Genomic DNA, 55496 nt, shown 5'->3' with positions numbered 1-55496 from the left:
GCGCGAAGCGGCCGGGGCCGGTCTGCTCGGCTTCTGGATGGGCTACTTCGCGATGCGCGCGGCCCCGCTCGGACCGGTCGCCGCCCCGGTCGTCACCGGCTGCTTCCACGTCTTCCACCCCGACCGGGTGGCACGGGCCCTGCCGGACGCCTGGCGCCACGCCTCCCCGGAGAAGGTCCTCGCGGCCCGCGAGCGCGCGATGGACGCCGCGCTGACCCGCGTGCTGGGAACGGACGCCGTCACCGGTTCCCGGCTGGCCGAGGCCGCCGACCTGGCATGGACCGCGGCGTCGGCCGCCGACACCGCCGGGCGTGTGCTCGGCGCGGCCAACCAGGCCCTCGACCGCCCGGAAGCGCCGCACGTCCGGCTGTGGCAGGCCCTGACCACCCTGCGCGAACACCGCGGGGACGGGCATGTGGCGGTGCTGGTCGCCCTCGGCCTGGGCCCCGTCGACGCGATGGTCCTCAAGGCCGCCGCCGGGGAGTCCGACCCGGCACTGCTGCGGGAGACCCGCAAGTGGGACCTGGCGGCGTGGCGGGCCGCCGAGGCCGGTCTGCGCGAGCGCGGGCTGCTGGCCGGGGACGGCACCCCGACCGCGGCCGGGGCGGCCCTGCGGGCCGAGGTGGAGGCACGCACGGACGCGGCGGCCGAACAGCCGTGGACCGCCCTGGGACCCGACGGCAGCGCCCGCCTGGCCGCCCTGCTGGAGCCGCCGGCCCGGGCGGTGCTGGACTCCGGGCTGATCCCCGCCGGCAATCCGGTCGGCCTCACGGGCCCGCTGTGGGCCTCCCGCACACCCGCCGGCACGGGTGCGGAAAACACCCCGGCGGACACCGGCCGGGCGTGAGCCCGGGCCCCGCGGGGCCGGTCGGGGGTGCGAACTTGGGCGGGGCGAGCCGGCGGACCCGACGGCAGTGGCAGCGGACCCGACGGCCGTGGCAGTGGCGTTGGGGCGGTGCGGCGAGCGCGCGGCGTACGGCGTCCGGCGTCCGGCGCCTTGTTGCGAGCACGCGGGGCGTGCGGCGCCCCACACCCTGCGGCGAGCACAGGCAAGGGGCACGCGGAGCTTGCAGGGGCACGGGCAGTCTCCCCGCGCCGGGCCCTCCGGGCACTGTGGCGGAACACGCGAGCGTGCGGCGCTCCTTCGCGGCGGGGCCGGCGGGCCGCGTCGTACGGGCCTGCCGGCGTCGGCCACGGACGAGGCGGCGGCATGCGGCCGCTCGCGGCGGACCAGGGCGGACCCCGCGCCGGGTGGCGATGTGGGCGGGCGGGGGCCGCGCATCCCGCCGGGTGTCGGGTGGTTCCGGTCTCACCGGCATGGCCGCACGCGGGCCGCGACGACCGCCACGTCGTCGTCCGCGCGCCGCGCGCCGAGCCGGTCCAGGATCTCGTCCAGCAGGCCGGCGGCGTCCGCGCCGGGCCGTACCCGCAGCGCGGCCAGCCGGTCCAGCGAGGTGTCGATGTCCTCGCCGCGCCGCTCGACCAGGCCGTCGGTGAACAGGACCAGCGTGTCGTCCTGGGCGAGGGACAGACGCGCCGCCTCGTGGCCGCCGAGTCCCGTGCCGAGCGGCGGTCCCACGGGAAGCCGTACCAGTTCGGCGGTGCCGTCGCGGTGGAACACGGCCGGCGGAGGGTGGCCCGCGCCGGCGAGGGCGGCCGTGCCGCGCGCCGGGTCCAGCAGGGCGAGCAGACAGGTGGCGGGGCGGCGGCCGCTCTCCTCGGCCATGGCCGCGTCCACCCGGCGCAGGACGCGGTGCGGGGGCAGGTCGGTGGAGGCGAGGTAGCGCAGCATCGAACGGTAGGCGTTCATGTCGACGGCCGCGTCCAGGCCGTGGCCCATGACGTCGCCGATGACCAGGAGCGTGCGGCCGTGGCGCAGCCGGACCGACTCGCACCAGTCGCCGCCCACCGGGGTCCCGGCGCCGACGGGCAGGTAGCGGGTCGCCAGGTCCAGGTGGGGATGCGGTCTGCCGGGGTCGGCCGGCGGCACCCGCCGCGGTCCGGACACCCGGTCGCCGGCCTCCCGGTACTCCTCGGCGTGGCGCAGGTGCGCGGCGGCCAGCCGGGCCGCGTAGTGGACCGCCGCGGTCTCGTCGTCGGCGAAGAGACGGCCGGTCCGCAGGGCGAGGGCGACACCGTGGACCCGGCCCCAGGCCAGCAGCGGCACCGACAGGGCGACCAGATCGGTGCCCTCGCCAGGGGTGAAGGAGGCGGTGATCGGATGGCCCGCGTCCAGGGCGCGGACGGACACGTCCTCGCGCGGGATCTTCTCCAGACTGTCCAGGAGATCCCTCCGCCCGGCCACGGCCACGCGCCGCAGGTCCCCGTCCCGGGCGGCCGCGCCCGCGGGCGCCCGCAGGCCCGCCGCCGGCTCTACGGCCCGCACGGCGTGTACCGCCTGTACGGCCTCCGTGACCTGCGCGCTCTCCGCGGTCTCCGCGACCTCGCGCGAGCGGAACGGCACCGGCGGCGCGGACGGCTCCCGCGATCCGGCGAGTTCCTGGGCGGGGCCCGTCCCCAGCGGTGCGACAGGCGCCCCGGACCGGGCGCCCTTCCCGAGCCCCGCCGTCTCCCCCGGCTCCGCCGCCCCCTGGTGGACGAAGAGGTCCACGGTGGCCGACTCGCACAGTTCCGCGACGAGGAACGCGGCGAGCTCGCCCGCCGTCCGGCGGGCGTCGAGCGTCGTGCCGATCGCGGCGAGCGCCCGTTCGGCCCGCGCGAACCGGTCCCCCGTGGCCCGCGCCGCCCCGGACACCCGGTGGCCTTCCATCGTCGCTCCTTCCTGCCACGCCCCCGCCCATCCCAGCACCGGCCGGGGGCGCCGGCGGGTAGCGACCCGCGGGCGCGGGGCGAGGGCGGTGCCCACCGCCCCGGAAGGCAGCGCCGCGCGTGGTCCGGGCGACCGGGCTCAGCGGCCGGTCGCGCCGTCCGTGAGGGCGATGCGCGCGGTGACGCGTTTGCCGGTGGGCAGCGGCCGTACGGAGAAGTCCTGGGCAAGGGCCCGGACGATCTCCAGGCCGTGCCGGCCCACCCGGCCGGGGTCGGTGCCGGGCGCGGGAGCCGGCAGGGCGGGGCCGCCGTCGCACACGGTGACGTCCACGGTGCCGTCGCCGGCCCGCAGTTCCAGCCGCAACGGGCCGGGCGCGTACTTCACGGCGTTGGTGACCAGTTCGCTGACCACCAGCTGGGTTCCCTCCAGCACGCGGGAGGACACCGGCCGGCCCCGCTCGGAGTGCAGTGCGCCGAGGAAGGCGGCGGCCACCCGGCGGGCGCGGGCTATGCAGCCCGGGCCGCCGTCCAGGTCCACGGCGGCGTACGGCACCCCGGCGTCCTCTCCGCCGTGCTCCGCGACTGCCGTGCGCTCCATGGGATCCACCCGTTCCGCCCGTTCCACCCGTTGCGCCGGTTCCGCCCGTTGCGCTGGTTCCGCCAGTGCGTCGGGTTCCGTGCGCTCCTGGCCCGAAGCAGCGTCCATCCGGCCCGACTTCACCCCCGTGTCCCCGCGCCCGCGTCACCCGCGTATACGCCCGCGAGCCGCCCTGTGCTCATCAAGGGCCCGTCACGGGCTTCACGACCCCCTAACATCATGGCCAACAGCCCCCTGGCCATGGCCAGAAATTCACAAGAAGTGAGGAAAGAGTGGCAGAGACCGAGGGGGCGGCGGTGCCCGAACGGCTGCTGATCACCCGTACCACCACCGACGACGGCACCCGCGTCGTGACCCTCGCGGGTGAGATCGACCTCGACGGCAGCGCGCGGTTGCGCGAGGCGCTGCTGTCCGGCGTGGCCGGCGGCCCGGGCACCGTGGTGGACCTCGGCGCCGTGACCTTCATGGACTCCAGCGGCATCAACGCCCTCATCACCGCCCACCAGGCCACCCAGGAGGCCGGGACGCGGCTGTGTCTGGCGGCCCCGCAGGACGCCGTCCTGAGGGTGCTTCAGCTCGTCGGCGTGGACTCCCTCATACCCTGCTACCCGACCCTGGAGGCCGCGCTCACCGCCTGACGGGGGACCACTCGCCGCCCGGCGAGGGCCCGCGCGCCGCCCGGCGGAGGGCTGCTCGCGGTCCGACGGGAGTCCGGGAGTCCGCTCGCCGCCCGACGGGGGCCGCGCTCACACCGTGCGGTACAGCTCCCGGGTGTTGGGGCGGGGCGCCGGCCGGTGCCGGGCCGCGGGGCCCTCGGCGAAGGCGTGCAGCAGGTTCTCGGTGGTCCGGGTGACGAAGGCGCGGGCGCGCGCGTCCAGACCGTGGCCGCCGCGCCGCTGCTCCCCGGTCCCGGCGAGCAGCGCCTCCACCCAGCGCATGGTGCCGGTGGCGAAGACGCCCGCCCCGCTGGGCACGGTGTAGTACGCCGAGTCGCTGTGGCTGCGGTTGCCGCCGCACACCAGCGGCGAGTGCGCGGTGATCTCCAGTGACCCGGGAACGGGCGCTCCGGGGGTGACCCGGTCGTACTCCACGCCCACCAGATGGTCGAAGCTCTCCCCGGGACGCACCCGGGTGCCCTCGTACAGCCAGTGGTCGGCCGCGTGGACGACGTAGGGCGCGTCCACCGGGTAGCCCTCGTAGAGCACCCCGGTGAGCGAGGACTCGGGGTCGGCGGCGGGGGCCTGCCGGAAGTCGGTGGTGACCAGCGCCGGGCGGGAGGGGTAGCAGGGGTCGGCGCGGTACGCGGACTTGTAGCAGACCACGGAGCGGCCCGGCCCCGCCTCGCCCGGCTCCAGACGGACCCGGCGGAAGCAGGTGTTGGCGCCGAGGAAGGCGACGTTGGTGCCGGCGTCCCGGGCCCGGGTGACGTGGCGGCGCTGCTCGGGGGTCCAGTACTCGTCGTGGCCCAGGCAGATCAGCGCGGAGGCGCCGCGCAGCACCGTGGGGTCGCGGTGCACGTCGTTGCCGGTGGTGTACGCGAGCGGTATGCCCAGGCGCTCGGCGAGGACCACGGCCGCCCACTCGTGGACCAGGAACTTCTCCGCGCCGTCGCCGTCGTAGGGCCGGTCGAAGCTGACGGTGAGAGAACGGGTGGCGTACGAGCCGTCGGGGCCGTTGTAGAGGCTGTGCCCGCCCCACTGGTTGTAGGCCTGCCAGGTGGCCGGGGCGTGCAGCAGGACGGTGCGGCCGGCGCCGTCGGTGGAGCGCACGATCAGCGGAACGTACCGCTGGTGGCCGCTGTCCGCGTCCAGACGCAGGAGGTAGGCCCCCTCGGGCCAGCCCTCGGTGGGGACGGCGAGGCTGCGCGGCCAGTCGGCGCGGACGGTGCGGGTGCCCGGCTCCAGCCGGCCGGCCGGGCGTGCGTGTCCGCGCACCGGTCCGGAGCGCCAGACCCGGCGGGCGTACCGGCCGCCGTACCAGCCGACGCGGAAGGCGGAGACGCGGAAGGAGGACGCCGTGGTCGACACGTGCAGGCCGCATTCCTCGCCCGGTGCGATACTCACCCGGTCGGCGTAGCCGGCCACCGCGTCCGCCCGGCCGGCGGAGCCGATGCGCCAGTCGCCGGTGCCCAGCCGGTTGCGCTCGGCCTCCGGGCGGCGGCAGTCCGAGGGCTGCGGCGGATGGATCGTGGTGGTGCTGTCGCAGGCCGCCGCTCCCGTGGCGAGCCCGGCCGCCGCGGCGCACAGCCCGATGAACCGTCTGCGCCGTATCCCGCTCCCGTCGCCGTCCCCGTCCCCCGCCTGGGTGCGCTGCTGCGCCTGGTGTGGGCTCACATCGACTCCCTGGGCGTGGCCTCGACCTTCCCCCGGCGTCGTTCGTCGTCCGCGACGCCCTCTGCGAAGGTAACGGCTGCGGGGCGGGATCGCACGGCCGTCACTCACGGAGCGTGACCACTGGGGGCGGTGGGTGAGCGCGCCGGACACGCCCGCGGGGCCGCGGGACCCGGACGGGGGTCCCACGGCCCCGCGGGCGGGGTCACCGGCGCGCCGCCGGCCCGGACACGGGCGTGCGCTCAGCCGGTCTTGCCGCGGCCGGACAGGGCGTCCCGGATGCGGTCGACCATTCCGGCGCCGGGTGCCAGCAGCTTGTTGGCGGGCGGGGTGTCCGGAGCGGCGGGGTGCGGCCGCGTCGGCGCCGTCTTCTTCGCCGTGCGCACCTTCTCGCCGAGCTTCTCCAGGTCCTCAGGGCTCGCGCTCTGCCGCAGCCGCGGGAAGAGGTTCTGCTCCTCGTCCGTCACATGCTCGCGGATCTCCCGCATCAGCCGGCCCATGAGCTGGTCGAACCGCGGGTCGTCGGCCTCGCAGCCCTCCAGGTCCTTCATGGTCCGCTCGGCCTCCGAGTGGTCCTCGATCTCCCGGTCGGCGATGGCGTCGCCGTCCGGCAGATGCCGCCGGACCGCCGGGTACAGGTGCATCTCCTCGGCGATGGAGTGGCGGACCAGTTCGATGGTGGCCTGGTCGGCGAGGTCCTTGCGCCTCTTGTCCCCCGTCGGGAGGGCCTCGATCTGCGCGAAGATCTCCTCCACCTCGCGGTGGTCTGTGGTCAGTTCCTGGATGACGTCTCCGCCGTGTCCCATGGCAGCACTCCTTGCTGTTGGCGTTGTTGGCCTTGTTGGCGCTGTTGTCGGCTGTTTGCCGGCCGCTGTCGGCCGCGTCGGCAGCCGCTCGCGAGGCCGGTCGGAGCCTCGGGGCTCGAAGACTCGGAGCCCGAGGACCCGAAGTCGGTGGTCGTGGCGCTGACCGCCCGTCGGGTGCCCCGGCCTGGCCGGGGCACACCCCCGGATGATCGTGGTGCGGTGCGGAGCGACCTGCGTGGTGCGGGCGGCACGCCTGGTGCGGGGCGACAGGCGTGCGGGGCGTGCAGTACGCGCACCGCGTTCCGCCCGGTGTTCCGCACGGCGTTTTGCCCGGCGGTCGTCCGGCGGTCGCGCGGGCGGTCGTCCGGCGGTCGCGCGGGCGGACATGGCCGTCAGGTGACCGCGCCCCCGCCGCGTGCGCCGGCCGGGGCGGCGCCGGCCGGGGCGGCGGTGGCCGGGCGTCCCTCCCGCGGGCGTACGGCGGCGACGACGAAGCCGCTGCGCGGCCGGGTCGGAATCCGGCGCAGCGGGATCCGCAGGTCCTGGTCGGGCACCTCGTACGCGAGCCGAGCCAGCCGCACGGCCAGGGCCTCGAGCAGACCGATGGTGAAGCCCTCGCCCGGGCAGCGGTGACCGGTGCGCGGGTCGGCGCCGCCCTGCGGGATCAGCTCGTCGCGTTCGACCGGGTGGTCGAGGAACCGCTGCGGACGGAAGGTGTACGGGTCGCCCCACAGTTCCTCGTCGTGGTTCTGCCCGTACACGTCGAGGACGACCAACCCGCCGGCCGGGAGCGAGTGACCGCGCCAGGACAGGTCCCGGGCCGCCAGGCCGCCGAGGAAGGGGGCGAAGGGGTAGAAGCGGCGCACCTCGTGGACGAACGCGGCGGTGAAGGCCGTGTCGCCGCCGCGCAGCCGCTCGCCCAGCTCGGGCCGGCGGTGCAGCGCGTGGGCGGCGAAGGCGACAAACCAGCTGACGGCGACCGTGGGACGCAGGACGTTGAGCAGCTCCACCGCGGCCGTGTGCGGGCCGAGCCGCTCGCCGTCCGCGTCCCGGTGGCGCGCGACCCGGTCCAGCATCGAGCCGGCCGGGGCGGCGGTCCGGCCGGAGCGCACGTCGGCGATCAGCCGGGCCAGCCGGACCTCCTGGCGGCCCCGGGCGCGCCGGGCCCGCCAGTGCCGCGGCCCCGGCGTGGCGAAGCCGTCGACCATCGCGACCAGGTCACGGGCCACGGCCTCGGTCTCCTCGTCCGCGAGCGGGACACCGGCCCGCCGGCACACCCCGCGGGTGAGGACCACCGCCGCCTCGTCGAAGAGCACCACGCGGGGGCGCCGTCCCCAGGCCGGCACCGCCTCGTCCCAGGCGGCGGTGACCTCCTCGACGACCCCGGCGATCCGGTCGGTCTCCAGCAGCGGCAGGAACAGCGCCTTGCGCTCGCGGTGCGCGGTGCCGTCCAGCGTGTGCACGGCGCCCCGGCCGAAGAGGGTGCCCGTGACGGGGCCGGGGACGGCGCCGTGCCGGCGGACGTTGCGCTCGTCGTAGAAGAACCGCACGGCGTCCGGTCCGCGCAGCGCGAGCGCCGGCCGGCCCATGATCCGGGTCTGCACGACGTGGTCGGGGCTCTCCCGCATGCGCTGCGGCAGCCAGGCGTATCCGCCGGCGAGCAGGGAGAGCGTGTGGTCGGTCCAGGGGCGTCGAAGGGCGTCCATGCCGGCCGGGTTCCCCGGACCGCCCCGGGGAACCGGCGGAAACCGGCCGCGCGCCGCCCGGGGCCGGGCCGGGGTCCGCGGGGAGCCCGCGCGCCGCCCGGGCCGGGGTCCGCGGGGAGCTCGCGCACCGCCCGGCCCGGGGTCCGAGGAGGAACCCGTGCGCCGCCCGGCCGGGCCCGCGGGCGCGGAGCACCCGCGGGCCCGCCCCTGATTGCGGGTGTCGCGTGCGGGGAACCCGGCGCACGCCGCACACACCCTCACCCCCTGGAGAGGACCATGAGTCTGCTGCGCGTGGCCGGTCGTCCCCTGCTCGCCTCGATGTTCATCGCCGGCGGCCTGAACTCCGTCCGCAGCCCGCAGGACGTGACCCCGCTCGCCGAGCCCGTCGTGGGGCCGGTCCGGGACCGCGTGCCGGTGCTGCCGGAGAGCACGGAGCAGGTCGTACGGCTCACCGGCGGCGTCCAGGTCGCCGCGGGCGTGCTGCTCGGCCTGGGGCGGCTGCCCCGGCTGTCCGCCCTGGTCCTGGCCGCGACGCTGGTGCCCACCACGGTGGCCGGCCATCGCTTCTGGGAGGCGGAGGAAGAGTCCAGCCGCGCCGAGCAGCGCGTCCATTTCCTCAAGAACCTGAGCATGCTGGGTGGTCTGCTGATCGCGGTGGACGACACCGGCGGCGCGCCGTCGCTGCTGTGGCGCGGCCGGCACGCCGCGCACGACCTGCAGCGCCAGGCCGGCCTGGTGACCCGCACCGCACGCGCCACCGCACGCCCCGCGGCCGCGCTCGGAGGCATGAGGGCGAAGCTCCCCGCGCTCCCCGCGCTCCCCACGCGCCCCGCCTGACCGCGGCGTCCGGGTACGGCACCGGCCTCGCCACACGGCAGCGCGAGCGCCCGGGCGGCTTCCGCCCCGGCGCGGGGGCAGGCTCCCCGACGCCGGGCCACCGGACCACCGGACCACCGGGCCTCCGGGCCTCCGGGCCGGGAACGGGAACGGGCCCCGTCCGGCGGGTTCCCGGCTTTCGCCGGGTTCTCGCCGGACGGGGCCCGCGGGTCGCGTGAACGCGCCGTCGCCTCGGCCGGTCGATCGGTCAGTCAGTCGGTCGGCCGGTCGAGGGCTTGTGCCCCGGCCCGGTCGCTCAGGGCTTGAAGGTGTCCTTGGCCTTCTCCTTGGTCTGGCGGGCATCGCCCTTGGACTTCTCGGCCTGTCCCTCGGCCGTCATCCGCTCGTTGCCCACGGCACGGCCGACGGTCTCCTTGGCCTTGCCCTTCATCTGCTCCGCCTTGGCCTTGGCCTTCTCGTCACCAGCCACTGTTCACCACTCCAAGTCGCAGGTCGGATCCCGTGTCACAGCTTCGGGTGTCCGGTGGCGCGGCCGGCAAACCCGGCCGTACGGACCGGGTGGGGCCCGGTAGGGCCGGGTGCGGCCGGGCAGGGCGGGCCCGCTCGCGTACGACCGCTCCGGTCAGCCCCTGCCCGCCGGGGTGTGCTGGGACGGGGTCCGCCGGGGCGGCCGGCCGGTCCGCCCGGCGCGGTCGCGATGCCAGTCGAGGACGGCGACGGCCAGCGACGCCATCAGGGCGACGAGGGCGGAGCCGACCGCGGCGGCCACGGCGGTGCGGTAGTCCTTCCCGGTCGCCGCGAGCACCATGTAGAACAGCCCGGGCAGGACCGCCGTGCCCACCGCGCCGCCGAGCCGCTGCCCGGTCTGCAGCGCCCCGCCGGCCGCCCCGGCCATGCGCACCGGTACGTCCCGCAGCGTCATCGTGACGTTCGGCGAGATCACGCAGCCGCTGCCCAGGCCGCCGACGAACAGGACGGGCCCGGCGAGCCAGGCCACGGCGCCGGGGGAGGCGGTCCCCAGGATCAGCGCCGTCGCCAGGAACGAGGCCACCATCGTGACCAGCCCTATGACGGTGAGCAGCCGGCCCAGCCGTTCCACCAGCCGGCCGGTGATGAACGCGGCGGCGGAGGAGCCGACGGCGAACGGCGTCACCGCGAGCCCGGATTGCAGCGGGCTGTAGCCGAGGCCGTTCTGGAAGAACAGGGCGAACACCAGCCACACCCCGCTGAACCCCACGAAGTACAGCGCGCCGACCGCGGCGCCGGAGGCGTAGCCGCGCGTGCCGGTGAGCAGCCGCGGGTCCAGCAGCGGCTGTCCGTGGCGGGCGGCGACCCGCCGTTCCCAGCGGGCGAAGCAGACCAGCAGGACCAGTCCCGCCAGGAACATCCACCACAGCCGTCGCACACCGCCGGTCTCGCCGAAGACCAGCGGAAGCATCAGCGCCAGCACCCCGGCACCGAGAAGGCCCACACCGGGCAGGTCCAGCCGTTCCCGGTGGCCGGGCCCCGTCCGCGGCAGCAGCCGCGCGCCGAGCACCAGCGCGACCAGGCCGACCGGCACGTTGACGTAGAAGATCCAGCGCCAGCCCTGCGCACCCTGGGCCAGCGCCAGGATCAGGCCGCCGGCGATGGGGCCCACGGCGCTGGAGACGCCCACCGTGGCGCCGAAGAGGCCGAAGGCCCGGCCGCGTTCGGCCCCGCGGAACATCTGCTGGATCAGGGCGGAGTTCTGCGGGGCGAGGCAGCCCGCGCAGGCGCCCTGGGCGAGCCGGGCCACGACCAGCCAGGTGACGGTGGGCGCCGCGCCCGCGCCGGCGCTGCACACCACGAACCCGGCCAGCGCCCACAGGAAGATGCGGCGCCGGCCGATGGCGTCACCCAGCCGGCCCGCCGGCACCAGGACGAGGGCGAAGGTGAGGGCGTAGCCGGAGACGACCCACTGGACGGAGGCGGCCGACGCGCTCAGGTCGCGCTGGATGGAGGGCAGTGCCACGGCCACGATGGTCACGTCGAGCAGGCTCATGAAGCCGGTCGTCAGGGTGACCCACAGGGCCTTCCAGCGCCTGGGGTCGTGCCCGTCCGCCAGGCCGCCGGTGCGTGCGCCCGCCCGCGCATCCGTGTCCACGAAGGCTCCTTCCGGTCGCCGCCCGAGCACGCGGCGCCGTGGCGGCCGTCGCGCGCGGAAGGGCCGTGTTCCCCGTGACTGGTGAGGAAACCCCCCACTGCACACCATCACGGCTGCGCGCCGCGGGGGCCACCGCAGCGCCGCCGCGCACGCCCCGCCGGCGGGCCTCTCAGCCGGCCGGGCGCACCCCTCGGCCCGCCCTTGCGCCGGTCGGGCCGCCGTCCTCGCGGGAGCAGGGGTCCCCGGCAGGCCCGCCGCCGGCGCTCGTCCTCCAGTGGCCCGCAGCCGCCGTGCGGTGGATCTGCGGCGTCCCGGCTTCGAAGGAGGAACGCCGGGTAGCAGTAATTCCGGCAGACAGTACGAAACGTAACCATCCGCACCACCCGACGGTACTCCTATGATCTTCGCTCCGGGTCATCACCCACCGCCCGACCAGGAACGCAACGGTTCCGTGGCCGCGCTGCGCTACGGCGCCACCTGGGTCACCGGTGCCGCCCGCACGGCGGACGCGCGGCAGGCCGTCCATGCCTTCCTGGCCCGGGCCGCCGCGTGCCGCACCCGCGTCACGCGGCGTGCCGAGCAGGACGCCCAGCTCGTCGTCAGCGAGCTGGTCACCAACGCCCTGCGTCACGCGCCGGGTCCGTGCGGCCTGACGCTGGAGCTGTCCGCCGACCACGAGCGGCTGGGCATCACCGTCTGGGACACCTCCCCGGTGCTTCCCCTGGTCCGCGAGCGGGACGGGACCCGCGTCGGCGGTCACGGGCTGTACCTGGTGAAGGCCTGTGCCCGCGCGCTGACCGCCGTGGCCCGGCCCGGCGGCAAGCAGATCACCGCCGAGGTGCCGCTCGGCACCGCGTAGGCGTATGGGCCCGCGCCGGGCGGGGTACTCCGAACGGGTCCGAGCCGACCGCAGCCGACCGCACGCACAGCCCACCTCCCAGTCGGCGGACGGGGCACCCCCCGTCGGGCCTGGAGCGCCATGACCTCCTTCGACGACGACGCCCTCGATCTCCACTTCATCGGCACCGCGACCGTCGTGCTGCGGTACGGCGGCCTCACCCTGCTGACGGACCCCAACTTCCTGCACCGCGGCGAACACGCCCATCTCGGGTACGGCCTCACCAGCCGGCGCCTGACGGAACCCGCCCTGGACGTGACGGAACTGCCGCCGCTGGACGCCGTGGTCCTCTCCCATCTGCACGGCGACCACTGGGACCGCCGGGCGAGGCGGCACCTGGACCGCTCGGTGCCCGTCGTCACCACGCCGCACGCCGCCCGCCGGCTGCGCACCTGGCAGGGTTTCCAGCGGGCGGGCGGCCTGCGCACCTGGGAGAGCTGCACGTTCCGGCAGGGCGGGGCGCAGGTGCGGGTGACCGCACTGCCCGGGCAGCACGCGCTCCAGCCGGTGCTGCGCCGGCTGCTGCCGCCGGTGATGGGCAGCATGCTGGAGTTCGGCCCCCGCGACGGACCGGTCCGGCTCCGGCTGTACCTCTCGGGCGACACGCTGCTGTACGACGGTCTCGACGAGATCGGACGCCGCTTCCCCGCCGCCGACCTGGCCGTACTCCATCTGGGCGGCACCACGCTGCCGGGCGGCTTCCTGGTCACCATGGACGGCGCGCAGGGCGCCGAACTCGCCCGCCGGCTCGACCGCTCCCGCGTCCTGCCCGTGCACTACGACGACTACTCCGTCTTCCGCTCCCCGCTGGACGACTTCCTCACCGAGGCGCGGGCCCTGGGACTCCAGGACCGCCTGGTGCACTGCCCGCGCGGACAGCACGCCAGGGTGGTCCCGCTGGGCGACCGGCCCACGGTCGGCTGAGCGCCCGAGCCGCCCGGATCCCGGACGGGCCGCCGCCCGCGCCCACCGGACGGGCCGCCACCCAGGCCCCGCCGACGACCGCCACCCAGGTTCCCCGGGACAGAGCCGCCGAGCGCCTACGCACCGGCCGCGGAAGAAATGGGTGTGAGGTCCGGCAGGGCGGGTACACGCCCCCGCATCGCCCGTGATCACCAGGGCGTTCGCGTACGAAGAGGCATGCACGGCTGAGAGGGAGGCCGCACGATGGCGGTGACCACAGGGGTGAAGGCGGCGACTGGGGCTCGGACGGAGCTGCCGGAGGTGGCCGACCCCTCGCAGGTCGCCCCGGCCGACGCGCGCGCCCTCTCCCGGCTGTTCTTCGAGCGGCTCACCCGCCTGGAGGAGGGCACGCCCGAGTACAGCTACGCGCGCAACACGCTGATCGAGATGAACATGTCCCTCGTCCGCTACGCGGCCGGCCGCTTCCGCAGCCGCGGCCCGGAGGAGATGGAGGACATCGTCCAGGTCGGCATGATCGGACTGATCAAGGCGATCGACCGGTTCGAGCTGACCCGCGAGGTGGAGTTCACCTCGTTCGCGGTGCCGTACATCGTCGGCGAGATCAAGCGGTTCTTCCGCGACACATCCTGGGCCGTGCACGTGCCGCGCCGGCTGCAGGAGGCCCGCGTGGAACTGGCCAAGGCCACCGAGGAGCTGGGCAGCCGGCTGGGCCGCAAGCCCACCACCAAGGAGCTGGCCGAGCTGATGAACCTCCCCGAGCATGAGGTCGTCGACGCGATGGTGGCCTCCAACGGGTACACCTCCGCCTCGCTGGACGCCGCCGTCGCCGGCAGCGAGGAGGGCGAGAACGTCCTGGCCGACTTCATCGGCGCCGAGGACTCGGGCATGGAGCTGGTGGAGGACCTGCACAGCCTCGCCCCCCTGCTCGCGGATCTCGGCGAGCGGGACCGCCGGCTCATCCACATGCGGTTCGTCGAGGAGCTCACCCAGGCGGAGATCGGCGAGCGGCTCGGCATCTCCCAGATGCATGTCTCCCGCCTGCTCAACCGGCTGCTGACCAGGCTGCGCCAGGGGTTGCTGACGACCCGCTGAGCGCCACGGGCTGGGGCCGGACGCCGTCGTCCTGGGGAGGTGGGCGGCGTCCGGCCCCCTTTGCGTGCCCGGCTCCCGCGCGCTCGCCCCTGGGTCCCTCGTGCCTCGCCCGTGAGCTTCACCCCGCGTGGGCGTCTCCCGCGCGCCGCGTACCGTGCGGCGTCGGCCCGCGCGAGGGGGCCGACGCCGGAGCCGCCGTCAGAGCCATTGCCGCCCTCAGAGCCGGGGCCGCCGTACGGGCTGCGCGGTGCCGCCCAGCCACAGCCGCCAGGCCGACCACAGCCACATCAGCCCGAAGACGGCCAGCAGGACGAGCAGGACCAGGACCTGGCGCACGCCGGCGTCGTGGCCGAGGACGGCGGCGAACAGGGAGACGGTCCACAGGACGGTGCCCGCCCCGTAGACGGCGTGCAGCAGCCGCAGTTGCTCCCCGGCCGGGGCGCCGGGCGCGGACGGGACATCCTCAGCAGTCATGGCCCGCAGGTACCCCGCAGGGCCGTTCGTATGACCACTGACCGCTGACCGCTGACCGCTGCATCGCGACCCATGGCATCGACCGCCTCGATCCCGACCCATAACATCGCCTTATGAGTTCATAGACCGGACCCGCGTACCGACTTAGGTATGCCTCAGTTTAGGGTTGCCGACGAGTCGCCTGTCCTCGCTCGAAGGGAACCTGATCATGCCCCGCCCCCTGCGGGTAGCAATCGTCGGAGCCGGCCCCGCCGGGATCTACGCCGCCGACGCCCTGCTCAAGTCCGACGTGGCCGCCGAGCCGGGCGTGGCCGTCGACCTCTTCGAGCGGATGCCGGCCCCGTTCGGCCTGATCCGTTACGGCGTCGCCCCCGACCACCCGCGGATCAAGGGGATCATCACCGCCCTGCACCAGGTGCTCGACAAGCCGCAGGTCCGCCTCTTCGGCAACGTCGACTACCCCACCGACATCAGCCTGGACGACCTGCGGGCGTTCTACGACGCCGTGATCTTCTCCACCGGCGCCACGGCCGACCGGGCGCTGCCCGTCCCGGGCATCGACCTCGAGGGCTCCTACGGCGCCGCCGACTTCGTCTCCTGGTACGACGGCCACCCCGACGTGCCGCGCACCTGGCCCCTGGAGGCGGAGAAGGTGGCCGTCCTCGGCGTCGGCAACGTCGCGCTCGACGTGGCCCGCATCCTCGCCAAGACGGCCGACGAACTGCTGCCGACCGAGATCCCGCCGAACGTGTACGAGGGCCTGAAGGCCAACCGGGCCCGGGAGATCCACGTCTTCGGCCGGCGCGGCCCGGCGCAGGCGAAGTTCAGCCCCATGGAGCTGCGGGAGCTGGACCACTCCCCGAACATCGAGGTCGTCGTCGACCCCGAGGACATCGACTACGACGAGGGCTCGATCACCACCCGGCGCTCGAACAAGCAGGCCGACATGGTCGCCAAGACCCTGGAGAACTGGGCCATCCGGGACACGGGAGACCGTCCGCACAAGTTGTTCCTGCACTTCTTCGAGTCCCCGGTCGAGATCCTCGGCGAGGACGGCAGGGTGGTGGGCCTGCGCACCGAGCGGACCGCGCTCGACGGCACGGGCAACGTCAAGGGCACCGGCACCTTCAAGGACTGGGACGTCACGGCCGTCTACCGCGCGGTGGGCTACCTGTCCGACCGGCTGCCCAAGCTGCCCTGGGACATGGAGACGGGCACGGTCCCGGACCGGGGCGGCCGGATCGTCACCGAGACCGGGGAGCACGTGCAGTCGGCGTACGTCACCGGCTGGATCCGCCGCGGTCCGGTGGGCCTGATCGGCCACACCAAGGGCGACGCCAACGAGACGGTCGCCAACCTGCTGGACGACCACGCGAACGGACGTCTGCACACCCCCGTCTCCCCCGCGCCGGAGGCCGTCGACGCCTTCCTCGCCGAGCGCGGTGTCCGCTGCACCACCTGGGAGGGCTGGTACCGGCTGGACGCAGCGGAGCGGGCCCTGGGCGAGCCCCAGGGCCGGGAGCGCGTGAAGATCGTCGAGCGTGAGGACATGCTCCGGGCGAGCGGCGCGTAGCACGCGGGACGACCCGCTCGCGCGGCGCGCCGGAGCACTCTCGCGCGGCGCGCCGGAGCGGTTCCGCGCCGGGCGCACGAAGGGCGTGCGGTACGGCGGGCACGGCCCGCGGGGGCGCCGGTACGGCGGGGGCGACGCGCGCGGTGGACGGGGCACGCCCCTATGCGGATGGTGGGCGGCCCCGTCCGGCGACCATTGTGGGTGCCGTGGCCGGCCCGGGACACCACGTGCGCGGGGGCGGCTTCGGGCGCGTGTCGCACACACCGTGTGCGCTTCTCGCGCCCCGTGCGCCGCACGGGCACCGCCGGTCCTCCCGGTGGTCCGCGCCGGAGCCCGCCGGCGACAACGCCAGGCGTGTTTGCGGCCGCCGGGGACACCCGGAGACCATGAACCGACTGCACCTTCCCGGTCTCCGGGACCACTCCACCACGAAGGACGCCCGGACACGCGACGAGGACGCCGGTCCCGGCCGCGGCCGGGAGGCGCCCGCACCGCAGGACCAGGACCCGCGGGGCCACGACACGCGGGCCCACGACACGCGGGATCCGGACGCGCCGGTTCCGGGCGCGCGGGAGCAGGACGCGCCCGACCGGCGGGCGCCCGCGGCTGAGGACCCGGACGCCGCTGCCCGGCAGGACCGGGAGGACCGGGAGGACCGGGAGGACCGGGAGGACCGCGGCAAGGACGCCGGGCCCGGGGACTTCGGCCCGGACGCCGCGGCCGAGCACGACGCACCCGACTCCCCCACCGACCTGCCCGGACACTCCTGGATCGCGGTGTTCCGCCGGGTCCTCGCGGAGTTCCAGGACGACGAGCTGACCGACCGCGCCGCCGCGTTGACGTACTACGGGGTGCTGTCGCTGTTCCCGGCACTGCTGGTGCTGGTCTCCCTGCTCGGCGTGGCCGGGAAGTCGGCCACCCAGCAGGTGCTCGACAACCTGCAGAAGCTCACGCCCGGTTCCGCGCGGGACATCATCACCAACGCGGTGCAGCAGCTCCAGAGCAACGCCGGCGTGGGCTCCGTGCTCGCGGTGGTGGGCCTGCTGGGCGCCGTCTGGTCGGCCTCCGGCTATGTCGCCGGCTTCATCCGGGCGGCCAACGCGGTCTACGACATCCCCGAGGGGCGTCCCGTCTGGAAGGTCCTGCCGCTGCGGGTGGCGCTGACCGTGGCCCTGATGATCCTCGCGGTGGCGAGCGCCCTGATCGTGGTCTTCACCGGCACCCTGGCCCGGCAGGTGGGGACCGCCCTCGGCATGGGCGACGCCGCGCTGACCGCGTGGTCCATCGCCAAGTGGCCGGTCCTGGTGCTCCTGGTGACGATGATGATCGCGCTGCTGTACTGGGCCACGCCCAACGCCAGGGTCCGCGGCTTCCGGTGGATCACCCCCGGCAGCCTGCTCGCCCTGCTGATCTGGCTGGCGGCCTCGGCGGGTTTTGCCTTCTACGTGGCCAACTTCGGCTCGTACAACAAGACCTACGGCACCCTGGCCGGCGTCATCGTCTTCCTCGTGTGGCTGTGGGTGACCAACCTGGCGATCCTGCTGGGCCTGGAGTTCGACGCGGAGATGGCGCGTCAGCGAGTGATCGACGGCGGCCACCCGGCGGAGAGCGAGCCGTACGTGGAGCCCCGGGACACCCGCGCCTGGGACGAGCAGGACCAGCGGCGCATGGACGAGGGCTGCTAGCCGATAACAACCGGCAGGGCCGCCGCGGCACGAGGTGCCCCGGGCGCCATTGCCCGGCGGCCACGGCACCACGAGCGGCCGCGCGTCCCCCTGCCGGACGGGCCACGCGTGTTGACTCGCGTGGCCCGTCCGGCATGAGGGGCGTCCCGGACCGTGCGCGGCGGGCGGCGGCCGAAGGGGCGAGGGCCGTCAGCCTCCAGGGGGCGTCCCCCGGGCCGAACGCAGCGGTCGGCCCGGACCGAACGCGGCAGGCGCGCGTCAACGTCGCGCCACGGGCCGCCGGGTCCGCGGCGGGCACCCCGCCCTGGGCCGACCGGGTGGCAGCGCTTCGCCGCACAGCGGTCCTGACCTCGCCGAAGAGCCCATACCGCGAGAATCGGGAGCAACCCGGCCGGAGCCGATCGGCCCCCCACGCGACCGATCATGATCGGCCCTGGCGATACTGGAAGGCACATCCGCCCCCCCCGCCCGCAGATTGGACCATGACGAACTCCCGCTCGCACCGTCCCCCGGCCCCGGCCACCGTCTGGCCGGCCCGCGGCCGTCACATCGGACCGGCCGCGCAGGACGTCGTACGCCGCCGCCTGGAGGGCCTCACGGCCGACGGCGTCCTCCACAGCCACCTCGAACTCGACGGCACCGACCCCGCCCAGGGGCATGTGTTCGAGGCCCGCTGGCAGCTCCCCGAGGAGGTGACCGTACGCGCCCGGCTCGCCCTGTCGCCGTACCGCGACCCCGGCGAGGGGCAGGAGTGGCTGCTGATCGCGGAGGCGGAGCGGCCCTGGGACCCGGCCTGGCCCTCCCCCGCCACCATGTTCTGGCCGCCCCGGCAAGGCGCGGAGGACGGCGGCTGGGACCACGAGGCCGTCACGGGGCTGCGTCTGGGCGAGGTCAATCCGCTGCCGGAGGACGACAAGGAACTGCGCCGGGTGCTGCGGCACGCGGTGCGCGACGACTGGGCCGTCCACGTCGTCGTGCACGAGGCCATGACCCCCGACGAGCAGGGCCGGGCGGCGCTGGTGCGTCTGCTGCCGGAGAGCCTGCGGCACCGGGTCGTGGAGCACCGCGCCGCGCCGCACCGCCTGCGGGCCGTCAACTGGGTGCTGGACGACTTCGGCACCCGGGTGCCGCGCGGCGGGGCGGTCGTCCTGCCCGGCGGGCCGAAGGCCACCGGGCACGATCACGATCCGCGCGAGTTCTCCGTGCGCAGCGTCTTCCTGGACGGCACGGAGCCGACGGAGTTCCTCGACGCGGTGACGCGTTTCGCCGCGCTGCCGCGGCCCCTGCCCCAGGGCGGCGAGGCGGCGCTCACCGCGCTGCGCGAGGAGTGGCACCTGAGGACCATGGAGGAGGAACTCGCCCACGCCCGTGAGCTCGTGGCCATGTACGCCGAGGCGCTGGAGGCCATGACGCGGAGCCGCGACCTGTACCGGGACGCGGCGGAGCGGGCGCACGAGGCGCTCGCCGTGTACCGCGAGGCGGAGGACCTGCCGCCGCTGCGCAGGCCGGCCGCCCCGTCGGCGGGCTCCCCCCTGCGGCAGCTGGCCCGGGGCCTGGGGCGGCTGAAGGAGTCGGCGCTGTCCCGGCGCTCCGGCGGGAGCGAGGCCCCTGTCCGGGTTCCGGCGCCGGGAGCGGAGCCGGAACCGGAGCGGGGTGCACGGCCCGGTGCGGAGGCGGGCGCGAGCGCGGACTCCGGTTCGGGCCCGGGCTCCGGCTCGAACTCGGGTTCGGGTTCGGGGTCGGGGTCCGGTCCGGTGGAGGCGTCCGGCGATACGGCGCCGGACGGCGCCGCCGCCGTCCCGGGGACGAGCGGACCGACGGGTACGGCGCGGACGCGGGACGTCCAGGGGCCGTGACCCGGACCGGCCCGGTCAGTCGGTCGGGGCCCGGTCAGTCGGTCGGGCTCGGCGCCGGGGGCGGTGCGGGGGGCGGCGCCGGATGCGGTGCGGGGTGCCGTTCGGCGACCTGCACCATCAGCAGCAGCGAGAGGGCGGCCAGGGACGCCAGGGACGCGCACGCGGCGGTGAGCCCCGCGCTCCAGGGCGGCGCCACCGTGATCGCCAGGGAGCGGGACAGCTCCGCCGAGGCGAACCTGCCCTCGACATAGCCGATCCCGGCCAGCACTCCCGGCAGTACGGCGCTCGCGACCAGCACGGCGACACCGGCGCGCAGGGCCAGGACGACGGCGAGGGCGCCGCACAGCGCTGAGGCGGCGAGCGTGACGCCGTAGACGAGCGGGGAGACGCCCTCGCGCCGCAGGGGGAAGTAGGCCGCGCCGCAGACGACCAGGGCCGCGGCGGCCAGCCAGCTGGGCCAGAACACGGGCCGGCGGGCCCGGGCGCGGCGCCGGGACGGCCGGACGGGCACCTCGCCGTCCGGGACGTCCGCTGCCGCTTCGGCCGAGGACACGCGCTCTGGCACGAGACCGGGGACGGGACCGGGGCCGGGTGCGCCCGCTTCCGCCGGCGCGAGGCTCGCGACGGGCGCGTCCGCGGCCGTGGGCGCGCCCGATCCGGCCGGCGTGAGGCGTGGGCAGGCCGTGTCCGGAGCCACGGATGCGCCGACTGCCGAGGACGCCTCCGGCGCCCCGGGTGAACCCGCCGCCGCGAGCGCGTCCGGCGCCACGGGTACAGCCGCCGCCGAAGGCACGTCCGGCGCCAGGGGTGCGCCCGCCACCGAGGACACGTCCGGTGCCATGGGTGCGCCCGCCGCCGAAGGTGCGTCCGCCGCGGGGAGGGCGGATGCGGGCGGCGCGTCCGGGGGCGGAGGCCTCCAGGTCCCGCCCGCGCCCTGCTCCCGCGGCGGTTGCGGGGCCTGCGGCGCCTGCGGCGCCTGCTGCTCCTTCGGCGCGTGTCCGGCCGCCGGGGCCGCCCTACGGGGCCGGACCCCGTCGCGGGCGCCGTGCGCTCCGCCGGCGCGTTCCCGGGTCAACCGCCCTATGATCTCGACGAGTTCCTCGACCGGCCGGCCCGCCGCGGCCGCCCGGACCGCCTCCCGGCCGCAGTGCGGCTGCTGCGGCGCCCGGTGCAGCAGCGCCACCAGCCGGGTGACGTCCGCCACACCGCGGCTCACGACGGCCGCGCGGATCGTGTCGTCGGCGCTGTCCGCCGGGCGCGGCGGCCTGGTCAGCTCGGCGATCAGCCGGGCCACGTCCTCGACCGGGCGGTCCAGCGCCACCGCGCGCAGCACCTGGGCGGCGGCGCCGGGGTACTCGGGTGACTCCTCCAGCAGGGTGACGAGCCGCACGACCTCCTCCACGGGCCGGTCGCCGACGGCCGCCTGCACCAGACCACGCACCGGATCGCCGTCCACGCGCTCGCCGTCGCCGCCGCCCACGAGCCCGCCGGGCGGACCGGCCCAGTGGATCTCCTCGGTGAAGGCGATGACGGACTGGTCCGACTGGGGTGGTGAAGGGCGGGTGGTCATCTGGGCTCCATGGCAGGGGTGCGGCCGCTCCTGCGCCCCCGAGGCGCGACACGCCATTTACCCTGACCATTACCGAGGTCCCCGCGACACCTCGCCAGCCGGGTGAGCCACGGGAGTGACGGGGCATCCGGAAGGAAGCCGGGCACCCGGCCCGGCACCCACCGAAGGGACGCGAGCCGTGGACTCCACCACCAAGGCGCTGCTCGTCGCCGCGGTTCTCGCGGCCGTCGTACTCGCCCTCGCCGCGGGCGTCTTCGTACGGCTGCTGCGCACCCGGCGGGACCTGCGCCGGGCGGGGCTGCCGACGGGGCCGCGCTGGGTCTTCTGGGGCGCCGTCCTCTACTTCCTCCTGCCCGTCGACCTGGTGCCCGACCCGGTGTACCTGGACGACATCGGGGTCCTGCTGCTCGCCCTGCGCACGCTGCACCAGGCCGCCGGAGGCCGCGTCCCGCTGCCCGCCCGCCGGACGGAACATCCGTCACATGAGGGTCATTCCGCACCCCATGACTACGCTCCGTAAGGAAACCAATCACCCGTTCGAATCGTATTAAGTCTCGGAAACCCGAAACGAAGTCAGCGGGCCGAGTGGCACCGCGAGGTGATAACCGCTTGGCCGCGGCTGTACCGACAGGGGAGAGACGATGCAACCGTTCGCGCTCAACTACGCACGTCCGGCAGTGGAAGGAGGAGCCGGGACTCCGTACGTCTACGACCGCGGACTGCAGTTGAACGTGCTTCTCGACGGACGGATCGCCGCGTCCGACCACGCCCTGCTGAGGGAACTGGGCACCACCACGTCCACGGCGGGCTCCAAGACGCACTTCGACGACTGAACACGGCCGGCGACGATGACCGTACTGATCCTCACCGGCGAGGAGGACGTGACGGCGGACATGGTGGTGGTCCACCTGAACGCCGCCTCGGTGCCGGTGGTCCGGCTCGATCCGGCCGACCTCACCGCGGGCGTCGCCCTCTCGGGCGAATACGTGCACGGCTCCTTCCGCGGCCATCTGTCCTCCGGGGGACGGCTGGTGAGCGTGAACGGCCTGCGCTCCGTCTGGGTGCGCAGACCCGGCACGCCGGCGGCCCGGGCGGCCCAGCCGTCCCCGTGGCTGACCGAGGAGGCCGCGCAGGCCCTCTACGGCATGCTCCGGGGCTCCGGGGCGCGCTGGATGAACCATCCGGACGCGGCACAGCGGGCCCGGCACAAGCCGTGGCAGCTGCGGCTGGCCCAGCGCAGCGGCCTGCCGGTGCCCGCCACCCTCATCACGACCTTTCCGCAGGCCGCCCGGGACTTCGCGGAGCGGTTCCCGGACCTGGTGGTCAAGCCGGTCTCCGGCGCGCATCCGCAGGAACCCCCGCGGGCGGTGCCCACCAGCAGGGTCGCCCCCGACACGGACTTCGCCGCGGTCGCCTACGGCCCCACGCTGCTGCAGCGGCGGATCGCCAAGCGCGCCGACATCCGGCTGACCGCTGTGGGCGGCACCCTGCTGGCCGCCCGCAAGGAGACCCCGCCGGACGCCCATCCGGACGAGATCGACGTCCGGTTCGCCTCCGCCGCCACGCCATGGCTGCCGGCCGAGATCGCGCCGCGGGTGGCCGCGGCCGTGCGCGCCTATCTACGGTCGGCCGAACTCGCTTATGGCGCCTTCGACTTCGCCGAGGACGCCGATGGCACCTGGTGGTTCCTGGAGTGCAACCAGTCGGGCCAGTTCGGCTTCGTCGAGGTCGAGACCGGGCAGCCCATCGCACGCACCATCGCCGAGTGGCTGGCCCGCGCCGCCGTGCCGGAGGACGATCCCTCGGGCGGCAGACGCACCGTGGCCCCCTGAGCCGGGGCCGCCGCGACATCCATCCGACCCGGACCGCCGTGACACCCGTCCGCCCGGACCGCCGTGACACCCCTCCGCCCGGACCGCCGTGACACCCCTCCGCCCGGACCGGCTCTCCCGGACCCCGGGCCTGCCGGCCTCCCCCGCTCCGCGGCCCCGGGGCACGCCCGGCCCGCCAGGGGCAGCACCCTGGCCGGAAAGCGCTCTGTCGATCCGTCATGTCGGCACGCCGTGCCAGGGAAGTCCGCGTCCGGCGCCCGCCCGGCTCCCGGTCCGGATCCGCCCGGATCCGTCCGGATCCCTGTCCGGGTCCCGCCCGGCCCCCCGCGGGTCAGACGGCCAGCGACAGACCGCTGTCGCCCTCGGTGTCCGTCGCGACGTGCGCCGCGCCTCCGGCCGCGAGCAGCAGGGCGTCCGCCCTGGTGATCGCGTCATGGATGCTGGTGGTGCCCATCATGACGCACAGGGTGTAACTGACGTCCTCCAGCTCCCGGGCCGTCTCGGCCCTTTCCCTCTCCGCCTGAGCGATCTTCAGCGATGCGTACCGAGTCAGCAACGTCCTGACGGCCTTCGGGTCCGGAACCAGCACGGAGCGCCCCTCTCTCGATTTTTGCTCCGTATGCCCCAGGCACGCCGTGCCATGCATGTCAGCCGCCTCGCGGCACACGATTGACGAAATTCAGTCGATTTCCGGCCCGATGAACCACTGATCGGCACGGCCATCCGCCGTACGTGCTCCGTCGGGCAGCGATCACCGGGGCCTCCGCACTGCTCGGCCCGCTCGCACGGGCAGCGCCCGTCGGCGGCGACAGGGCGCCGCACGACCCGGCAGAGGTATCCGCAATATAGGTGCTTTGGGGGACTTCGGCCAAGATTGGGTGAGCGGCGCGCAGGGGCGTACAGAAGAACGAACCGCCGTCCGGAACCCGCCCGCGCGGACACCCTCCCGCCACGGCGGCGGATCGGCGCAGGAGTTCCCGGGCGGGCGCGGCGCTCCGGCCGCCCCCCTGCAGGCGTCCGGAGCGCCGGCCGGCCCCGGGCGGGGCGTCCCCGACCGGTCCCGGGCAGGGCGTCCGCAGGACGGGAAGTGCGCAGGTCCGGCCGTCCCCGGGGCGTGCGGGGTCAGCCGTCCAGGGCGTCGGCCAGCTCCGTCGTGGCGCGGGTGATCTCGCCGTCCGGCTCGGCCAGCAGGGTGCGCAGCGCTCCGCGCCGGGCGCGCACGGCCTGCCGGGCCCGGCGCTCCCACACCACCGGGTTCTCACGGTGGTTGAGCACCTTGGGGTAGACGGCGGCCACGGACTCCCACTGGCGCGCGTCGGCGATGTTCTTCAGCAGCTGGATGATCTGCGGCCGGCAGGTGACGTGCGGCTGCTGGGCCAGCTCCCACAGGAACGGGACCGTGGCGGCGGTCGCCTGCTCCACCACGAAGCCGTACTGGCAGATGCGGCGGCGCAGTTCGTCGAGCGCGGCGCGGGCCGTCTCGGCGTCACCCCGGGCCACGCCGAGGAGCAGGCGTGGGATGGCGGCGGCGGACCCGGTGGAGTCCCTGATCTCGCTCCAGGGCACCTGTCCCAGCGCCGAAAGGGGCGCGGCGGCGGCCACGCCGGTGGAGGAGGACGCGCGGTCGGTGCGCTGTGTGCTCGGCTGCTGCTCCGTCGGTGCGGTGCGCATGGCGTCGGCCTTTCCGCGGCGATGGTGATGGGGGGAGGGCTGTTCAGTGGGGGGGTCGGGCGGACAGCCTGGCCCACACCGTCTTGCCCGCCGGAGGACTCGGGCTCCAGCCCCACTCCTCCGCCAGGGCGTCGACGATGCACAGGCCCCGTCCGTGTTCCAGCAGGCCGTGGCCCGCGGCGGCGGGGATGGGCCGGCTGTCGCAGGGGTCGGAGACGGTGAGCACCAGATGAGCGGCGTCCAGGGCGAGCCCCAGCCACACCTGTGCGGCGCCCGGCGGGGCGTAGGGCACCGCGTGGGTCGCGGCGTTGGCCGCGAGCTCGGTCACGACGAGGGCCGCGTCGTCACCGCAGTGGGCGAGGGACCACCCGCGCAGTGTCTCCCGGGTGAACTCCCGCGCCCGGGCGAACCCCTCCCGGCCGCACTCGATGCGCAGCGCGACGGCCGGGCGCGGCACGGCCACCGCGGCCGGCAGCGGCGCGGCCATCACGGCTGCGCTCACCGGCCCGAGGTCTGGACTCGCAGCTGAGGGCACGGCATCTCCCTGATGCAACGTCACCGAACGGCGTCCACCGAGGGGTTGACGCCGCGGCTATTATCCACGCTGACGGCGCCCTCGTGCAATTGCACGCGAAATTTCTCGTGAAAGTGCGCGGACCGTGGCAGGGTCCGAGGGGACGCGGTCGGCTCCGGCCCATGGGCCGGGCCCTGCGCGCGACGGAACGTGAACAGCAAGGAGACTGCGGTGCCACCAGTGCGGAACGGAGTGCGGGCCAGTTCGCTGGACGCCCGCTGGATCAAGAGCCGGCACAGCAACGCCGAGGGCAACTGCGTCGAGGTCGCCGCCCTCGTCGGCGGAGGCATCGCGGTGCGCAATTCCCGCGACCCCGACGGCCCCGCCCTGGTCTACACCCCGGCGGAGGTGGCCGCGTTCCTGGCGGGCGCGAAGGACGGCGAGTTCGACCATCTGCTGTGAAGCGGAGGGCACTTGCCGACTTCCGGGCGGATGCGCTCCGCAGCCGGACGGTGCGATAGTGTAACCCTCAAGTCTGCCCGTCCACTGGGAGTCAGGATGTCCGCCGAGTCGCATCGCATCTCCCGCCTCGAGCCCTACCTGGACCGCGCCGAGCCGGCTCCCACGCTGCTGAAGATGCTGGTCGGCGTCCAGCTGGCCGGCTTCCGCGAGGACGCCCGAATGTCCCAGGAGCAGGCGGCGCGCGAACTCGGGTTCAGTGCCGCCAAGCTCTCGCGCATCGAGTCGGGCAAGGGCCGCAGGCCCCCGGCCGAGGCCGACGTCCGCGCCCTGCTGCGGCTGTACGGGACCGACGAGTACGAGGCGTCCGTCCTGCTCAGGCTGTTGCGCCGGGCCGGTGAGCCCGGCTGGTGGCAGCGCTACGACAAGCGTCTGATGCCGGAGTGGTTCGACCGCCTCGTGGGGCTCCAGGAGGCGGCCGCCGCCATCCGTACCTTCGAGATCCAGTACGTGCCCGGCCTGCTCCAGACCGCGGCGTACACGCGCGCCGTGGTGGAGCGCGGGCTGCCGACCGCCTCCGCCGGAGAGGTGCAGCGCCGCGTCGAACTGCGCATGCGCCGCGCGCAGTTGCTGGACCGCCGGGACGCCCCACAGCTGTGGGCGGTCGTCGACGAGTCGGTGCTCCTGCGGGTGCTGGGCAGCCGCGAGGTCATGCGCGAGCAGCTCGCCCACCTCGCCGCCATGGCCGAGCGTCCCAACGTCACGGTGCAGGTCGTGCCGCTGGACGTGACCAACGCGTCCGCGCCCGCCATACCGATCACCTATCTCCGGTTCGGTGGCCTGGACCTGCCGGACGTGGTGTACCTCGAGCACATCAGGAGCGCCAACTTCCTGGAGGACCGGGACGAGACGGAGGAGTACCGGATCGCCCTGGACCGGCTGGCCGACGAGGCGCTCACCCCCCAGGAGTCCCTGGCACTGCTGCGCAAGACGATGGAGGACCGGTACTCGGCGCCCTGAGCGCGCCGCACGGGTCGGCGTACGCCGGCCCGGCGCTCGTGCCAGCACGGCGCACGCGCACGCGCACGGCGCACGCGCACGGCGACGGAGAACGGCGAGCGCCCCTCGCGGTGAACCACCGAACCGGTGGCCGCGGGGGGCGCTCGCCGTTCGCGTGCCGGGACGGGCCGGCGCGGGGCCCGCGTCGCGTCGGCGGGCGGCCGCGCGCTAGCGGACCAGGCCCAGGCCTCCGAACTCGACCCACTCATGGGTGAGCTGACGGGGTGCCACCTCGGTGTCCGGCCGCCAGGTGGACACCTCCACGAGACCCGGCTCGAGGATCTCCAGGCCGTCGAACCACGCGGCGACGTCCTTCTCCTGGCGCACCCGCCCCCAGTGGCCCTGCGTGACCTTGTCCATGAAGTCCGTGACGAACGCGCGGACCTCGGGGTCCTCGCTGACCAGCTGGCACATCAGCATGATGCTGCCGGGCGCGAGCCGCTCGCGCACCCGCTCGACCACGGCGGGCGGGCCGTCGGTCTCGCTGTCCGGGATGCAGTGGAAGACGGAGTTGAACAGCACGGCCACCGGCTGTGAGAAGTCGATCAGCCGGCGGGTGTCCGGGTGCGCGAGGATGTCGTCGGTCTGCCGCAGATCGGCGTGGATGACGGCGGTGCGCTCGTCCTGCTCCAGCAGGGCGCGGCCGTGGACCAGCACCATCGGGTCGTTGTCCACGTAGACCACGCGGCTGTCCGGGTCGACGCGCTGGGCGACCTGGTGCACGTTGTCCTGGGTGGGCAGGCCGGATCCGTGGTCGAGGAACTGCCGGATGCCGTACTCCGCGGCGATCACCCTGACGGCGCGCTGGAGGAAGCGCCGGTTGTTCAGGGCGAGCCGGCGCGTGCTGGGGACGACCTTGTCGAGTTCCTCGCACGCCGAACGGTCCGCGGCGTAGTTGTCCTTGCCGCCGAGGTAGTAGTCGTACATACGCGCGGCGGTGGGCACGTTCTCGTCGATCTTCGTGGACAGCTGGTTCTCCGCAGGCATCGTTCCCCCAACTCGCCGGTTCCACCGCGCCAACTGGGCCGGTTCGACTGAGAGTACATCCTAGGGAACCCGGGTTCCGCGCAACCACCGCATGGCCGAACCCGGGCCCCGCACACCCCGGTTCAGCTCCGGACCGTCACAACTCCTTCACCGCGCGTGACTCTTCGGGGCGTCGCCGCGGAGCACCCGGTCACCGTGTCGGCCAAGTCGGCCAAGGCGGAGTCCCGGATCCCGCCGCCCCCGCACCGGGTCCCGGATCCCGACGCCCCCTCACCGGGTCCCGGGTCCCGCCGCGCTCCTGCCCCGTCCGCCGGTTTCTGTGACACCCTCGGCCACGGACGATCGGTCCCCCGGGCCGGCCGTCACCCTGTTCGGCACAGTGGAGAGGCAGCGGTATGCGCATCGGACTGCTCGGCACCGGCCCCTGGGCGCAGATGGTCCACGCCCCCGCCCTGAGCGGGCACGAAGCGGTGGACTTCGCCGGCGTGTGGGGACGGCGTACCGACGCCGCCAAGGAACTGGCAGGCCAACACGGGGTGTCCGCCTTCGACGAGGTCGACGCCCTGCTCGACGACGTGGACGCGGTCGCGATCGCGCTGCCGCCGCACGTACAGGCCCCACTCGCACAGCGGGCGGCGCGCGCCGGACGCCATCTGCTGCTCGACAAGCCGCTGGCCACGACGGTGCCCGAGGGCCGGGCCGTGGCGCAGGCCGCCCGCGAGGCGGGCGTCGCCTCGGTCGTCTTCTTCACCACCCGCTTCCAGCCCGGGCCGCAGGCGTGGATCGCCGAACAGGCGGCCCGGGAGAACTGGTTCACCGGGCGGGCCGAGTGGCTGGGGGCGGTGTTCACCGGCGACAGCCCGTTCGCCGCCTCGCCGTGGCGGCGGGAGAAGGGCGCCCTGTGGGACGTGGGTCCGCACGCGCTGTCGGTGCTGCTGCCGGTGCTGGGCGACGTACGGCGGGTCACGGCCGCGGCACACGGCCCCGGGGACACCGTGCACGCGGTCCTGGACCACGTCGGGGGCGCCTCGAGCACGCTGACCCTGAGCCTGACCGCTCCCCCGGCGGCCGCCGGAGCCCGCGTGGAACTGCGGGGCGAGGACGGGGTGACCGTGCTGCCGGAGGACACCGAAGGGGCCGTTCCCGCTTTCGGCCGTGCGGTGGACGCGCTGCTCACCGCCGCGCGCACCGGGCGCCCGCACCCGTGCGACGCCGCCTTCGGCCTGCGGGTCACCGAGATACTCGCGGCGACGGAGGCCCTGCTGGCGCGCGACGCCGGCTGACCGGCGCCCGCACGGGCGCGACGGCACGCCGGGCGTCCGCGGCGTGCCGTGCCGGGCACACATGTGGCCGGGCCGGCGGTCCCGGCCCGGCCACTCCAGGCATGGTCATGACAGTGAAACGTGCCCCCCGGGCGCGTCACTCACGCGTGCCGGTGCGAACGCCGGTTGCCCGTGAAGACCCGGTAGAGCACGAGCAGGATCAGCGAACCGACGATCGCGGCGATCCAGGTCGACAGATCGAAGAAGCCGTCGATCGAGTCGACTCCGAAGATGACCTTGCCGAGCCAGCCGCCGAGCAGACCACCCACGATGCCGATCAGCATGGTGACGATGATGCCGCCCGGGTCCTTGCCCGGAAGAAGCAGCTTGGCGATGGCACCGGCCAGCAGGCCGATCAGAATCCAGGCGATGATGCCCACGTTTCCTCCATGATCCGTCGTGTACAGGTGTGCTTATCGGATGCACACAACGGACGGCGGCAAACCTGCCGGAGGGCGGCGAACTTCGCCGCCGCACCCCTTAAACGATCCTTAAGGCCGGATTAAGCGTCGCTCGCGTCGGCCGGATTTCTCAAGTAACCGCAGGACAACGGCGTTTGGACGTGCGGCGCAACGGTTGGCCCGGATCGTTGAGCTGCGTACCATCGGCCGCGACCACGGCGGCGTGAGAGCGCTCTCACCGGCTCGCCCGCGAGTGCCCTGCGCCCTGCCGGCGGTCCGACCCCACCTCCGAGCCAAGGAGACACCCCCCACATGACCCCTCGTCACCAGCGCGCCCTCGGGCGCCGGAAGTTCCTCGTGGCCCTCGGCGGCGCGGCGGTGGCCGCTCCGGCCGTCGCAGCGATCGCTCCCCACGCCCTCGCCGGCACCACCGAGCGGACCAGGACGACGGCCGCCGCGGGCACGCTGCCGCTGACCCTGGTCAACAACAGCGGCGCCTTCGAGAACTCCTCCGTCCACGTCTACATCGTGGGCAACAAGGACGGCCGGCAGGTCCGGGTCACCCCGGACGGCGGGCTCGCGCCGGTCGCCGTGTCGGACAACGGCGCCGACGGCTTCACCGACTACGCGATATCCCTCTCCGGCAGCGGCGAGACCCGGCTGTCCCTGCCACAGATGTCCGGCCGGATCTACGTCTCCCTGGGCCAGAAGCTGAAGTTCAAGGCCGTGACCGACGGCAGCGGGGCCGCCGCTCTGCAGTTCCCGGCGGGCTGGGTGTCCTCGGACCCCAACTTCCGCGTGCTGCACGACTGTGCCGAGTTCACCTACAACTCCGCCGGCATGTTCTGCAACACCACCATGGTCGACATGTTCAGCGTGCCGCTGAGCATCCGGCTCACCGGCGCGAAGGACCAGACGACCGGGACCGTGCGCGGCGGCGGGCGGGCGGCCGCGTTCGCCGCGGTACGCCGGGTCGAGGAGTTCGCGAAGCTGGTCATCGACGACACGCGCGTCATCGCTCCCGGCCACGGCCTGGACGCGGGCCTGTTCCCCAAGGACTACCTCGCGCCGTACATCGACGAGGTCTGGAGCACCTACACCGGGAAGGACCTGAAGGTCACCACCAACGCGGGAACCTTCACCGGCCGGGTGCGCGGCGGGAAGCTCGCCTTCACCGGGCCGGGCTCCGTCTCCTTCGACAAGCCCTCCACCCGGGACGTCCTGTTCTGCGACGGCACCCTCGCCGCGCCCAACGACGGCACGACGGGTCCGGTCGCCGCGGTGCTGGGCGCGGGCTTCAACCGCTCGACCCTGGTGAGCACGGCCGCCCAGCCGGTCACCGATGCCGGGGCCTTCTACCGGACCGGCCTGACCAACCACTACGCCAAGGCCATGCACGCGGCCACCGAGGACGGCCGGGCGTACGGGTTCGCCTTCGACGACGTGGCGGACTTCGCCTCCTACATCCAGGACACGGCGCCCACCGGGATCCGGCTGACCCTCACGCCGTTCTAGGCGCGCGCCGGGACACGGGCCGCACGCCGGGGCCCGTGTCCCGGCGTGCGGGACGGGCCGCGGCGTAGCAGCGTGGTGGTGTGGTGAAGCTGCCTGTCCAGGTGCCCCGCCATGACCCGGACCGGCGGGGCTGGCTGCGGGGCGCCCCACCGCCGCGCTGGGTGCGCCTGCTGCCCGTCCTGCTGGTCGTCGCCGTGGTCCTGGTGACGCTGCTCAACCCGAGCGCGCTGGACATCGGCTTCCTGCTGGGCGCCATTCCGCCACTGGCGGTGCTGTCCTACGGGCCGCTGGCGACCGGGCTGCTCGGCGCGGTGGTCGTCACCCTGCTGACGGTGCCGGCCTTCGGCCTGAACCACCCCGGGAACACCGATCTGGAGACGGTCTGCTTCGTCGCCGTGCTCAGCGTGTTCCTGTCCTACGTGCGCAGCCGCCGGGACGCGCAGCTGGACCTGGAGCGCACGGTCGCCGAGGCCGCGCAGCGCGCCGTGGTCCCGCCGCTCGCCGAGCGGGTGGGGGCGGTGCGCTGCGCGGGTCTGTACCGGGCGGCGCAGCGCGGGACGCTGGTCGGCGGGGACTTCTTCGACGTGCGCCTGGGGCCGTACGGAGTGCGGGCGGTCCTCGGCGACGTACGGGGGCACGGCCTGGCGGCGGTGTCCACCGTGGCCGCGCTGCTGGGCAGCTTCCGGGAGGCGGCGCTGGACCGTCCGGACCTGCCGGAGGTCGCCGCGGCGCTGGACCGCCGGCTGGTGGTGGACTCGGCGGAGGTCCGGCACGCGGAGCTGTTCGCCACCGCGGTGCTGCTGGAGTTCTCCGCGGACGCCCGGTCGGTGCGTTTGGCGATCTGCGGCCATCCGCCTCCGGTGCTGCTGCGGGACGGCAAGGCCACGGAGATCGAGGGCGTGCCGAGCCCGCCGCTCGGGCTCGGTCTGTCCGACGGGGCTCCGCGGCCGGAGGGGCACACCGTGCTGCTGCGGCCGGGGGACGTGCTGTTCCTGGCCTCCGACGGCGTGTCGGAGGCCCGCGACTCACGGGGTGTGTTCTACCCGCTGCTCGACCGGCTGCCGCTGCTGGCCGATCTCGACCCGGCCGCCCTGGCCGACCGTGTCCTGGCCGACCTGCTGGCGTACTGCGGCACCGTCCAGGACGACGTCACGATGCTCGTCCTCACGCCCGCCGGCTGAACGGCCGCCGAAGGGCGCGGGCCCCGGGAGTCACCCCACGTCCCACAGGAACCGGTGGGTGTGAATGCCGAAGTAGGGGAACGACTGGACCTGCCGGACGCCCTCGATCGGGCGGACCACGTCGTTGACGAAGTCGAGCAGGTCCCTGGGTCCCGGGGTGACCACCTCGGCGAACAGGTCGAACCCGCCGGAGGTCAGGACCGCGTAGACCACCTCGGCGCGCCGGGCGAGTTCGTCGGCGACCGCCCGGGGGTCGCCGTCGACGGTGATCCCGAGGAGCGCCATGGCCTGGCCGCCCATGGCCATCGGATCGGTGACGCCGACCACCTGCACGGCCTTGGAGTCGAGCAGGCGCTGCAGCCGCTGGCGGGCCGCGGACGCCGACAGGCCGACCCGGGGCCCGAGGTCCGCGTACGCGATACGCCCGTCGGTCTGCAGCTCGCGCAGGATGGCCCGGTCGATGTCGTCCACGTGTGTCGCTCTTCCTCTCCGGCCGGTCCGCCTCAGCGTAGTGCCCGCCGCCCGCCGCCCGCCGCCGGTCCGGCCGTCAGCCGGCCCGTCAGCCGGCCAGTTCGGACAAGGCGGCGGCGAACACCTCGGTGTGGGTGTCGACGTCCGCGTCGGTGGTGTCCGGGCACATCAGGGCCATGTTGTGGAACGGGGTGAGGAGGATGCCCCGGTTGGCCAGGTACAGGTGGAGGAAGTCCTCGAGCTCGGCGTCGGCCGCGGCCGCCGACTCCGTGCCGGTGCGCGGGGCTGGGTCGGTGAAGCGGTACTCGGTGCGGGCGCCGAGGCGGCTGACCGACCACGGCAGCCCGTGCGCGTCGATACCCGCCCGCACCCCGGCCTCGAAGCGCTCGGACAGCTTGGCCATGCCCGCGAAGGCGTCGTCGGTGAGCACGTGCTCCAGCGTGGCCCGCATGGCGGCGACGGAGAGCGCGTTGCCGGCGAGGGTGCCGCCGACGCCGCCCATGTCGACCAGGTCCAGGTCGTCGCGGCCGAGGAGCCGGTCGGCGAGTTCCGCGGACAGGCCGTAGGCGCCCGACGGGATGCCGCCGCCGATCGCCTTGCCGATGGTCAGCATGTCCGGCTCCAGGTCCCAGGCGGCGGTGCAGCCGCCCGGGCCGGCGGAGAAGGTGTGGGTCTCGTCGTTGATGAGCAGCGTGCCGTACCGCCTGGTCAGCTCCCGCACGCCCTCCAGGTAGCCGGGCTCGGGCAGCACGATGCCGATGTTGGTCAGCGCCGGTTCCATGAGGACGGCGGCGACGTCGCCGTGGGCCAGCTCGCGCTCCAACCGGTCGAGGTCGTTGAACTCCGCCACCCGGCTGGTCAGCGTCACGTCGCAGGGCGCTCCCACGTTGCCCTCGCGGGCGGTGCCCCGGCCGTCCGGCCCCTCGACGATGAGGGACTCGTCGACGCTGCCGTGGTAGCAGTAGCTGTTCACCAGGATCTTCGGACGGCCGGTGACGGCCCGGGCGAGCCGGATGGCCCAGCGGTTGGCGTCGGTGGCGGTCAGCGAGAAGCTCCAGCGGGCGAGCCCGAAGCGGCGGGTGAGTTCGGCGCCCACCCACTCGGCGTCCTCGGTGGGCAGCATGGCCGTCGCACCGCCGAGCTCGGTGTACCGGCGCCCGACCGCCTCCGCCACGGCCGCGGGCGAGTGGCCCGCCATGGCGCCGGTGTCCCCGAGGCAGAAGTCGATGTACTCGTGTCCGTCGACGTCGGTGATCCGGGCGCCGCGGGCGGAGTCGAGGTAGCGCGGGAAGGCGCCGGCGGTCTTGTTCATCCAGGTCATCGGCACCCGCCCGAAGAGGTGCTCGGCGCGCTCGTAGGCGGCCTTCGACCGGGGGTTGCGGCGCTCGGCCTCGGCGCTCTCCCGGGCGAGCAGGTGGTGCAGACGGGTGCGGTCCATGGAGTGCCCCAGTGGGTAGGCGTCGGCGGAACGACTGGATCGTACGAGTGAAAATGATGCTCGGGCAAGGCACGGCTTCAGATTCGCGTGTCCGGACGACTGATTCGATCGCCGGTGTCGGCGTGCACGAGGGAGGGAGGGCACGGGGAAGGGCTTGCGCCGGGTGCCCGGCCGGCCTTTCCCTGGGGCGTATGCGTCCCTGTATCGCGGTGGCCGGACCGGGAGAGGCGTCCGCCGAGGAGGCGGAGGCCGCCCGCGCGGTCGGGGAACTGCTCGCGCGGCGCGGAGCCCTGGTGGTGTGCGGGGGCCTGGGCGGGGTGATGGAGGCGTGCGCGCGGGGCGTGCGGGCGGCGGGCGGCACGGTCGTCGGGCTGCTGCCGGGCCACGACCGCCGCGCCGGGAACCCGCACCTGAGTGTCGCGGTGGCGACCGGGCTGGGCGAACTGCGCAACGGGGTGCTGGTGAACACCTGCGACGCGCTGATCGCGGTGGGCGGCGGCTGGGGCACGCTCAGCGAGGTGGCGCTGGCGCTGCGGGCGGGCAGGAGGGTGGCGGTGCTGGGCGGTTGGTCCCTGGCCGGCTCGCCGGCCGCCGCCGGCACGGGGCACGGCCCGGTCGAGGCGGCCACCCCCGCGGAGGCGGTCGCGGCGGTCCTCGGGCCCGGGACGGGAACAGGGTCCGGTCCCGCGCCCGGGCCCGCACGGTCCTGAGCCGGTGCCGGAACGGGGACCGGTCCCGCGCCCCGGCCCGCACGGTCCCGAGCCGGTGCCGGAACGGGGACCGGTCCCGCGCCCCGGCCCGCACGGTCCCGAGCCGGTGCCGGAACGGCCGCTCGCCCCCGACGGCGGTCCCGCATCCCGCGACCGACCCGTACGGCCCCACACCGGTCCGCTCCGAACGGAGCCGTCCCCCTGTCCGACCCGGTTCGGTCCCGGGCCGACCCCGTTCGGTCCCGGGCCGACCCCGCCGTCAGCGCTCGGTCCTGACCCGGCCCCCGCCGGCCTGCTCACCTCGGAGCCGGCCCCGGACCGGGCCGCTCACCACTGAGCCGGTACGCGAACCGGTCCGCTCGGTGTTCAGCCGCCCCCACGCCGCCCTCGTTCGGCGTCACGTCGTCCCCGGCCGGCCTCCGACCGATGTCGTTCGGCCGGGAACCGGCCCTCCCCTCGGCCCGGCCCGTTCCCGGCGCCGGCCCGGCTCCCGCAGTCGCCGGGCCCCCGCGGGCCGTCTCTCAGGCCCCCCGCGGGTCGTCCCTCGGGCCCTCCGCGGGTCGTCCGTCAGGCCGCCGGGGCGCAGCCGGACGTGCAGAGCGTGTCGTGGCCGGGTGCGGCCGGGGCCGCGCAGGTGACGACCCGCGCCGCGGTGCGGGGAGCGGGGAACGCCGCGGGGGCGAGCGGCGCAGAGGCGAGCGGCGCGGGGGCGGGTGCGGTCGCCGGGCGGGACCGCTCGCCCCGCGCGGCCACAGGGCCGCCGGAGGCGCGGCGGGCACGCAGCAGCGTGCCGGTCGCGATGGCGGAGGCGATCAGGAGGCCGCCGCCCACCAGGGCGCCCCTCGGCCCGGCCAGCTGCATGAGCAGGCCGAGCAGCGGGGGGCCGACCAGGTTCCAGCCGGTGCTGGCGCTGCGCCAGACGCCGAGGACCCGGCCCCGCATGTGCGGCGGGGGGTCCGTCTGCAGGACCGTCGTGCCCGCGGTGTCGGACACGGATTCCACGACGGCCATGGGGGCGACGAGCACGAGGAGGACCCACAGGTTCGGCGAGAGGCCCGCCGCGGCCTGGAGCAGCGCCCCGGCCGCGGCCAGCGCGCCGACGAGGCGCACCGAGGGACTGCGCAGCCGCCCGGCCAGCACCGCGCCGGCCACGCCTCCGACGGCCAGCACGGTGGAAACAGTGCCGAACGCGCCGGCCGCGCCGCCGAGCGGCCCGGTGACCAGCACGGCGAGGGTCAGCGCGTAGTTGCGGCCGAAGACGCTGCTGAGCGCGGTGATGCCGGCCAGGGCGACCAGGCGTGGACGGCCCAGGAAGAAGCCCAGACCCTCACGGGCCCCGGTGCCCCGCCGGGGCGGGCGCGAAGCGGACCCGGAGACGGGGGCGGCGGGCGGTGCGGGGGCCGGGGCCTGCTGTCCGGCGGCCGGGTGCGGGCGCAGGAAGGGGATGACGGCGGCGACGGCGAGGAACGACAGCCCGTTGGCCGCGTACGCCGCCCCGGGTCCCCACCAGCCGACCACCACCGCGGCCAGAGCGGTGCCGCCGACCCGGCCGGCTCCGCTCACCACCGAGCCGAGCGCGATCGACGACGGCACGTCCTTCGGGGGGACGAGGTCGTTGCCGAGCAGCGCGCAGGCGGGCGCGTCGACCGTGGCGATCAGCCCGGTGACGGCCGCGAGCACCATGAGGACCGGGACGGACAGCCGGTCGGTGACGACCAGCCCGGCGGTCACGAAGCCGACCAGCGCGAGCAGGGCCTGGCTCACCGCGGCGGTGATCCTGCGCGGCCAGGCGTCGACCGCTGCGCCGCCCACGAGGCCCAGCAGCAGTCCGGGCGCCGCCTGCGCGGACAGCGACAGACCGGTCGCCGCGGCGGAGCCGGTGAGGTGCAGTACGAGCAGGTTCTGAGCGGTCAGCTGCATCCAGGTGCCCGCGTTGGACACCAGGTTGGCCGCGGACCACCAGCGCAGGCCGCGGTGGCGCAGTGCGCGCCACGGGGAGCGGTCCTCCCCTTTCGCGGCGCCGCGGCCGGACCGGCCCGGGCGTCGGGGTGCGGGCAGGACCACACGTCGGAGCGCGGCCGACGGCATGCGCGAGGGCGCGCGCGTGAGGGATGGAGGCACGGGAGAACGCCTTACGGGACCGGACGACTTGCCGTGCTGTGCCGCCAGGGGCGGCTCGACGGTGAGACGTGGTCCGGCACAGCGGTTTCCCATCTTCACAGAAGCCGCCGGGAGACGATGTGCACCACGTCTCCCGCCTGCCGCCGCCGCGCCCAAGTTCCGCCCGGGGCAAGGGACTCGGCGGTGCGGTGGTGTTGCTCACAGGAAGATCGGTACGTCTGTCGCGTCCGTCCGCCGGCGCCACGGGTCAGTGCCGGGGCGGGCCGGCGCGGCGGGCGGGACCGGTCCCCCGGATCCGGTCCCGCCCGCACCGCCGCGGGCCGCGCACGGCCTCCGCGGCGCGTCGAAGGTCCGCGGCGGCCTCGGCCGCCGGTACGGCGCCGGTGCCCTGTCGCGCGGCGCCGGCACTCACCCGTGCACGGCCGGGTCCGGAACGCCCTCATTCGTCCTCGACCGGCGCGTTTCCCGCCGAGTGCGGGCGGTGCGAGGTCGCCCACCGCGAGATGCGCCGTGCCCGCGCCCAGCACGCCCGCCGGGACGCCGTGCGGGCCCGTCGCCGTGCCGGACCCGAGGCCCGCCCGGGTGGTGAGGGCAGGTGGACGGCGGCCCGGACGGTGAGAGGTGGACGCCGGCCCGGACGGTGAGACGTGAGGGTGGCCCGGCCGTGCGGTGGCGGCCGTGCGGTGGCGGCCGTCGTGGACCGCCGGTGCGAGTGGTGGGGGAAGGGCGGCTTCGCCGGCGGTTCACGGGGGGAAGGTGAGTGGCCGGCGAAGCCGCGCGCCCGGGTTCCGGGGGGACAGTCCCCGAGCGGTACACCGCTCTGCTTCCCCGGGACGCACGACGTACGCCGGCCCCGTCGGAGTCCGTACCGGCCGCGCGGCACACGGCGGCGGAACGGGGGCGCCTGCGCCCGGGCTCCCCCCGTACGGCATAAGCTCGGTGAATGGCGAAGTACTTCGACGTGCACCCCGACAACCCCCAGCCGCGCGCCATCCGCCAGATCGCCGAGAGCGTGCGGGAGGGGGCGTTGATCGCGTATCCCACCGACTCCTGCTACGCCCTGGGCTGCCGGCTCGGCAGCCGGGACGGCGTCGAGCGGATCCGCTCGATCCGCCACCTGGACGACCGGCACCACTTCACGCTGGTGTGCCAGGACTTCGCGCAGCTCGGCCAGTTCGTGCGGATCGACAACAACGTCTTCCGGGCCATCAAGGCGTCCACGCCCGGCAGTTACACCTTCATCCTGCCGGCGACGCGGGAGGTGCCGCGCATGCTGCAGCACCCGAGGAAGAAGACCGTCGGGGTGCGCATCCCCGACCACGTCGTCACCCAGGCCCTGCTGGCGGAGCTCGGCGAACCGCTGCTGAGCAGCACCCTGCTGCTGCCGGGCGAGGAGGAGCCGCTGACGCAGGGGTGGGAGATCAAGGACCGGCTGGACCACGTGGTGGACGCCGTCGTCGACTCCGGCGAATGCGGCACCGAGCCGACCACGGTCGTCGACTTCTCCGGCGGGGAGGCCGAGATCGTACGGCGGGGGGCGGGCGACGTCACGCGCTTCGAGTGACCCGGGGTGCGGCGGGGGCCACCGGGGACGCCGGCCACGCGTGCGATCATGTCCATGATCCGCCCGCCCCCGCGCGTCCGCCCGCCCCCGCGCGTCCGGCCGCCCCGGGGCGCAGGCACCCCAGGGCCGGCGTGCTCGAGCCGGTCACCGAGCAGAGAGGCAGCCCGAATTGACCGCCTTACAGGGACAGTCCGTCGACATCCCCACCGGGGACGGCACCGCCGACGCCTATCTGGCCCACCCCGGGGACGGCGTCCCGCATCCGGCCGTACTGCTCTACCAGGACGCGTTCGGGCTGCGGCCCCAGCTGAGGTCGATGGCCGACCGGATCGCCGCGGCCGGGTACACGGTGCTCGTGCCCAACGTGCTCTACCGGCACGGGCGGGCGCCGGTGGTGGAGATCCCGGAGTTCGTCCGCCCCTCCGAACGGCCGCGCATCTTCAGCCAGGTGGCCCCGCTCGTCCGGTCCCTGACGCCCGCCCTCGCCGCCCGTGACGCCGGCGCCTACCTCGCCTGGCTGGCCGGTCATCCCCTGGTGACCGACGGGCCGGTCGCGGTGACCGGCTACTGCATGGGCGCCGGCCTGTCCCTGCTCACCGCCGGGACCCACCCGGAGCGGGTCGCGGCGGCGGCCGGGTTCCACGGCGGGCAGTTGGCGACCGACTCCCCGGACAGCCCCCATCTGGTGGCCGGACGCGTCACCGCCGAGCTGTACTTCGGCCACGCCGACAACGACCCGTCGATGCCGCCGGAGCAGATAGCTCGCCTGGAGGACGCGCTCACCGCGGCGGGCGTACGCCACCGCTGCGAGGTCTACCCGGGCGCCGCCCACGGCTTCACCCAGGCCGACACCGACTCCTACGACCGGGAGGCCGACGAGCGGCACTGGGCGGCGCTGCTGGACCTGCTCCACCGCACCTTCCGGACCGGGTGAGGCAGCCGGACCCGCGGGCCGGATGAGGCAGCCGGACCCGTGGACGGGGTCAGGCAGCTGGACCCGCGGACCAGGTGAGGCAGTCGGCCTTCGCACCGCGTGGTCCTGCCGACCCTTCGGACCGGATGATCCTGCCGACTTCATTGACATGTCCTCACCCCGGCAGGACTCTGAGAGCGCTCTCACTTCAGGTACGGACCACCCGTACCCCACCCCCCCACGGAGGCGGAGCGTGTTAGGAAGACTCAGAGTCCTGGCGACAGCCGGGGCAACGGCACTCGTGGCCGCCCTGCTCGGGCTCGGCGCCCCCGCGCCGGCCCGGGCCGCGGCGGCCGCCACCCTTCCCCTGCAGATCACCAACAACTCCGGCCGCGGCGAACCGCTGTACATCTACGACCTCGGCACCTCGCTGACGACCGGTCAGCAGGGCTGGGCCGACGCGAACGGCACCTTCCACCCGTGGCCGGCCGGCGGCAATCCGCCGACCCCGGCCCCCGACGCCTCCATCCCGGGACCGGCGGCCGGCCGGACGACGACCATCCAGCTCCCCAGGTTTTCCGGCCGCATCTACTTCTCCTACGGCCAGAAGCTCGTGTTCAAGCTGACCACGGGCGGACTGGTGCAGCCGGCGGTGCAGAACCCCAGCGACCCCAACCGCGGCATCCTGTTCAACTGGTCCGAGTACACGCTGGACGACAGCGGCCTGTGGATCAACAGCACACAGGTGGACATGTTCTCCGCACCGTACGCGGTGGGCGTGCAGCGCGCCGACGGCAGCACCGTCAGCACCGGCCACCTCAAGGCGGGCGGCTACCAGGGCGTGTTCAGCGCCCTGCGCGGGCAGGGCGGCGGCTGGGGCAACCTGATCCAGACCCGGTCCGACGGCACCGCCCTGAGAGCGCTCTCACCGGGCCACGGCCTCGAAACCGGCGCGCTGCCGGCCGGTGTGCTGGACGGCTACATCAACCGCGTCTGGCAGAAGTACGCCACGACCACCCTCACGGTGACCCCCTTCGCCGACCAGCCGGGCACGAAGTACTACGGCCGCGTCTCGGGCGGCGTCATGAACTTCACCAACGGCTCGGGAGCCGTGGTCACCAGCTTCCAGAAGCCGGACGCGGACAGCGTGTTCGGCTGCCACCGGCTCCTGGACGCCCCCAACGACGCCGTGCGCGGACCGATCTCGCGCACCCTGTGCGCCGGGTTCAACCGGTCCACCCTGCTCACCAACCCCAACCAGCCCGACGCCTCGGACGCCGGGTTCTACCGTGACGCCGTGACGAACCACTACGCGCGGATCATCCACGACCGGATGGCCGACACCAAGGCGTACGCCTTCGCCTTCGACGACGTGGGCAACTACGCGTCTCTGGTGCACGACGCCGCCCCCCGGCAGGGCTACCTGACCCTCGACCCGATGAACTGACCCACGGGCCGGTGACCCGGGGGCGGCGCGCCGCCCCCGGGTCACCGGCCCCCAACTCGCGTTCCCCGGAAGATCGTTGTTACCGTGCACGGCGTGTCCGAGTCCTCACGCGATACCGTCGCGGGCGCCGGCTGGAGTGCCGCCGGGCCCGGCGCCTACCGGCAGTTGCTGCCCGAGCGGGTCCAGAAGCTGTCGTGGCTCGACCCCCGCACCCTGTGGGCGGCCCGCAACGGCGTGCTCGCGTCCTGGTTCGGCGATCCGACCGGCGAGACCCGCGCCCGCTGGGTGGCCCGACGGGCCGCGGCCGGCGCCCCGGCGGACAAGGTGATCCGGCGCGACGAGGCGGACCGGTTCTCCTTCATGGTCGTCGGCGACACCGGCGAGGGCGGCGAGTCGCAGTACGCGGTCGTGCCCGGGTTCCTGAAGGCCGGCCGGGGAACCTCCTTCGCCGTGATCGCCAGCGACGTGATCTACCCGGTGGGCAGCACCGACGACTACGGCGCCAAGTTCTTCCGCCCCTACCAGGACTACCCCGCCCCCATCTACGCGGTGCCGGGCAACCACGACTGGTACGAGGACCTCCACGGCTTCATGCGCGTCTTCTGCGGCGACCCCCCACCGCCCGCCCCCGGGCCGGCACCCCGGCCGCTCGGCCGCGCCTGGTGGCGCCGGCTGCTGTGGCACCGGCCGCGGCCGGCCGACGAGCAGCGCCTGGCGCGGGCACGGAAGCTGCGGCCGGCACCGGCCCAGCAGGCCGGGCAGCCGGGCCCGTACTGGGCGATCGACGCCGGCCCGGTGCGGATCGTCGGCATCGACACCGGCCTGCTGGGCACCGTCGACGCCGAACAGGGCGCCTGGCTGCGCGAAGTGTCCCGCGGGCCCCGGCCGAAGATACTGATCACCGGCTCGCCGCTGTACGTCGACGGCGAGCACCACCCGTGCGCGATCGAGGGCGGCGGCACCGTCGACGACGTGGTCCGCGACCCGGCGCACCACTACGTGGCGGCCATCGGCGGCGACATCCACAACTACCAGCGCTATCCGGTCGACGTGGACGGCCGCACCGTCCAGTACGTCGTCTCCGGGGGCGGCGGCGCGTTCATGCACGCCACGCACACCATCCCGCGGGTGTCCGTCGCCGGCGTCACCGAGTCCGGCTTCCGCTGCTATCCGCTGCGCGGCGACTCCCTGGCCTTCTACAGCCGGCTCTACGGCCACCGGCTGCGGCTGCGCCGCCTGTTCACCCTCACCGAGGCCGAGGCGATGGCCGTGGTCGCCGAACGGCTCGGTATACCGCCGGTGCGCACCCCGGGTGCGCCCGTGCGGGTCACCCGGCGGATGCGTCTGGTCGCGACGCTGCTGGGCACCGGCCGCCGCCCGGAGAGCCGGACCCGTTTCCGCCTGCCGGTGCGGAAGATCTACACCCGGCTGTTCTCACCGGGATCGGCCACCTACCGACCGCCGTTCTTCAAGTCGTTCCTGCGCCTGGACGTCGGCCCGGAGGCGATACGGGTGCGCTGCTTCGCGGCGACCGGCGGGCTCGCCCAGGAGACCGATCCGCCGGTCGAGGACGAGGTGACCATCCCGCTGGTGCGGCCGGCGCCGTAGGGCGGCGTGGGCCCCGTGCGGGGCACGGCCGTGCCGCGGACGCCGGAAGAGCGGCACAGCCGTGCCCCGCACGGCGGAAGGGCCCGTGCCGCCGCCCCCGCGGGGCGGGGTCTCACCACCGGCCCGGCTCGCTGCCGGTGAGCGGCTCCGACGGCCTGCCGTCCACGCCGAGGGGCACCTCGCCGTGGAGCATCACCCGGTGCATGATCCGCGGGTGGCCGAGACCGGTGTGGTCGCCGGGGGCCAGGTGGATGGTGGCCCGGTTGTCCCAGAAGGCGACGCTGCCCGGCTCCCAGCGGAAGCGCACCGTGTACTCGGGACGGACCGCCTGTTCCAGCAGCATCTGCAGGATCGCCGCGCTCTCCGGGCGGGACAGGCCCTCGATCTGCTCCACGTAGTACCCGTTGACGAACAGCACCCGCTCCCCCGTCTCGGGGTGGACGCGCACCAGCGGGTGCACGGTGGCGACCTGATGGTCCATCAGGTGCCGGGCGTAGGCGTCGTCGCCGGGCCGCGGCCGGTAGCCGACGCCGAGCCGGTGCTCGGCGCGCAGCCCGTCGACGAAGGCCCGCACCGGCGCCGACAGGCCGGCGTAGGCGGCGGCGAGGTTGGACCATGTGGTGTCTCCGCCGTAGGGCGGCACGGTCTCGGCGCGCAGGATGGTCGCCGCGGGCGGGTCGACGCGGGCGCCGTGGTCGCAGTGCCAGCCGCGCAGCAGGGTGTGCCTGCGCCGTCGCAGCCACTCCTCGTGGTCCATGCCGAACCGCCCGCCGAGTTCCAGGCGGTCGGCGGTCGTCTCCACCTCGGGGAAGCCGGGCGGTGACGCACCGCCCCGCCGTGCGAGGACCACCGGCTCGCCGAAACGGCGGGCCAGCGCCACGTGGCGGGCGTGGTCCAGCCGCTGTCCGCGGAAGAAGACCACCTTCCAGCGCAGCACCGCCGCGCGGACCGCGGCGACGGCGGTCTCGTCCAGGTCGCCGGCCAGATCGACCCCGTCGATCTCCGCGCCGATGTGCCCGGCGGCCGGCCGCACCTCGATGCCGCCGGCGGACCGCCCGCCCGCGGCGGCCGTGCCGGTGCCGGTGCGCGTACGCGTGTCCGTGCTCGCCTCCTTGCCCGTGTCCGTGCTCGCCTCCTTGCCCGTGTCCGTGCTCGCCTCCTTGCCCGTGTCCGTGCTCGCTTCCTTGCCCGTGTCCGTCGCCATGGTGTGCGCTCCGCTGGTCGTGGGTGGGGGTGTGCGTGCGCGCCCGTCGTTCCTGCCGTGGTCCGTGTGCTCGCACGTGCGGTCGGTGCGTGGCGCCCCATGAAGAGCGTGGCAGTCGTCGCCGCCCGGGGCGACAGGGCCTCGTACGCGGGTACCCGGGCGGGCGGCGCGCGGGGGACGGCCCGGGCGGGGCGCGTGCGGCGGACGGAAGGAGGACCCAGGTGGGTACGGAGGAACGGCTGCGGGAGTACCGCGGCAGACGCGACTTCGGACGGACCCGTGAGCCGTCGGGACAGCGGGGCTCCCCCGGCCCCGCGCCACGGTTCGTGGTGCAGATCCACGACGCGCGCAGGATGCACTTCGACTTCCGCCTCCAGGTCGGCGACGTACTGAAGTCCTGGGCGGTCCCCAAGGGTCCCCCCGACGACCCGCACGACAAGCGGCTCGCGGTGCCCACGGAGGACCATCCGCTGGAGTACGAGGACTTCGAGGGCGTGATCCCCAAGGGCGAGTACGGCGGCGGCACCGTGATCGTCTGGGACCGGGGCACGTACGAGCCGCTGAGCCACGACCGCAGGGGCAGGCCCGTCGACTTCGCCCGGTCGCTGGAGCTCGGGCACGCCACGTTCCGGCTGCACGGCTCCAAACTGCGCGGCGAGTACGCCCTGACCAGGTTCCGCGGCGGCGGGCCCGGCGACGAGGAGGAGGCGTGGCTGCTGGTGCGCAAGGGCGACGGCCGCACGGGCGGCCGCGGTACTCCCGACCCGCGCCGGGCCCGCTCGGTCCGCACCGGCCGCACCCTCGCGCAGGTCGCCGTGGAGGGCGGCGAGGAGTGACGGACCCGGCCCGCACCGCGCGCGTCGGACTCAGCACGCGGAGCCGCCCCGCGCGCGTCGGGCTCAGCACGCGGAGCCGCCCCGCCCGCGTCGGGCTCGGGCGCGGGGCGGCTCCGAGCGGGCCGGACGGCCGGGTGCGGCGGTGGCTGCGCCGGGCCGGCCGGGCTGGGGCCGGGTCGGAGCCCGCGGTGGCGGCGCCGGGCGGTGGCGGGGTCAGGGCCGGCGGGCCCGCAGGGCCGCCAGGGCCCGGTCGGCGTGGGTGTTCATGCGGAGCTCGCTGCGGACCACTTCCAGGACCGTGCGGTCCTCGGCGACGACGAAGGTCGCCCGCTTGGTGGGCGCGAGCGAGAAGCCCCGCTCCACCCCGAACAGCCGCCGGACGGTGCCGTCGGCGTCGGACAGCAGCGGCATGCCGAGGCGGTGCCGGCCGGCGAACTCCTGCTGACGCTCCACCGGATCACCGCTGATCCCGACGGGCCGCGCGCCGACGGCGGCGAACTCGGCGGCGAGGTCCCGGAAGTGGCAGGCCTCGGCGGTGCAGCCGGGCGTGAGGGCGGCAGGGTAGAAGAACAGCACCACCGGCCCCTCGGCGAGCAGCCCGGACAGCGTGCGGGCGGTGCCCGTCTCGTCGGGCAGCGTGAAGTCGTCGACCCGGTCGCCGGGCCTCACCGGGGCGCTCACGACCGGTCCCCGGCGGTCCTGGCGATACTCCGGGCCCACAGTATGAGGGGCACCTGGAGGGGCAGCCGTCCGAACGCCGCCGCCCGCTGGGGGGCGGGACGGTCGCGCCAGTCCACCGCCATCTTGACGTTGGCGGGGAAGACACCGACGAAGAAGGCGGCCGCCGCGAGGGCCGCCGGCTTCCGGGTCCTGGGCAGGGCGACACCGGCGGCCAGCGCGAGTTCGGCCGCGCCGCTGACACGGGTCCAGGTGCGGGGGCTGCCCGGCAGGGAGCGCGGGACGATCGCGTCGAACTGCCGGGGGCGGGCGAAGTGGGCGGCGCCCGCGGTGGCCAGCAGGCCGGCGAGCAGCAGGGGTGAGCGTACGGAACGGGGCATGGTTCCTCCTCGGACGGCTGGCGCGTGATCCTACTGGACGGTCGGTATGTGAAGGTGCGCCGGGTCCGGGCCACGGACCCGGCGGCGCCGTCGCCCGTTCGGGGGAAAGTACGGGAAAGGTGGCTTGGCGACAGATCGGTTCGTCGACATCTCAGCCGTGCCCCTGCCGCTGATCCCGCCCATGCTCGCCACGCCCGGCTCCCTGCCGCCCGCCTCGCAGGACGCCCGGTGGGCGTACGAGACCAAGCAGGACGGTCAGCGCACGGTGGCGTATCTGAACGGCGACGGCTCGGTGCTGCTGCGGGCCCGCTCCGGCGAGGACATCACCGCCGCCTACCCGGAGCTGGGCCCGCTCGGCCGGGCCCTCGGCACCACACCCGCCGTCCTGGACGGCGAGGTGCTGGCGCTGGACGAGCGCGGCCGGGCCAGCTTCCAGCTGCTGCAGCGCCGTATGGGCCTGGCCCACGCCCCCGCCCGCGCCGCCCGCCGCGCGGCACAGGTGCCCGTCCACCTCGTGCTGTTCGACGTGATGCACCTGGGCGGGCGCTCGCTGATCGCACTGCCCTACGCACAGCGCCGTCAACGGCTGGAGGAGCTGGGTCTTCACGGGCCGCACTGGTCGACGCCCGCGGCGATCGTCGGCCACGGGGCGCAGGCGCTGGCGGCGACGCGCGAGCACGGCCTGGAGGGCCTGGTGTGCAAGCGCCTGGACTCCGTGTACGAGCCGGGGGTCCGCTCCCGCGCCTGGATCAAGATCCGCAACATGCGCAGTGAGGACGTCCTGGTGGGCGGCTGGCTGCCCGGCAAGGGGCGGCTGACCGGCCTGCCGGGGGCGGTGCTGGTGGGCCAGCGCGCCGGCGGCGCCCTGCGGTACGTGGGCAGTGTCGGCACCGGGTGGAGCGAGGCCGAGCGGTCCGAACTGGCCGCGCTGCTCGCGGAACTGGCCACCGACGTGTGCCCGTTCGACCCGGTGCCGGCGGTGCGCGGGGCGCACTGGGTGGTGCCGCGGCTGGTCGGCGAGGTCCGCTACAGCGTGCGCACCCGCTCCGGGATGCTGCGCCAGCCGTCCTGGCTGCGGCTGCGCCCCGACCTGGCTCCCGAGGACGCGGCCGCCGACCTGCCCGACGACCCGCTGGACCGCGACCCCGGCGGCGCGTGAGCGCATGGTTTCCCGGCAGGTGAGCGCACGGCTTCCCCGGCGCGTGAGCGCACGGCTTCGGCGCCCCGCGGCGGCGGGTGCGGCGCATACGGGCGTACGGCGCCGGCGGGACCCGCGGGAGGTCTATCGTGTCCCGCATGTCCGTCCCTGAACTGATCCGGATCGTCTCCCGCGACTCGCCGATGGCACTGGCCCAGGTCGACCGTGTCCGCACCGAGCTGGCGGCCCTGTACCCAGGTGTGCGCACCGAGGTCGTCCCCGTGCGGACCACCGGCGACAGATGGCTGGGCGATCTGTCGGTGGTCGAGGGCAAGGGGGCGTTCACCAAGGAGGTGGACGCCGCGCTGCTGGCCGGGGAGGCGGACCTCGCGGTGCACTGCCTCAAGGACGTGCCCGCCGACCGTCCGCTGCCGGCCGGTACGACGTTCGCCGCGTTCCTGAAGCGGGACGACATCCGCGACGCGCTGGTCCACCCCGGCGGGCTCACCCTCGACGAGCTGCCCGCCGGGAGCAGGATCGGCACCTCCGCGGTGCGCCGGATCGCACAGCTGGCCGCCACCCACCCGCACCTGGAGTGCGTGCCCTTCCGCGGCAACGCCAACCGCCGGCTGGAGAAGCTTGCGGCCGGCGAGGCGGACGCGCTGCTGCTCGCGGTGTCCGGTCTGGAACGCATCGGCCGGCAGGACATGATCAGCGAGGTGCTGTCCGCGGAGACGATGATGCCGCCGATCGGGGCGGGCATCCTCGCCCTGCAGTGCCGCGAGGGGGACGGCGAGCTGATCGAGGCGGTCGGGGCGCTCGGCGACCGGGACACCTACCGGGAGGCCACGGCGGAGCGGATGTTCCTGCACGTGCTCCAGGGGCACTGCAACAGCCCGATCGCCGGGTACGCGCGGGTGGACCGCGGCGGGGAGCTGTCCCTGCGGGCGTGCGTGTTCACGCCCGACGGCAAGACACGGCTGAACGCCCACGAGTGGGCGGGCCGGCTGGACGCGGCCACCTTGGGCACTTCGGTCGCCGTGGCCCTGCTGCGGCAGGGCGCCCGCGAGATCATCGACGGCATCCCGCACTGAGGCGGGCGGCCGGCCGGCCCGTCGGTCAGGCGGTCGGGCCGGGTTCGGCCTGGTCGCGCAGGAAGTTGCTGACCTGGTGCGCCAGCCCGCCCGGGCCTCCGGCGCAGTGCGCGCCCGTCCCGGCGGCCTCGTCCGCGGCGCCGGTCCCGCCGGTCCACAGCCGGCGGTCGGTCCACTCGTCGTCGACGCGCAGCTGGACCTGGACGTCGATCTGGGACAGGGCGGCCTCCGGGCCCGCGGCGTACAGCACGGCGGTGACCCGGCGCAGCGGATAGACGTCGAAGCCCTCGATGAACTGGGAGTTGCGCCAGTCGACGAACGCGCCCTCCCCGTCGGGGCCGATCCGCACGTCGATCTGGCCGTCCTCGAGGTGGATGCCGAAGCGCCGCGGCCCGCGGTTCTCGACGGTGACGCGCAGGCGGAAGTAGGTCAGGCCCTCGGCGGCGTCGTCGCGCCCGCGGGGCGGCTCGGCCCGCTCCAGGCGGTGGACGCGGACGCGCAGGCCGGCATGCCCGTCGTACTCGTGCCAGTCCCCGACCACGTTCGGCTCGTACACAATCCACCTCTCGACTTCCAAGAGCTGTTTCCTATCCGTGGACTCAGCGCACTGTCAAATGAGCGGAATGGGCCGTGGCCAGGGAATTCGCCCGCTCTGATCGGTGATCAGAGCCGTGTGCTGGAGGAATCGCCGGGCGGGCCGTCGCGCGGGCGGCGGGGGGCGTGCCGCACATCACGTCGACCGGGTCCCCCGACCGGGCGGACGACCGGTTTCGGCCAGAGCTGACGTGTACTCGTCACATCGGCCCGGACGGGCGGGGTCATCGATCTTGAAACGTCGTTCCGATCGCGGGCCGGCGCCTCCCGGACGGCGGGCCGCCGCCGGCCCGCGGCGGCGCCCCGGGGCCCCGGTACAGCGCCTTTCGCCCGGTCATTGACCGCTCATTGACCGATCATTGAAATGCACAGCATTTACTGCGGTGGCAATTCATCGCACTCGGGCCGACAATTGAGATTCGGGCGGTCGCCCACCGTCACGCATTATCGGAACTGTTTCGAAATCGCCGACTCCGGGATCCGCTTTCCAGTGCTTCGGACAGGAGGCACGTCCGTGGGAGCCGGCGGTGCCGGGCCCCCGGTGTCCCTCCGCACGGTCCGAGCCCCGCGCCTCCCGTGGTGTCCGTCCATCCAGCACCTGCTGAGGGAGGTGCGGCGCATGCGTACCACCGGCAGAACCAAACCCCACCCGCACGACGACGCCCCCGACACCGTCGAGGCGTTCGAGCGGCTGGCGCGGTTGCCCGACGGTCCCGAGCGCAAGGCGCTCCGGGACGAGCTGGTCCAGGTCTGGCTGCCCATGGCCGAGCGGATCGCCGTACGGTTCCGCGGGCGCGGCGAGGCGCTGGAGGACCTGTACCAGGTGGCCGCGCTCGGACTGGTCAAGGCCGTCGACCACTACGATCCGGCGCGCGGTTACGCGTTCGAGGCGTACGCCGTGCCGACCGTCACCGGTGAGATCAAGCGGCACTTCCGCGACCACATGTGGACCCTGCACGTGCCGCGCCGGGTGCAGGACCTGCGCAACCGCGTGCGGAAGGCCGCGAAGGAGCTGGCCCAGACCACGCCCGGCCGGGCGCCCACCGTGCCCGAGATAGCCGAGCACGCGCACCTGAGCGTGAGCGACGTACGGACCGGGATGGAGGCCCTGGACTGCTTCGCGGCGCTGTCGCTGGAGGCGGAGATGCCGGGGACGGACGGCTACGCGCTCGGCGACGGGCTGGGCGAGGCCGACGCCCGCTACGACCTGGTCGTGGACCGGGTGGCGGTCCGGCCGTGTCTGGAGGCGCTGCCCGAGCGCGAGCGGACCATCCTCTACCTCAGGTTCTTCCGGGGCATGACGCAGAGCCGTATCGCCCAGCAGCTCGGCATCTCGCAGATGCACGTCTCCCGGCTGCTCAGTGGCTGCTTCGCGCAGCTGCGCGACGAGCTGCTGGCCGAGACGGGCTGAGCCCCCGAGCGGCGCCCGCCCGTCCGACCCCGTGGGAGGGCGCCGGCGCCGCCGGAGAGGGCTCACTCCGGCGGCGCCCCCGGGATCTGGGTGGGGCCGTAACGGTCGAGGGCGTCCTCCAGCTCGGCCTCGATGTCGGCGGGGATGTCCCCGGTGCGGCCCCAGACGAGGACCAGCTCGGCGACGTTGCGGAGTTTGACGTTGGTGTGCTGCGAGACCTCCTTGAGGATCATCCAGCCCTGGTCGGGCGTGACCCGCCCGAGCGCGACGATCATGCCGATCGCCTGGTCCACCACGGCGTGCGAGGTCACGGCCTCCTTGAGCTGCTCGACCTGCTCGTGCAGATCCTGCAGCCGGTCGGCCTCCCCGGCGGGGTCCTGCGGAGTGTCTGCCACGGAGTCCATCGTCGTCACACCGGCCGCCGCGCGCCAGTGTGCGGCCGGTCGCGGGGGCGTCCGGGCGCCCCGCCGTCCCCGTTTCGGCGGCGCCCGCGGGGTACTCGGCAGGCGGCCCACGGGAGGCGGCCGGACACTGGTGTCAGACCGGTGCCGGCCGGTCGACGAGACCGGGACGTGCCATGAACGACGAGCCGACACCCTCCAGCCCAGCGACCGGCGTGGTCTCCACCCACGCCGTGTGCGGCGCGCCTTGCTGGGTGAGCCTGACCAGCCGGGACCTGGAGGCCACGGAGGACTTCTACCACGCGGTGCTGGGCTGGGAGTGGCGCACGGCCAAGCTGGGCGACCGCTTCCGTATCGCCCTGTCGGACGGCGCGCCGGTCGCCGGGATCGCCGCGGTGGCCTCGATGTGGCAGATGGCGGTCGCCTGGACGCCGTACTTCGCCGTGCGCAGCGCCGACGAGGCGGTCTCCCGGGTGCAGGAGCGCGGCGGCACCGTCGCGGTCGGGCCGATCTCCTTCCCGCCCGGGCGGGCCGCGCTGCTGGCCGACCGGGACGGCGCGACCTTCGGCATCTGGGAGGGCGACCTGTTCACCGACTGGGACACCTGGCGCAAGGCGGCGCCGGCCTTCATCCGGCTGCACACGCGCGACGCCTTCGACGCCGCGATCTTCTACGGCGAGGTACTGGACTGGGCCTCGGAGCTGCCCGGCTGCTGCGAGGTCCGCTACGAGGCCAACGAGGTGGTGCTGCGCAGCCACGGCGAGGTCGTCGCCCGCATCGAGTCCGGCGCCCTGGAGGCGGCGCCCGACCCGGCCGTCCGGCCGCACTGGCAGATCCACTTCCGCGTGGCCGACGTCGCCGCCTGCGCCCGCTCGGCCGAGGCCCATGGCGGCAGCGTGCTGAGCGAGGGCCCCGACGAGGCGGTCCTCCGCGACCGGGACGGCGCCCAGTTCACCGTGACGTCCCGCAAGGAGACCTGACCCGAGACCTGACCGCAGACCTGACCGCCCCGGCCGCGGACCCGGGTCGCGACGGTCCGGGCTCAGCGGGACGTGCGGGGCGGACGGGACAGCAGGACCAGGCTGCGGGAGGCCACGCGCAGGTCGGCGGACGCCTTGTGCTCCGCCTCGTCGGGCGGGCCCTGGGGTTCCGCCGTGTCGAGGAGGGCCGTCCAGCGCTCGCCGTAGGCGGGGCCGGGCAGCCGGAAGTCGACCGGTTCCCAGTAGCCGTTGAGCAGCAGCAGGAACGAGTCGTCCACCACCGGCCGGCCCCGCCGGTCGGGTTCGGCGATGGCGTCGCCGTTGAGGAAGACCATCACGGAGTGCGCGTCGGAGCGCAGCCAGTCGTCCTCCGACATCTCGCGGGCGTCCGGCAGCAGCCACACCAGGTCGGGCAGCGGCTGGTCGTCGCGGGTCGCCGTGTCCCCCTTGAAGAAGCGGCGGCGGCGCAGCACGGGATGGGCGGCGCGCAGACCGATGACGTACCGCGTGAAGTCCGTCAGCTCCCGCTGCTCGTCCGTCAGCCGCCAGTCGATCCAGGAGACCTCGTTGTCCTGGCAGTAGGCGTTGTTGTTGCCGCCCTGGGTGCGGCCCAGCTCGTCGCCGTGGCACAGCATCGGGATGCCCTGCGACAGCAGCAGGGTGGCCAGGAAGTTGCGCTGCTGGCGGGCGCGCAGCGCGAGGACCGACGGGTCGTCGGTGTCGCCCTCGGCGCCGCAGTTCCAGGAGCGGTTGACGCTCTCGCCGTCCCGGTTGCCCTCGCCGTTGGCCTCGTTGTGCTTGTCGTTGTACGACACCAGGTCGCGCAGCGTGAAACCGTCGTGCGCGGTCACGAAGTTGACGCTGGCGCGCGGCCGGCGCCGGTTGTGGGCGTACAGGTCCGAGGAGCCGGTCAGCCGGGAGGCGAACTCGCCGAGCGTGTGCTCCTCGCCGCGCCAGAAGTCGCGTACGGCGTCCCGGTACAGGCCGTTCCACTCCGACCACAGCGGCGGGAAGTTGCCCACCTGGTAGCCGCCCTCGCCGACGTCCCAGGGCTCGGCGATCAGCTTCACCCGGCTGATCACCGGGTCCTGCTGGATCAGGTCGAAGAACGCCGACAGCCGGTCCACCTCGTGGAACTGCCGCGCCAGCGTGGCCGCCAGGTCGAAGCGGAACCCGTCGACGTGCATCTCGGTGACCCAGTACCGCAGCGAGTCCATGATCAGCTGCAGTACGTACGGGTGGCGCATCAGCAGGCTGTTGCCGGTGCCCGTGGTGTCGTAGTAGTGCGCCCAGTCGCCGTCGACCAGGCGGTAGTACGAGGCGTTGTCGATGCCGCGGAAGGACAGCGTCGGTCCTTTCTCGTTGCCCTCGGCGGTGTGGTTGTAGACCACGTCGAGGATCACCTCGAGACCCGCCGCGTGCAGCGCCTTGACCATCGACTTGAACTCGGCGACCTGCCGGCCGCGGGTGCCGTGCGCGGCGTACTCGTTGTGCGGCGCGAAGAAGCCGATGGTGTTGTAGCCCCAGTAGTTGGACAGGCCGCGGTCCCGGAGCACGCCGTCGTGCACGAACTGGTGGACCGGCATGAGCTCGACGGCCGTCACTCCCAGGGAGGTCAGGTGGCCGATCACCGCGGGGTGCGCCAGGCCTGCGTAGGTGCCGCGCAGTTCCGGCGGGACCTCGGGGTGGGTGCGGGTCAGGCCGCGCACGTGCGCCTCGTAGATCACGGTGTCGGAGTAGGCGCGGCACGGCGGGCTGTCCCCGTCCCAGTCGAAGGCGGGGTCGGTGACCACGCCGAGCATGGTGTGCCCGGCGCTGTCGGCAGGGTCGGCGCCGTGCCCGGAACGCTCGTAGAGCGAGGGGTCGTTGTCCGTCCGCCCGTCGACCGCCCGGGCGTAGGGGTCCAGCAGCAGTTTCCGCGGGTTGCAGCGGTGGCCGGCCGCCGGGTGCCAGGGGCCGTGCACCCGGTAGCCGTAGCGCTGTCCCGGCCCGACACCGGGCAGGTAGCCGTGCCAGACGAAGCCCTCGGCCTCGGTCAGCGGCACGCTCCGGTGGGCGCCGCGCTCGTCCACGAGGACCAGCTCGACGTGTTCGGCCACCTCGCTGAACAGGGCGAAGTTGGTGCCCTTCCCGTCGTAGGCGGCGCCGAGGGGGTAGGGGTACCCGCTCCACACGGGGACGGCGGGCACCCCTGTACGGCGCTTGCGCGCGGTCACCGGGCCTCCTCCAGGACCGCCTCGGGGCCGCTGAGCGGGGAGGCCAGCGCGGCGACCGGCAGGGCGCGGGGCGTCTTCAGGCCCTCGCGCAGCGTCGGCTCCGGAGCCTTCGGGACCAGCGGGACGCGCACTCCGGCGCGGGCCCGCTGGGAGAACCAGATGACCTTGCTGCCGGTCTCCGAGGCGCAGCAGCCCCAGCCGTCGCTCGTCGCCGCGATGCGGGCCAGGCAGGCCCGCAGGTCCTGGTCGGGACGCAGGTCGTGGTTGTTCTCCCCGACCGCGGTGATGAGGTGCTGGCCGGTCCACCACATCTCGATGGAGGTGTGCTTGTCCCGGGCGTGCTCGTCGATGGCCTTCAGCAGCATCTCGGCGCCGCCGCACACGGGTTCGACGAGGTCCTCGAGGTCCCAGAACCTGAGGTGCGCGGCCAGGATGCGCCTGACCTGTCCGACCCGTTCCGGGCTGACTTCCACGTCGAGGTGGTAGTAGCAGGGCACTGCGGTCTTCATCGTCGTCGGCTCCTCACCGGCGGGGCTCGCGCCCCTCTGGCCCTTGTGGGCTCAGCCCCCGAGTACGAAGCGTGAGCACCTGTTGCCTCTGAGTCAGATCCCACACTGAGCGCACTACGCCATTCGTGCAACACGAGCAGGTGGCAGCCCCTGTGAACGCTGGTTGAAGATCCAACAGGACGGTGTGTCGTTGAACGTGCACCATGAGTGAAAGTCTCGAGCGCCGTTGAACGGGACCCGTGCCTTCGCGTGCGCGGGGACCGCCCCGATCGTCGGGAGACGTGCCCTTCGAGCGCTTCCGAAAGGTGATCGGCGCCATGCTGCTACCCGCCAAAGCCGAAGTCGCCCGGCATCTGCGGCACTACCGGGCGTGGGAACGTGCCATGCTCGCGTCGCCCGACGACCGCAGGGTGCGCGCGACCTTCGAGGACTCGGGCTACACCCTGTGCGTGCTGATGGGGAAGCGCTGCGCACGGGAGGCCGCGGACGCCGCGGAACGCTATCTGCGGACCACCCTCGTCGCCTACCTGCGGGAGCAGGGCGGCCGGCCGCACGTGGCCGCCGGCCCGCACCACCGCGGCCGGACGAGGACACAGGTCCGGGCCGCCGGCGCGCAAGGCCGTGCGGGCGCGGTCCCGGGCCGCACCGCCGGGGTCCGCGCCCACGCCGACGGGGGCCGGGGCCGGGCCGCGAAGGTCCCGGGCCGGGGCGCGCGTGCCGCCGGGCACGGCGGTACGGCCGGAGTCCGGGCCGGCGACCTGCCCGGGCGCACCGCGGGGGCGGTGGACCAGGCGTCCGCAGGCGTGCCGGAGGCGGCCGCCGATCCGCGGTGGGACGGCGGCCGGGCGCGCGGGCGGGAGCGGGCCGCGGAGCCCGAGAGGCGTTCCCCCGCCGGGGCCTAGTCGGGCACCCGGCACGAGATTCCAGACCCCGGCCGGGCGCGAGCCCGGCCTCGAGCACGGTGGAGGTGACACCCATGAGTCCGACCCCGAACCGGGCCCCGAGTCCGGTCGTCCGTACGACCCCGCGTCCCGCTCCTCTCATCGGCCGGGTCCCGGTCCGGGACGTGCGCCCGGCCGTGGAGTGCGGCCGGCGCCCGGCCAAGGCGGTCGTGGGCGAGACCTTCCAGGTCACCGCCACCGTGTTCGGTGAGGGCCATGACGCCGTGGCCGCCCATGTCGTCCTGCGCGACCCCGAGGGCCGTCCCGGCCCCTGGACGCCGATGCGCGAGCTGGCGCCTGGCAGCGACCGCTGGGGCGCCACCGTGACCGCCGGCGAGCCCGGCCGGTGGACGTACCACGTGGAGGCCTGGAGCGATCCGGTCGCCACCTGGCGGCACGCCGCCGGCGTCAAGGTGCCGGCGGGCATCGACACCGGGCTGGTGCTCGAGGAGGGGGCCGCGCTGTACGACCGCGCCGCCGCCGGAGTGCCCGAGGGGCCGGACCGCGAGGTCCTGCGGGCCGCCGCCCGGGTGATGCTCGACGACTGTCTGCCGGTGATGACGCGGCTGGCGGCGGCGTTGACGCCGGAGGTGGACGCGGTGCTGGCCCGGTACCCGCTGCGGGAGCTGGTCACCGCCTCCGACCCGCTGCCGCTGCT

At 74.8% G+C, this 55496-nt stretch carries 52 protein-coding genes and 1 pseudogene (1 of these 53 running past the window's edge); 29 read left to right on the top strand and 24 right to left on the bottom strand.

The window, feature by feature from the left end; all coding sequences use genetic code 11:
• On the top strand, positions 1 to 847 hold the 3' portion of the coding sequence (locus ACI2LW_RS27705) for a hypothetical protein (protein ID WP_404733956.1). Its footprint begins 80 nt before the window's first position; the window shows 847 of its 927 coding nt (coding positions 81-927); its start codon lies beyond the left edge, outside the window; it ends in the stop codon at positions 845 to 847.
• A 462-nt stretch (positions 848 to 1309) separates the two neighbouring features.
• Here ACI2LW_RS27705 and ACI2LW_RS27700 read toward each other — a convergent pair whose 3' ends face one another.
• Entirely contained in the window at positions 1310 to 2770 is a 1461-nt protein-coding gene (locus tag ACI2LW_RS27700; protein WP_404733955.1) for a PP2C family protein-serine/threonine phosphatase, read from the bottom strand.
• A 138-nt stretch (positions 2771 to 2908) separates the two neighbouring features.
• On the bottom strand, positions 2909 to 3367 hold the full coding sequence (locus ACI2LW_RS27695; protein ID WP_404733954.1) for an ATP-binding protein: 459 nt from the start codon (positions 3365 to 3367) through the stop codon (positions 2909 to 2911).
• A 272-nt stretch (positions 3368 to 3639) separates the two neighbouring features.
• Between ACI2LW_RS27695 and ACI2LW_RS27690 the strand changes: the two genes are divergently transcribed.
• A complete protein-coding gene (locus tag ACI2LW_RS27690) occupies positions 3640 to 4005 on the top strand; it encodes an STAS domain-containing protein (protein WP_404733953.1) in 366 nt (121 codons plus the stop codon).
• 108 nt (positions 4006 to 4113) lie between these two features.
• Here ACI2LW_RS27690 and ACI2LW_RS27685 read toward each other — a convergent pair whose 3' ends face one another.
• The 3 genes from ACI2LW_RS27685 to ACI2LW_RS27675 form a co-directional block, all read right to left on the bottom strand.
• The gene (locus ACI2LW_RS27685; RefSeq protein WP_404733952.1) at positions 4114 to 5700 is read right to left on the bottom strand and encodes a N,N-dimethylformamidase beta subunit family domain-containing protein; all 1587 of its coding nucleotides are present in this window, start codon (positions 5698 to 5700) and stop codon (positions 4114 to 4116) included.
• Between the two features lie 239 nt (positions 5701 to 5939).
• The gene (locus tag ACI2LW_RS27680) at positions 5940 to 6503 is read right to left on the bottom strand and encodes a hemerythrin domain-containing protein (protein ID WP_404733951.1); all 564 of its coding nucleotides are present in this window, start codon (positions 6501 to 6503) and stop codon (positions 5940 to 5942) included.
• A 392-nt stretch (positions 6504 to 6895) separates the two neighbouring features.
• On the bottom strand, positions 6896 to 8209 hold the full coding sequence (locus ACI2LW_RS27675; RefSeq protein ID WP_404733950.1) for a cytochrome P450: 1314 nt from the start codon (positions 8207 to 8209) through the stop codon (positions 6896 to 6898).
• A 276-nt stretch (positions 8210 to 8485) separates the two neighbouring features.
• On the opposite strand from ACI2LW_RS27675, the gene ACI2LW_RS27670 reads away from it, so the two are divergent.
• Entirely contained in the window at positions 8486 to 9046 is a 561-nt protein-coding gene (locus ACI2LW_RS27670) for a DoxX family membrane protein (RefSeq protein WP_404733949.1), read from the top strand.
• Positions 9047 to 9341: 295 nt separating this feature from the next.
• Here the strand turns inward: ACI2LW_RS27670 and ACI2LW_RS27665 are convergent, their stop codons facing one another.
• Both ACI2LW_RS27665 and ACI2LW_RS27660 read right to left on the bottom strand, forming a co-directional pair.
• Positions 9342 to 9515 carry a CsbD family protein gene (locus tag ACI2LW_RS27665; RefSeq protein WP_404733948.1) on the bottom strand — a complete coding sequence of 58 codons (174 nt, stop codon included), beginning with the start codon at positions 9513 to 9515 and terminating at the stop codon, positions 9342 to 9344.
• Between the two features lie 153 nt (positions 9516 to 9668).
• Positions 9669 to 11171, bottom strand: coding sequence for an MFS transporter (locus tag ACI2LW_RS27660; protein WP_404733947.1), 1503 nt, complete (start codon positions 11169 to 11171; stop codon positions 9669 to 9671).
• Between the two features lie 397 nt (positions 11172 to 11568).
• On the opposite strand from ACI2LW_RS27660, the gene ACI2LW_RS27655 reads away from it, so the two are divergent.
• The 3 genes from ACI2LW_RS27655 to ACI2LW_RS27645 all read left to right on the top strand — a co-directional run bounded on the left by ACI2LW_RS27655 (position 11569) and on the right by ACI2LW_RS27645 (position 14085).
• A complete protein-coding gene (locus ACI2LW_RS27655) occupies positions 11569 to 12030 on the top strand; it encodes an ATP-binding protein (protein WP_404733946.1) in 462 nt (153 codons plus the stop codon).
• A 120-nt stretch (positions 12031 to 12150) separates the two neighbouring features.
• Positions 12151 to 12993, top strand: a complete 843-nt coding sequence (locus tag ACI2LW_RS27650; protein WP_404733945.1) for an MBL fold metallo-hydrolase — start codon at positions 12151 to 12153, stop codon at positions 12991 to 12993.
• A gap of 243 nt (positions 12994 to 13236) precedes the next feature.
• Positions 13237 to 14085, top strand: a complete 849-nt coding sequence (locus ACI2LW_RS27645) for a SigB/SigF/SigG family RNA polymerase sigma factor (RefSeq protein WP_404733944.1) — start codon at positions 13237 to 13239, stop codon at positions 14083 to 14085.
• A gap of 216 nt (positions 14086 to 14301) precedes the next feature.
• Here ACI2LW_RS27645 and ACI2LW_RS27640 read toward each other — a convergent pair whose 3' ends face one another.
• Complete coding sequence (locus ACI2LW_RS27640; RefSeq protein WP_404733943.1) at positions 14302 to 14559, bottom strand: hypothetical protein; 258 nt, start codon at positions 14557 to 14559, stop codon at positions 14302 to 14304.
• Positions 14560 to 14767: 208 nt separating this feature from the next.
• Here ACI2LW_RS27640 and ACI2LW_RS27635 point away from each other — a divergent pair, with 208 nt between their 5' ends.
• The 3 genes from ACI2LW_RS27635 (at position 14768) to ACI2LW_RS27625 (ending at position 19673) form a co-directional block, all read left to right on the top strand.
• Entirely contained in the window at positions 14768 to 16132 is a 1365-nt protein-coding gene (locus ACI2LW_RS27635; RefSeq protein ID WP_404733942.1) for an FAD-dependent oxidoreductase, read from the top strand.
• A 386-nt stretch (positions 16133 to 16518) separates the two neighbouring features.
• The gene (locus tag ACI2LW_RS27630; RefSeq protein ID WP_404733941.1) at positions 16519 to 17817 is read left to right on the top strand and encodes a YihY/virulence factor BrkB family protein; all 1299 of its coding nucleotides are present in this window, start codon (positions 16519 to 16521) and stop codon (positions 17815 to 17817) included.
• Between the two features lie 482 nt (positions 17818 to 18299).
• Positions 18300 to 19673 carry a hypothetical protein gene (locus ACI2LW_RS27625; RefSeq protein ID WP_404733940.1) on the top strand — a complete coding sequence of 458 codons (1374 nt, stop codon included), beginning with the start codon at positions 18300 to 18302 and terminating at the stop codon, positions 19671 to 19673.
• Positions 19674 to 19707: 34 nt separating this feature from the next.
• Here ACI2LW_RS27625 and ACI2LW_RS27620 read toward each other — a convergent pair whose 3' ends face one another.
• On the bottom strand, positions 19708 to 21243 hold the full coding sequence (locus ACI2LW_RS27620; protein WP_404733939.1) for a hypothetical protein: 1536 nt from the start codon (positions 21241 to 21243) through the stop codon (positions 19708 to 19710).
• Positions 21244 to 21421: 178 nt separating this feature from the next.
• On the opposite strand from ACI2LW_RS27620, the gene ACI2LW_RS27615 reads away from it, so the two are divergent.
• From ACI2LW_RS27615 to tgmB, 3 genes are all read left to right on the top strand, one after another.
• The gene (locus tag ACI2LW_RS27615) at positions 21422 to 21763 is read left to right on the top strand and encodes a YkvA family protein (protein WP_404733938.1); all 342 of its coding nucleotides are present in this window, start codon (positions 21422 to 21424) and stop codon (positions 21761 to 21763) included.
• A gap of 121 nt (positions 21764 to 21884) precedes the next feature.
• Positions 21885 to 22076 carry a putative ATP-grasp-modified RiPP gene (gene tgmA, locus ACI2LW_RS27610; protein ID WP_404733937.1) on the top strand — a complete coding sequence of 64 codons (192 nt, stop codon included), beginning with the start codon at positions 21885 to 21887 and terminating at the stop codon, positions 22074 to 22076.
• Positions 22077 to 22091: 15 nt separating this feature from the next.
• The gene (tgmB, locus tag ACI2LW_RS27605; protein ID WP_404733936.1) at positions 22092 to 23075 is read left to right on the top strand and encodes an ATP-grasp ribosomal peptide maturase; all 984 of its coding nucleotides are present in this window, start codon (positions 22092 to 22094) and stop codon (positions 23073 to 23075) included.
• Positions 23076 to 23406: 331 nt separating this feature from the next.
• Here tgmB and ACI2LW_RS27600 read toward each other — a convergent pair whose 3' ends face one another.
• The 3 genes from ACI2LW_RS27600 to ACI2LW_RS27590 form a co-directional block, all read right to left on the bottom strand.
• On the bottom strand, positions 23407 to 23664 hold the full coding sequence (locus tag ACI2LW_RS27600; protein ID WP_404733935.1) for a DUF5133 domain-containing protein: 258 nt from the start codon (positions 23662 to 23664) through the stop codon (positions 23407 to 23409).
• A gap of 533 nt (positions 23665 to 24197) precedes the next feature.
• Positions 24198 to 24746 (bottom strand): hypothetical protein, encoded by a 549-nt coding sequence (locus ACI2LW_RS27595; protein ID WP_404733934.1) that lies wholly within the window; start codon positions 24744 to 24746, stop codon positions 24198 to 24200.
• Positions 24747 to 24789: 43 nt separating this feature from the next.
• Complete coding sequence (locus ACI2LW_RS27590) at positions 24790 to 25233, bottom strand: ATP-binding protein (protein WP_404733996.1); 444 nt, start codon at positions 25231 to 25233, stop codon at positions 24790 to 24792.
• 258 nt (positions 25234 to 25491) lie between these two features.
• Between ACI2LW_RS27590 and ACI2LW_RS27585 the strand changes: the two genes are divergently transcribed.
• Together ACI2LW_RS27585 and ACI2LW_RS27580 are read left to right on the top strand one after the other, a co-directional pair.
• On the top strand, positions 25492 to 25722 hold the full coding sequence (locus ACI2LW_RS27585) for a DUF397 domain-containing protein (RefSeq protein ID WP_404733933.1): 231 nt from the start codon (positions 25492 to 25494) through the stop codon (positions 25720 to 25722).
• A 96-nt stretch (positions 25723 to 25818) separates the two neighbouring features.
• Positions 25819 to 26739, top strand: coding sequence for a helix-turn-helix domain-containing protein (locus tag ACI2LW_RS27580; RefSeq protein WP_404733932.1), 921 nt, complete (start codon positions 25819 to 25821; stop codon positions 26737 to 26739).
• 207 nt (positions 26740 to 26946) lie between these two features.
• Here ACI2LW_RS27580 and ACI2LW_RS27575 read toward each other — a convergent pair whose 3' ends face one another.
• Entirely contained in the window at positions 26947 to 27765 is an 819-nt protein-coding gene (locus ACI2LW_RS27575; RefSeq protein ID WP_404733931.1) for an SAM-dependent methyltransferase, read from the bottom strand.
• 395 nt (positions 27766 to 28160) lie between these two features.
• Here ACI2LW_RS27575 and ACI2LW_RS27570 point away from each other — a divergent pair, with 395 nt between their 5' ends.
• Positions 28161 to 29048: a Gfo/Idh/MocA family protein gene (locus ACI2LW_RS27570; protein WP_404733930.1), complete on the top strand. Its 888-nt coding sequence runs from the start codon at positions 28161 to 28163 to the stop codon at positions 29046 to 29048.
• Positions 29049 to 29188: 140 nt separating this feature from the next.
• Here the strand turns inward: ACI2LW_RS27570 and ACI2LW_RS27565 are convergent, their stop codons facing one another.
• A complete protein-coding gene (locus ACI2LW_RS27565; RefSeq protein WP_404733929.1) occupies positions 29189 to 29467 on the bottom strand; it encodes a GlsB/YeaQ/YmgE family stress response membrane protein in 279 nt (92 codons plus the stop codon).
• 333 nt (positions 29468 to 29800) lie between these two features.
• Here ACI2LW_RS27565 and ACI2LW_RS27560 point away from each other — a divergent pair, with 333 nt between their 5' ends.
• On the top strand, positions 29801 to 31003 hold the full coding sequence (locus tag ACI2LW_RS27560) for a beta-1,3-glucanase family protein (RefSeq protein WP_404733928.1): 1203 nt from the start codon (positions 29801 to 29803) through the stop codon (positions 31001 to 31003).
• Between the two features lie 80 nt (positions 31004 to 31083).
• Positions 31084 to 32184 (top strand): PP2C family protein-serine/threonine phosphatase, encoded by a 1101-nt coding sequence (locus ACI2LW_RS27555; protein ID WP_404733927.1) that lies wholly within the window; start codon positions 31084 to 31086, stop codon positions 32182 to 32184.
• A gap of 30 nt (positions 32185 to 32214) precedes the next feature.
• Here the strand turns inward: ACI2LW_RS27555 and ACI2LW_RS27550 are convergent, their stop codons facing one another.
• Both ACI2LW_RS27550 and ACI2LW_RS27545 read right to left on the bottom strand, forming a co-directional pair.
• Entirely contained in the window at positions 32215 to 32655 is a 441-nt protein-coding gene (locus tag ACI2LW_RS27550; protein ID WP_404733926.1) for an Lrp/AsnC family transcriptional regulator, read from the bottom strand.
• An 88-nt stretch (positions 32656 to 32743) separates the two neighbouring features.
• Complete coding sequence (locus ACI2LW_RS27545; RefSeq protein ID WP_404733925.1) at positions 32744 to 34093, bottom strand: transaminase; 1350 nt, start codon at positions 34091 to 34093, stop codon at positions 32744 to 32746.
• 191 nt (positions 34094 to 34284) lie between these two features.
• Here ACI2LW_RS27545 and ACI2LW_RS27540 point away from each other — a divergent pair, with 191 nt between their 5' ends.
• A complete protein-coding gene (locus ACI2LW_RS27540; protein WP_404733924.1) occupies positions 34285 to 34803 on the top strand; it encodes a TIGR00725 family protein in 519 nt (172 codons plus the stop codon).
• 567 nt (positions 34804 to 35370) lie between these two features.
• On the opposite strand, the gene ACI2LW_RS27535 is transcribed toward ACI2LW_RS27540, so the two are convergent.
• Positions 35371 to 36771, bottom strand: coding sequence for an MFS transporter (locus tag ACI2LW_RS27535; RefSeq protein WP_404733995.1), 1401 nt, complete (start codon positions 36769 to 36771; stop codon positions 35371 to 35373).
• Positions 36772 to 37867: 1096 nt separating this feature from the next.
• Here ACI2LW_RS27535 and ACI2LW_RS27530 point away from each other — a divergent pair.
• The 4 genes from ACI2LW_RS27530 to ACI2LW_RS27515 all read left to right on the top strand — a co-directional run bounded on the left by ACI2LW_RS27530 (position 37868) and on the right by ACI2LW_RS27515 (position 42456).
• Positions 37868 to 38488 carry an L-threonylcarbamoyladenylate synthase gene (locus ACI2LW_RS27530; protein WP_404733923.1) on the top strand — a complete coding sequence of 207 codons (621 nt, stop codon included), beginning with the start codon at positions 37868 to 37870 and terminating at the stop codon, positions 38486 to 38488.
• 169 nt (positions 38489 to 38657) lie between these two features.
• Entirely contained in the window at positions 38658 to 39422 is a 765-nt protein-coding gene (locus ACI2LW_RS27525; RefSeq protein ID WP_404733922.1) for a dienelactone hydrolase family protein, read from the top strand.
• A 232-nt stretch (positions 39423 to 39654) separates the two neighbouring features.
• A complete protein-coding gene (locus ACI2LW_RS27520) occupies positions 39655 to 40848 on the top strand; it encodes a glycoside hydrolase family 64 protein (RefSeq protein WP_404733921.1) in 1194 nt (397 codons plus the stop codon).
• Between the two features lie 93 nt (positions 40849 to 40941).
• Complete coding sequence (locus ACI2LW_RS27515) at positions 40942 to 42456, top strand: metallophosphoesterase family protein (RefSeq protein WP_404733920.1); 1515 nt, start codon at positions 40942 to 40944, stop codon at positions 42454 to 42456.
• A gap of 112 nt (positions 42457 to 42568) precedes the next feature.
• On the opposite strand, the gene ACI2LW_RS27510 is transcribed toward ACI2LW_RS27515, so the two are convergent.
• Positions 42569 to 43660 (bottom strand): TauD/TfdA dioxygenase family protein, encoded by a 1092-nt coding sequence (locus ACI2LW_RS27510; protein WP_404733919.1) that lies wholly within the window; start codon positions 43658 to 43660, stop codon positions 42569 to 42571.
• Between the two features lie 221 nt (positions 43661 to 43881).
• On the opposite strand from ACI2LW_RS27510, the gene ACI2LW_RS27505 reads away from it, so the two are divergent.
• The gene (locus tag ACI2LW_RS27505) at positions 43882 to 44496 is read left to right on the top strand and encodes a DNA polymerase ligase N-terminal domain-containing protein (RefSeq protein ID WP_404733918.1); all 615 of its coding nucleotides are present in this window, start codon (positions 43882 to 43884) and stop codon (positions 44494 to 44496) included.
• 213 nt (positions 44497 to 44709) lie between these two features.
• On the opposite strand, the gene ACI2LW_RS27500 is transcribed toward ACI2LW_RS27505, so the two are convergent.
• Together ACI2LW_RS27500 and ACI2LW_RS27495 are read right to left on the bottom strand one after the other, a co-directional pair.
• Complete coding sequence (locus ACI2LW_RS27500; RefSeq protein ID WP_404733917.1) at positions 44710 to 45177, bottom strand: peroxiredoxin; 468 nt, start codon at positions 45175 to 45177, stop codon at positions 44710 to 44712.
• Positions 45174 to 45554 carry a DoxX family protein gene (locus tag ACI2LW_RS27495; protein WP_404733916.1) on the bottom strand — a complete coding sequence of 127 codons (381 nt, stop codon included), beginning with the start codon at positions 45552 to 45554 and terminating at the stop codon, positions 45174 to 45176. The genes ACI2LW_RS27500 and ACI2LW_RS27495 overlap by 4 nt, the downstream gene beginning before the upstream one ends.
• Before the next feature lie 181 nt (positions 45555 to 45735).
• On the opposite strand from ACI2LW_RS27495, the gene ligD reads away from it, so the two are divergent.
• Together ligD and hemC are read left to right on the top strand one after the other, a co-directional pair.
• Positions 45736 to 46713 (top strand): non-homologous end-joining DNA ligase, encoded by a 978-nt coding sequence (ligD, locus tag ACI2LW_RS27490; RefSeq protein WP_404733994.1) that lies wholly within the window; start codon positions 45736 to 45738, stop codon positions 46711 to 46713.
• Positions 46714 to 46850: 137 nt separating this feature from the next.
• Positions 46851 to 47786 carry a hydroxymethylbilane synthase gene (gene hemC, locus ACI2LW_RS27485; RefSeq protein ID WP_404733915.1) on the top strand — a complete coding sequence of 312 codons (936 nt, stop codon included), beginning with the start codon at positions 46851 to 46853 and terminating at the stop codon, positions 47784 to 47786.
• Between the two features lie 25 nt (positions 47787 to 47811).
• Here the strand turns inward: hemC and ACI2LW_RS27480 are convergent, their stop codons facing one another.
• Complete coding sequence (locus tag ACI2LW_RS27480) at positions 47812 to 48342, bottom strand: hypothetical protein (protein WP_404733993.1); 531 nt, start codon at positions 48340 to 48342, stop codon at positions 47812 to 47814.
• Between the two features lie 657 nt (positions 48343 to 48999).
• Here ACI2LW_RS27480 and ACI2LW_RS27475 point away from each other — a divergent pair.
• The gene (locus tag ACI2LW_RS27475) at positions 49000 to 49791 is read left to right on the top strand and encodes a SigB/SigF/SigG family RNA polymerase sigma factor (protein WP_404733914.1); all 792 of its coding nucleotides are present in this window, start codon (positions 49000 to 49002) and stop codon (positions 49789 to 49791) included.
• Positions 49792 to 49853: 62 nt separating this feature from the next.
• On the opposite strand, the gene ACI2LW_RS27470 is transcribed toward ACI2LW_RS27475, so the two are convergent.
• The gene (locus ACI2LW_RS27470) at positions 49854 to 50186 is read right to left on the bottom strand and encodes an ANTAR domain-containing protein (protein ID WP_404733913.1); all 333 of its coding nucleotides are present in this window, start codon (positions 50184 to 50186) and stop codon (positions 49854 to 49856) included.
• 182 nt (positions 50187 to 50368) lie between these two features.
• On the opposite strand from ACI2LW_RS27470, the gene ACI2LW_RS27465 reads away from it, so the two are divergent.
• Complete coding sequence (locus tag ACI2LW_RS27465) at positions 50369 to 51172, top strand: VOC family protein (protein WP_404733912.1); 804 nt, start codon at positions 50369 to 50371, stop codon at positions 51170 to 51172.
• Between the two features lie 62 nt (positions 51173 to 51234).
• On the opposite strand, the gene glgX is transcribed toward ACI2LW_RS27465, so the two are convergent.
• Entirely contained in the window at positions 51235 to 53388 is a 2154-nt protein-coding gene (gene glgX / locus ACI2LW_RS27460) for a glycogen debranching protein GlgX (RefSeq protein WP_404733911.1), read from the bottom strand.
• Entirely contained in the window at positions 53385 to 53897 is a 513-nt protein-coding gene (locus ACI2LW_RS27455; protein WP_404733910.1) for a pep a2, read from the bottom strand. Before ACI2LW_RS27455 ends, glgX begins: the two co-directional genes overlap by 4 nt.
• Before the next feature lie 317 nt (positions 53898 to 54214).
• Here ACI2LW_RS27455 and ACI2LW_RS27450 point away from each other — a divergent pair.
• Positions 54215 to 54502 (top strand): annotated as a pseudogene (locus ACI2LW_RS27450) (DUF5133 domain-containing protein); the annotation flags it as partial.
• 371 nt (positions 54503 to 54873) lie between these two features.
• Positions 54874 to 55496, top strand: a 623-nt coding sequence (locus ACI2LW_RS27445) for a maltotransferase domain-containing protein (RefSeq protein WP_404733909.1), incomplete at its 3' end; no start/stop codon positions are given.

It is taken from the genome of Streptomyces sp. NPDC004065, assembly GCF_044903565.1.
Classification (GTDB): Bacteria; Actinomycetota; Actinomycetes; order Streptomycetales; family Streptomycetaceae; genus Streptomyces.
The sequence above is the reverse complement of the archived record's forward strand: the minus strand, read 5'-3'. Positions and strand labels throughout refer to the sequence as shown.

Excerpts from the sequence above, each read along its gene's own strand:
- ACI2LW_RS27675 (WP_404733950.1), bottom strand. The coding sequence starts at position 8,209 with ATGGACGCCCTTCGACGCCCCTGGACCGACCACACGCTCTCCCTGCTC.
- ligD (WP_404733994.1), top strand. The coding sequence starts at position 45,736 with ATGCTCGCCACGCCCGGCTCCCTGCCGCCCGCCTCGCAGGACGCCCGG.
- ACI2LW_RS27625 (WP_404733940.1), top strand. The coding sequence starts at position 18,300 with ATGACGAACTCCCGCTCGCACCGTCCCCCGGCCCCGGCCACCGTCTGG.
- ACI2LW_RS27635 (WP_404733942.1), top strand. The coding sequence starts at position 14,768 with ATGCCCCGCCCCCTGCGGGTAGCAATCGTCGGAGCCGGCCCCGCCGGG.
- ACI2LW_RS27530 (WP_404733923.1), top strand. The coding sequence starts at position 37,868 with ATGGCGAAGTACTTCGACGTGCACCCCGACAACCCCCAGCCGCGCGCC.
- ACI2LW_RS27545 (WP_404733925.1), bottom strand. The coding sequence starts at position 34,093 with ATGGACCGCACCCGTCTGCACCACCTGCTCGCCCGGGAGAGCGCCGAG.
- ACI2LW_RS27465 (WP_404733912.1), top strand. The coding sequence starts at position 50,369 with ATGAACGACGAGCCGACACCCTCCAGCCCAGCGACCGGCGTGGTCTCC.
- ACI2LW_RS27640 (WP_404733943.1), bottom strand. The coding sequence starts at position 14,559 with ATGACTGCTGAGGATGTCCCGTCCGCGCCCGGCGCCCCGGCCGGGGAG.
- ACI2LW_RS27570 (WP_404733930.1), top strand. The coding sequence starts at position 28,161 with ATGCGCATCGGACTGCTCGGCACCGGCCCCTGGGCGCAGATGGTCCAC.
- ACI2LW_RS27475 (WP_404733914.1), top strand. The coding sequence starts at position 49,000 with ATGCGTACCACCGGCAGAACCAAACCCCACCCGCACGACGACGCCCCC.
- ACI2LW_RS27590 (WP_404733996.1), bottom strand. The coding sequence starts at position 25,233 with ATGGCCGCGCCGCTGCCGGCCGCGGTGGCCGTGCCGCGCCCGGCCGTC.
- ACI2LW_RS27645 (WP_404733944.1), top strand. The coding sequence starts at position 13,237 with ATGGCGGTGACCACAGGGGTGAAGGCGGCGACTGGGGCTCGGACGGAG.
- ACI2LW_RS27540 (WP_404733924.1), top strand. The coding sequence starts at position 34,285 with ATGCGTCCCTGTATCGCGGTGGCCGGACCGGGAGAGGCGTCCGCCGAG.
- ACI2LW_RS27630 (WP_404733941.1), top strand. The coding sequence starts at position 16,519 with ATGAACCGACTGCACCTTCCCGGTCTCCGGGACCACTCCACCACGAAG.
- ACI2LW_RS27560 (WP_404733928.1), top strand. The coding sequence starts at position 29,801 with ATGACCCCTCGTCACCAGCGCGCCCTCGGGCGCCGGAAGTTCCTCGTG.
- ACI2LW_RS27655 (WP_404733946.1), top strand. The coding sequence starts at position 11,569 with ATGATCTTCGCTCCGGGTCATCACCCACCGCCCGACCAGGAACGCAAC.
- tgmB (WP_404733936.1), top strand. The coding sequence starts at position 22,092 with ATGACCGTACTGATCCTCACCGGCGAGGAGGACGTGACGGCGGACATG.
- ACI2LW_RS27700 (WP_404733955.1), bottom strand. The coding sequence starts at position 2,770 with ATGGAAGGCCACCGGGTGTCCGGGGCGGCGCGGGCCACGGGGGACCGG.
- ACI2LW_RS27695 (WP_404733954.1), bottom strand. The coding sequence starts at position 3,367 with ATGGAGCGCACGGCAGTCGCGGAGCACGGCGGAGAGGACGCCGGGGTG.
- ACI2LW_RS27595 (WP_404733934.1), bottom strand. The coding sequence starts at position 24,746 with ATGCGCACCGCACCGACGGAGCAGCAGCCGAGCACACAGCGCACCGAC.
- ACI2LW_RS27495 (WP_404733916.1), bottom strand. The coding sequence starts at position 45,554 with ATGCCCCGTTCCGTACGCTCACCCCTGCTGCTCGCCGGCCTGCTGGCC.
- ACI2LW_RS27510 (WP_404733919.1), bottom strand. The coding sequence starts at position 43,660 with ATGGCGACGGACACGGGCAAGGAAGCGAGCACGGACACGGGCAAGGAG.
- ACI2LW_RS27680 (WP_404733951.1), bottom strand. The coding sequence starts at position 6,503 with ATGGGACACGGCGGAGACGTCATCCAGGAACTGACCACAGACCACCGC.
- tgmA (WP_404733937.1), top strand. The coding sequence starts at position 21,885 with ATGCAACCGTTCGCGCTCAACTACGCACGTCCGGCAGTGGAAGGAGGA.
- ACI2LW_RS27580 (WP_404733932.1), top strand. The coding sequence starts at position 25,819 with ATGTCCGCCGAGTCGCATCGCATCTCCCGCCTCGAGCCCTACCTGGAC.
- ACI2LW_RS27575 (WP_404733931.1), bottom strand. The coding sequence starts at position 27,765 with ATGCCTGCGGAGAACCAGCTGTCCACGAAGATCGACGAGAACGTGCCC.
- ACI2LW_RS27620 (WP_404733939.1), bottom strand. The coding sequence starts at position 21,243 with ATGACCACCCGCCCTTCACCACCCCAGTCGGACCAGTCCGTCATCGCC.
- ACI2LW_RS27455 (WP_404733910.1), bottom strand. The coding sequence starts at position 53,897 with ATGAAGACCGCAGTGCCCTGCTACTACCACCTCGACGTGGAAGTCAGC.
- ACI2LW_RS27650 (WP_404733945.1), top strand. The coding sequence starts at position 12,151 with ATGACCTCCTTCGACGACGACGCCCTCGATCTCCACTTCATCGGCACC.
- ACI2LW_RS27670 (WP_404733949.1), top strand. The coding sequence starts at position 8,486 with ATGAGTCTGCTGCGCGTGGCCGGTCGTCCCCTGCTCGCCTCGATGTTC.
- hemC (WP_404733915.1), top strand. The coding sequence starts at position 46,851 with ATGTCCGTCCCTGAACTGATCCGGATCGTCTCCCGCGACTCGCCGATG.